Annotated in this window: 41 protein-coding genes and 1 pseudogene (1 of these 42 only partly in view); 23 read left to right on the top strand and 19 right to left on the bottom strand. The window is 63.8% G+C overall.

What is annotated here, in order from left to right; genetic code table 11:
- Positions 1-138: 138 nt before the first annotated feature.
- Complete coding sequence (locus tag APH34_RS13935) at positions 139-501, bottom strand: hypothetical protein (protein WP_054901610.1); 363 nt, start codon at positions 499-501, stop codon at positions 139-141.
- A 17-nt stretch (positions 502-518) separates the two neighbouring features.
- A complete protein-coding gene (gene iacA, locus APH34_RS13930) occupies positions 519-1,688 on the bottom strand; it encodes an indole-3-acetate monooxygenase (RefSeq protein ID WP_054901609.1) in 1,170 nt (389 codons plus the stop codon).
- 532 nt (positions 1,689-2,220) lie between these two features.
- On the opposite strand from iacA, the gene APH34_RS13925 reads away from it, so the two are divergent.
- The 5 genes from APH34_RS13925 (at position 2,221) to APH34_RS13905 (ending at position 7,696) form a co-directional block, all read left to right on the top strand.
- Positions 2,221-3,144 (top strand): LysR family transcriptional regulator, encoded by a 924-nt coding sequence (locus APH34_RS13925; protein WP_054901608.1) that lies wholly within the window; start codon positions 2,221-2,223, stop codon positions 3,142-3,144.
- A 123-nt stretch (positions 3,145-3,267) separates the two neighbouring features.
- Positions 3,268-4,107 carry a glutathione-dependent disulfide-bond oxidoreductase gene (gene yghU, locus APH34_RS13920; RefSeq protein WP_054901607.1) on the top strand — a complete coding sequence of 280 codons (840 nt, stop codon included), beginning with the start codon at positions 3,268-3,270 and terminating at the stop codon, positions 4,105-4,107.
- A gap of 136 nt (positions 4,108-4,243) precedes the next feature.
- The gene (locus APH34_RS13915; RefSeq protein ID WP_054901606.1) at positions 4,244-5,947 is read left to right on the top strand and encodes an amidase; all 1,704 of its coding nucleotides are present in this window, start codon (positions 4,244-4,246) and stop codon (positions 5,945-5,947) included.
- Between the two features lie 151 nt (positions 5,948-6,098).
- Complete coding sequence (locus APH34_RS13910) at positions 6,099-6,782, top strand: transcriptional regulator (RefSeq protein WP_054901605.1); 684 nt, start codon at positions 6,099-6,101, stop codon at positions 6,780-6,782.
- Positions 6,779-7,696, top strand: a complete 918-nt coding sequence (locus tag APH34_RS13905) for a pyridoxal-phosphate dependent enzyme (protein WP_054901604.1) — start codon at positions 6,779-6,781, stop codon at positions 7,694-7,696. Before APH34_RS13910 ends, APH34_RS13905 begins: the two co-directional genes overlap by 4 nt.
- 51 nt (positions 7,697-7,747) lie before the next feature.
- Here APH34_RS13905 and APH34_RS13900 read toward each other — a convergent pair whose 3' ends face one another.
- Positions 7,748-8,206, bottom strand: coding sequence for a metallophosphoesterase family protein (locus APH34_RS13900; RefSeq protein WP_054901617.1), 459 nt, complete (start codon positions 8,204-8,206; stop codon positions 7,748-7,750).
- Between the two features lie 235 nt (positions 8,207-8,441).
- Here APH34_RS13900 and APH34_RS13895 point away from each other — a divergent pair, with 235 nt between their 5' ends.
- Together APH34_RS13895 and APH34_RS13890 are read left to right on the top strand one after the other, a co-directional pair.
- Positions 8,442-9,539, top strand: coding sequence for a carboxynorspermidine decarboxylase (locus APH34_RS13895; RefSeq protein WP_054901603.1), 1,098 nt, complete (start codon positions 8,442-8,444; stop codon positions 9,537-9,539).
- A 33-nt stretch (positions 9,540-9,572) separates the two neighbouring features.
- Complete coding sequence (locus APH34_RS13890) at positions 9,573-10,817, top strand: saccharopine dehydrogenase family protein (protein ID WP_054901602.1); 1,245 nt, start codon at positions 9,573-9,575, stop codon at positions 10,815-10,817.
- 209 nt (positions 10,818-11,026) lie between these two features.
- On the opposite strand, the gene APH34_RS13885 is transcribed toward APH34_RS13890, so the two are convergent.
- Positions 11,027-12,073 carry a class I SAM-dependent methyltransferase gene (locus tag APH34_RS13885; RefSeq protein ID WP_054901601.1) on the bottom strand — a complete coding sequence of 349 codons (1,047 nt, stop codon included), beginning with the start codon at positions 12,071-12,073 and terminating at the stop codon, positions 11,027-11,029.
- A gap of 418 nt (positions 12,074-12,491) precedes the next feature.
- Positions 12,492-14,069, bottom strand: coding sequence for a malate dehydrogenase (quinone) (gene mqo / locus APH34_RS13880; RefSeq protein WP_054901600.1), 1,578 nt, complete (start codon positions 14,067-14,069; stop codon positions 12,492-12,494).
- Between the two features lie 165 nt (positions 14,070-14,234).
- Between mqo and APH34_RS13875 the strand changes: the two genes are divergently transcribed.
- The 3 genes from APH34_RS13875 to APH34_RS13865 all read left to right on the top strand — a co-directional run bounded on the left by APH34_RS13875 (position 14,235) and on the right by APH34_RS13865 (position 18,647).
- The gene (locus APH34_RS13875; RefSeq protein ID WP_054901599.1) at positions 14,235-15,455 is read left to right on the top strand and encodes a putative DNA modification/repair radical SAM protein; all 1,221 of its coding nucleotides are present in this window, start codon (positions 14,235-14,237) and stop codon (positions 15,453-15,455) included.
- Entirely contained in the window at positions 15,446-16,291 is an 846-nt protein-coding gene (locus APH34_RS13870) for a TIGR03915 family putative DNA repair protein (protein ID WP_054901598.1), read from the top strand. The genes APH34_RS13875 and APH34_RS13870 overlap by 10 nt, the downstream gene beginning before the upstream one ends.
- 196 nt (positions 16,292-16,487) lie before the next feature.
- On the top strand, positions 16,488-18,647 hold the full coding sequence (locus APH34_RS13865; RefSeq protein WP_054901597.1) for a TonB-dependent siderophore receptor: 2,160 nt from the start codon (positions 16,488-16,490) through the stop codon (positions 18,645-18,647).
- Between the two features lie 31 nt (positions 18,648-18,678).
- On the opposite strand, the gene APH34_RS13860 is transcribed toward APH34_RS13865, so the two are convergent.
- From APH34_RS13860 to APH34_RS13850, 3 genes are all read right to left on the bottom strand, one after another.
- Positions 18,679-19,650, bottom strand: a complete 972-nt coding sequence (locus tag APH34_RS13860) for a biotin-dependent carboxyltransferase family protein (protein WP_054901596.1) — start codon at positions 19,648-19,650, stop codon at positions 18,679-18,681.
- The gene (locus tag APH34_RS13855) at positions 19,647-20,534 is read right to left on the bottom strand and encodes an allophanate hydrolase subunit 1 (RefSeq protein WP_054901595.1); all 888 of its coding nucleotides are present in this window, start codon (positions 20,532-20,534) and stop codon (positions 19,647-19,649) included. The genes APH34_RS13860 and APH34_RS13855 overlap by 4 nt, the downstream gene beginning before the upstream one ends.
- A 91-nt stretch (positions 20,535-20,625) precedes the next feature.
- Entirely contained in the window at positions 20,626-21,384 is a 759-nt protein-coding gene (locus APH34_RS13850) for a 5-oxoprolinase subunit PxpA (protein ID WP_054901594.1), read from the bottom strand.
- A 120-nt stretch (positions 21,385-21,504) separates the two neighbouring features.
- Between APH34_RS13850 and APH34_RS13845 the strand changes: the two genes are divergently transcribed.
- The 5 genes and pseudogenes from APH34_RS13845 to APH34_RS13825 all read left to right on the top strand — a co-directional run bounded on the left by APH34_RS13845 (position 21,505) and on the right by APH34_RS13825 (position 29,338).
- Positions 21,505-22,422 carry a LysR family transcriptional regulator gene (locus APH34_RS13845; RefSeq protein ID WP_054901593.1) on the top strand — a complete coding sequence of 306 codons (918 nt, stop codon included), beginning with the start codon at positions 21,505-21,507 and terminating at the stop codon, positions 22,420-22,422.
- 68 nt (positions 22,423-22,490) lie between these two features.
- On the top strand, positions 22,491-23,387 hold the full coding sequence (gene yddG, locus APH34_RS13840) for an aromatic amino acid DMT transporter YddG (protein WP_054901592.1): 897 nt from the start codon (positions 22,491-22,493) through the stop codon (positions 23,385-23,387).
- An 85-nt stretch (positions 23,388-23,472) separates the two neighbouring features.
- Entirely contained in the window at positions 23,473-25,539 is a 2,067-nt protein-coding gene (gene treS, locus APH34_RS13835; protein ID WP_054901591.1) for a maltose alpha-D-glucosyltransferase, read from the top strand.
- Positions 25,540-25,635: 96 nt separating this feature from the next.
- Positions 25,636-28,620 (top strand): annotated as a pseudogene (locus tag APH34_RS13830) (autotransporter domain-containing protein).
- 88 nt (positions 28,621-28,708) lie between these two features.
- A complete protein-coding gene (locus APH34_RS13825; protein WP_054901590.1) occupies positions 28,709-29,338 on the top strand; it encodes a riboflavin synthase in 630 nt (209 codons plus the stop codon).
- Between the two features lie 9 nt (positions 29,339-29,347).
- Here APH34_RS13825 and APH34_RS13820 read toward each other — a convergent pair whose 3' ends face one another.
- The 4 genes from APH34_RS13820 to hemB form a co-directional block, all read right to left on the bottom strand.
- Entirely contained in the window at positions 29,348-30,052 is a 705-nt protein-coding gene (locus tag APH34_RS13820) for an SDR family oxidoreductase (protein ID WP_054901589.1), read from the bottom strand.
- Positions 30,053-30,136: 84 nt separating this feature from the next.
- Entirely contained in the window at positions 30,137-31,051 is a 915-nt protein-coding gene (locus APH34_RS13815) for a LysR substrate-binding domain-containing protein (protein WP_054901588.1), read from the bottom strand.
- Positions 31,052-31,084: 33 nt separating this feature from the next.
- Complete coding sequence (gene proP, locus APH34_RS13810; protein ID WP_054901587.1) at positions 31,085-32,587, bottom strand: glycine betaine/L-proline transporter ProP; 1,503 nt, start codon at positions 32,585-32,587, stop codon at positions 31,085-31,087.
- Positions 32,588-32,680: 93 nt separating this feature from the next.
- Positions 32,681-33,655 carry a porphobilinogen synthase gene (hemB, locus tag APH34_RS13805; protein ID WP_054901586.1) on the bottom strand — a complete coding sequence of 325 codons (975 nt, stop codon included), beginning with the start codon at positions 33,653-33,655 and terminating at the stop codon, positions 32,681-32,683.
- Between the two features lie 267 nt (positions 33,656-33,922).
- Between hemB and APH34_RS13800 the strand changes: the two genes are divergently transcribed.
- Positions 33,923-34,465: a WYL domain-containing protein gene (locus APH34_RS13800; protein WP_054901585.1), complete on the top strand. Its 543-nt coding sequence runs from the start codon at positions 33,923-33,925 to the stop codon at positions 34,463-34,465.
- A gap of 7 nt (positions 34,466-34,472) precedes the next feature.
- Here the strand turns inward: APH34_RS13800 and APH34_RS13795 are convergent, their stop codons facing one another.
- The 5 genes from APH34_RS13795 to codB form a co-directional block, all read right to left on the bottom strand.
- Positions 34,473-35,159: a hypothetical protein gene (locus APH34_RS13795; protein ID WP_054901584.1), complete on the bottom strand. Its 687-nt coding sequence runs from the start codon at positions 35,157-35,159 to the stop codon at positions 34,473-34,475.
- Between the two features lie 90 nt (positions 35,160-35,249).
- Complete coding sequence (locus APH34_RS13790; protein ID WP_054901583.1) at positions 35,250-35,993, bottom strand: sulfite exporter TauE/SafE family protein; 744 nt, start codon at positions 35,991-35,993, stop codon at positions 35,250-35,252.
- A gap of 123 nt (positions 35,994-36,116) precedes the next feature.
- Positions 36,117-37,358 carry a cytosine deaminase gene (codA, locus tag APH34_RS13785; protein WP_054901582.1) on the bottom strand — a complete coding sequence of 414 codons (1,242 nt, stop codon included), beginning with the start codon at positions 37,356-37,358 and terminating at the stop codon, positions 36,117-36,119.
- 4 nt (positions 37,359-37,362) lie between these two features.
- On the bottom strand, positions 37,363-38,580 hold the full coding sequence (locus tag APH34_RS13780; RefSeq protein WP_054901581.1) for a PucR family transcriptional regulator: 1,218 nt from the start codon (positions 38,578-38,580) through the stop codon (positions 37,363-37,365).
- Positions 38,577-39,842, bottom strand: coding sequence for a cytosine permease (codB, locus tag APH34_RS13775; protein WP_054901580.1), 1,266 nt, complete (start codon positions 39,840-39,842; stop codon positions 38,577-38,579). The genes APH34_RS13780 and codB overlap by 4 nt, the downstream gene beginning before the upstream one ends.
- A 328-nt stretch (positions 39,843-40,170) precedes the next feature.
- Between codB and APH34_RS13770 the strand changes: the two genes are divergently transcribed.
- A complete protein-coding gene (locus tag APH34_RS13770) occupies positions 40,171-40,488 on the top strand; it encodes a DUF2388 domain-containing protein (protein ID WP_054901579.1) in 318 nt (105 codons plus the stop codon).
- 110 nt (positions 40,489-40,598) lie between these two features.
- Positions 40,599-41,831, top strand: a complete 1,233-nt coding sequence (locus APH34_RS13765; protein ID WP_054901578.1) for a M20/M25/M40 family metallo-hydrolase — start codon at positions 40,599-40,601, stop codon at positions 41,829-41,831.
- A gap of 35 nt (positions 41,832-41,866) precedes the next feature.
- On the opposite strand, the gene glcC is transcribed toward APH34_RS13765, so the two are convergent.
- A complete protein-coding gene (gene glcC, locus APH34_RS13760) occupies positions 41,867-42,631 on the bottom strand; it encodes a transcriptional regulator GlcC (RefSeq protein WP_054901577.1) in 765 nt (254 codons plus the stop codon).
- Positions 42,632-42,827: 196 nt separating this feature from the next.
- Between glcC and glcD the strand changes: the two genes are divergently transcribed.
- From glcD to APH34_RS13735, 5 genes are read left to right on the top strand one after another with little or no spacing between them, the layout of a single operon-like run.
- Positions 42,828-44,327, top strand: a complete 1,500-nt coding sequence (glcD, locus tag APH34_RS13755; protein ID WP_054901576.1) for a glycolate oxidase subunit GlcD — start codon at positions 42,828-42,830, stop codon at positions 44,325-44,327.
- Complete coding sequence (gene glcE, locus APH34_RS13750) at positions 44,327-45,379, top strand: glycolate oxidase subunit GlcE (RefSeq protein WP_054901575.1); 1,053 nt, start codon at positions 44,327-44,329, stop codon at positions 45,377-45,379. The genes glcD and glcE overlap by 1 nt, the downstream gene beginning before the upstream one ends.
- 9 nt (positions 45,380-45,388) lie before the next feature.
- Positions 45,389-46,624: a glycolate oxidase subunit GlcF gene (glcF, locus tag APH34_RS13745; protein WP_054901574.1), complete on the top strand. Its 1,236-nt coding sequence runs from the start codon at positions 45,389-45,391 to the stop codon at positions 46,622-46,624.
- A complete protein-coding gene (locus APH34_RS13740; RefSeq protein ID WP_054901573.1) occupies positions 46,617-47,015 on the top strand; it encodes a heme-binding protein in 399 nt (132 codons plus the stop codon). The genes glcF and APH34_RS13740 overlap by 8 nt, the downstream gene beginning before the upstream one ends.
- Positions 47,016-47,058: 43 nt before the next feature.
- Entirely contained in the window at positions 47,059-49,227 is a 2,169-nt protein-coding gene (locus tag APH34_RS13735) for a malate synthase G (protein ID WP_054901572.1), read from the top strand.
- A 57-nt stretch (positions 49,228-49,284) separates the two neighbouring features.
- Here the strand turns inward: APH34_RS13735 and APH34_RS13730 are convergent, their stop codons facing one another.
- On the bottom strand, positions 49,285-49,642 hold the 3' portion of the coding sequence (locus tag APH34_RS13730) for a flavin reductase family protein (protein ID WP_054901571.1). It continues 227 nt past the right edge of the window; the window shows 358 of its 585 coding nt (coding positions 228-585); its start codon lies off the right edge, out of view; it ends in the stop codon at positions 49,285-49,287.

Here is a 49,642-nt window from a genome sequence, read left to right as displayed (position 1 = left end):
GATCTTTTCCAGCTCGGCGTCGAACAGCGCCGGGTCGGTGTAGAGGGAGGTGTGGACGCGGTCGGGCTGTACCAGCTCGGCCGGGTCGATCGCCAGGTTGACGGCGGGGATCAGGTGGCTCACGGCATATTCCTCACATCAGGCGCGCTGGATGATCAGTTCGCGGCCAACACGGGCCTCGACCTTGGCGTAGCGCCACAGTTTGTAAGGCCCCTCGCCCACCGCCGTGGTGCGGAACAGATTGCAGGCCGCGTGCACGGTTTCGATGTCCGGCACGTCGGCCAACAGGTAGGTGGTCCAGGGGTAGCCGTCGGAGGGGCCGACCATGCTCTGGTCGTCGTCCATGTTGCCCAGCACGTGCACCCCGGCCAGGTCGTGAATACCGTTCCACATCGCGCTGAAGGCGGCCCACACGTGCAACTGCTCTTCACGCGGCGCATCGAAGAAGTTCTGGTTGATGCCCATGCAGAACAGCACGCGCAAGGTTTTCTTATCGCTCATGACAAATATCCCGAAAGTTACAAGTAGCCCGGAAGGGGTTGTTTACCGAAGAACATCGCCCCGGCGTTCTGGTAGGTGACGTCGCCCATGAAGGCGTGCTGGGTGACCACCTGGGCATCGTTGACACAACGGGCCAGCGGGCTTTGGTTGTAGATGCCGGTCATGCCCGAGAGCATCTGCGCGCTGCGGGCCACCTCGGCCGCCACCCGCGCGGCATGGGTCGAAGACAGGCGCAGCAGGTTGGTCACCTCGACCGGCACCGGGTCGCCCGCCAGCACGTGCTCCCAGGCCCGCTCGATGGACTCGTAGAAAAATGCGCGGGCCGAGCGCAGCGCGGCCTCGGCCTTGGCCACATCGACCTGGGCCAGCGGCCGGTCTGCCAATGCCGGAGCGCCGGTCACCGAAATACGTCCGCTGGCCATGCCCGACAGTTCGTCCAGCGCGGCACGGGCAATGCCCAGGCCGACCACCGACAGCACCTGGGTGGCGAACGACAGCGACGGGTAACGGAAGAACGGCTCATCCAGGTTGGGCTTGCCACCGCGCACGAAGGTCCACTGCTCGCCCACCACCACATCCTCGACCAGCAGGTCGTGGCTGCCGGTTCCGAGCAGGCCTACGGTGTCCCAGGTCTCTTCGATGCGCGCCTGGTGGCGTGGCATCACTGCCAGGCGCGGCAGGTCAAGCTTGTCGCCGTTGCGCGGGGCGATACCGACGCCAACGATGTCGGCGCCCACAGAGCCGCTGGAGTACTTCCAGCGACCGTTGACCTTGAAGCCACCGGCAACGATTTCAGCAGGCTGCGGTGGGAAGATGCCGCCGGCGAAGACAGTATCGGGGCTATTGCGGTAGATCTCGGCGATGGTCTGCAGTGGCAGCGCGGCCAGATACACCGGGCTCATGCCAAAGCTGGCCACCCAACCGGCCGAGCCGTCGGCATGGGAGATGCGCTCAATCATCTCGCAGAACGCGCCCGGGGAGCATTCCAAGCCACCGAAGCGTTTGGGCACCAGGGCGCGGTACACACCGTGGGCCTTGAAGGCATCGATCACATCGCGGGAAATGTGGCGCTGGCGATCGAACTCACCCAGTCGGGCTCGATCACGAACACCCTCAAGCAGGGCCTCGAAGGCAGGGCCGGAGGCAAGCGCCGACACGGGCGCGGCACGCAGGCAAAGCGAATCCATGGACATTCTCCGTCTCAGGCGCGGTTCTTGTACTGATGCTTGTAGGAAATGGCAGGCGGCGAAATGGCTGAGCTGGCTAAGGGCAAGCGGCGGCCACGCAGGGGAGCAAAGGCGGGTTCGGGCGGCATGGTCTGTCTCTCTTGTTTTGTGTGCCGGTGGCGAAAATTTGCGATCAATTACGTGAATTGTCAATTGAATTTTCACGCTTAAAAACACACAACGCTCCTTGATATCAGCCGCAAATCCGTCCTAAAACTATGTTATTTCCTTGAATTAAAAGTGTTTTTTGCATGAAAGACTAAGGCAGCTACACAACCAAAAAAACTAACCGGGCACGCGAATATGCAGAAAAATTTTTAGTCCACTTTTCACATGATTTCGAACAGAAAAAAGCTGGTGTAGGATGGCCTGGCATGGAGCACGACTACGCCGGCCAACCCGCGCCGCGCCTAAAAACAACAATCAAGCCAGCCCCCGCCAGGACCGACGGGGACACGCCAATGCCTGCCGTGATTACCCCGAGGTCGAGGTCATGCCCACCCGCCATATCGATCTGCAGGACCATCGCCTGCGTTACCTGCACCTGAGCCATGACAAAGGCTCCATGCGCGCCGCCGCCGAAGCGCTGGGCGTCGCCACCTCTTCGGTCAGCCGGCAGATCGCCAGGCTGGAGCAAGAGCTGGGCATCGAACTGGTGCGCCCCGGCACCCACCGCATCAGCCTGACCACTGCCGGTGAAGCGGCCGTGGACTACTACATCGAACGCATCCGCCAGCACGCCCAGTTGGTCAGCCGCCTGGACGAACTGCGCGACCAGCAGCAGACCTCCACCGTGATTGCCATCGGCGAAGGCCTGCTCGGCGCCCGGGCGATCAACTCGCTACAAGGCTTCTTGCAGGCTCACGGGGCCCATAAAGCCGAAATCATCAGCGCGCCGTCGCTGGAAGTGCAGCGCATGGTGATGGCCGACCAAGCGCACCTGGGTGTGGTTTTCGCGCCCAGCCCGACTGCGCGCCTGACCCGGCTTTTCAGCCTGGCGCAACCGCTGCGCATGATCGTTCACCGCGACAGCCGGCTGGCCAAGCGCACTACCGTCACCCTTGAGGAGGTCGCCCGCGAATCGCTGGTGCTGCCCGGGGCCAACTTCCGCGTACGCGAGCTGGTGGATGCCGCCTGCAAGGGGCATGGCTTCAACATCGTGCCAACGCTGACCTCCAATTCGCTGGCGGTGATCCTCGATTTCGTCCGTTCTGGACTGGGCGCGACGTTACTGGCCGAATTGCCGATCATCGACGAGCTCAAGTACGGTACCTTCAAGGCACTGGCCATCGATTGCCAGGCAATGAACGCCACTGATATCCAGATCGTCACGCGCCGTGGCCGCACGCTTGACGGCATGAGCCGAGCCCTGGCCACCGAGATGGCCAAGGCAGTGCGTATGGCCGCGCATCCATGACCAAGCCACCCGCATGCAGCTGGCGCGTGCAGCCAATGCAATTGCGCAGCGGTGCGAACCCATGGCATAGATGCAGGTCCACGTCTGTACGTGACCGTCTTGCGCGTTTGAAGGAGTCCATGCATGAGCAAGCCACCCTATGTTCCGCCCAAAGTCTGGCGCAACGACGCAGCCTCCGGCGGCCAGTTCGCCAGCATCAACCGGCCGATCGCCGGCCCGACCCACGACAAGGAACTGCCTGTCGGCAAGCACCCTTTGCAGCTGTACTCGCTGGCCACCCCCAACGGCGTCAAGGTCACCATCCTCCTTGAAGAGTTGCTCGCCCTTGGCCACAGCGGTGCCGAGTACGACGCCTGGCTGATCCGCATCGGCGAAGGCGAGCAGTTCTCCAGCGGCTTTGTGCAGGTCAACCCCAATTCGAAGATCCCTGCCCTGCTCGACCGCAGCGTCGAGCCGCCTGTGCGGGTGTTCGAGTCGGGGTCGATCCTGCTGTACCTGGCGGAAAAATTCGGCGCGTTGCTGCCCAAGGCTGCGCCAGCCCGTGCCGAGAGCCTGAACTGGTTGTTCTGGCAGATGGGCTCGGCGCCGTATCTGGGCGGTGGTTTTGGCCACTTCTATGTGTATGCGCCAGAGAAGTTCGAATACGCCATCAACCGTTTCACCATGGAGGCCAAGCGCCAGCTGGATGTGCTGGAGCGGCGCCTGGCCGAGAGCCGCTACCTGGGTGGCGACACGTACAGCATCGCCGATATCGCCGTGTGGCCATGGTATGGCCAACTGGTGCGCGGCAACCTGTATGGGGCAGCGGAGTTCCTGGCGGTGCATGAGTATCCGCACGTGCAGCGTTGGGCCGAGGAGATCGCCCTACGCCCGGCCGTGCAGCGCGGTACCCGGGTCAACCGTACCTGGGGGGACGAAGACAGCCAGGTGCCCGAACGGCATTCGGCGGCGGACCTGGATTGAGTCCACAGGGGCCGCCATGCGGCCCCAACAGTGCCCCGTTGCAAAAAACCATTTCTCCTGCGCAAGCCTGCTTCCCCCGATCCCTTCTTGTACACTCCTCGCAAACGCCCCCACCTGCACAATTTTTGGTGAAAGCATGATCGAGGTAACCGAGGTTTCCATTGCCGAGCTGCGCGACGCGCTCCAAGCGGGCCGCACGACGGCGGTCGAGCTGGTCAAGGCCTACCTGGCGCGTATCGACGCCTACGATGGAGCCGACACCACCACTGCCCTGAATGCCGTGGTGGTCCGCAACCCTGAAGCGCTCAAGGAAGCCGAGGCTTCCGACGCACGCCGCGCCCGTGGCGAACTGCTCGGCCCGCTGGACGGCATCCCCTACACCGCCAAGGACAGCTACCTGGTCAAGGGCCTGACCGCCGCGTCCGGCAGCCCGGCATTCAAGGACCTGGTCGCCCAGCGCGATGCGTTCACCGTCGAGCGCCTGCGCGCCGGCGGCGCCATCTGCCTGGGCAAGACCAACATGCCGCCCATGGCCAACGGTGGCATGCAGCGTGGCGTCTACGGCCGCGCTGAAAGCCCGTACAACGCCAACTACCTGACCGCGCCGTTCGCCTCCGGCTCGTCCAACGGCGCCGGCACCGCCACGGCAGCGAGTTTCAGCGCCTTCGGCCTGGCCGAAGAAACCTGGTCGAGCGGCCGCGGCCCTGCCTCGAACAACGGCCTGTGCGCCTACACCCCCTCGCGTGGCGTGATCTCGGTGCGTGGCAACTGGCCACTGACGCCGACCATGGACGTGGTGGTGCCCTACGCCCGTACCATGGCCGACCTGCTGGAAATCCTCGACGTCGTGGTTGCCGACGACCCTGACACCCGCGGCGACCTGTGGCGCCTGCAACCCTGGGTGCCGATCCCGGCCGCCTCCTCGGTACGCCCGGCGTCCTACCTGGACCTGGCAGTGGATACCAGCGTTCTCAAGGGCAAGCGATTCGGCGTACCGCGCATGTACATCAACGCCGACCCCGAAGCCGGCACTTGCGAAAAACCCGGCATCGGCGGCCCGACCGGCCAGCGCATCAAGACCCGCGACTCGGTCATTGAGCTGTGGCAACAGGCCCGCCAGGCCCTCGAAGCCGCCGGCGCCCAAGTGCTGGAAGTGGACTTCCCACTGGTATCCAACTGTGAAGGCGACCGCCCGGGTGCCCCTACCGTGTACAACCGTGGCATCGTCAGCAAACAGTTCCTGCATGATGAGTTGTGGGAATTGTCCGGCTGGGGCTTCGACGACTTCCTGCGCGCCAACAACGACCCCAAGCTCAACCGCCTGGCCGACGTCGATGGCCCACAGATCTTTCCGCACGATCCGGGCACCCTGCCCAACCGTGAGGACGACCTGGCGGCAGGTATGGACGAGTATGTCAACATGGCCAAGCGCGGCCTGAAGACCTGGGACCAGATCGAAACCCTGCCCGACGGCCTGCGCGGGCTGGAGAAAACCCGCAAGCTGGACCTGGAGGACTGGATGGACGCCCAAGGCCTGGATGCAGTGCTGTTTCCCACCGTCGCCGATGTAGGCCCGGCCGATGCCGACGTCAATCCTGCATCAGCGGACATCGCCTGGAGCAATGGCATCTGGGTGGCCAACGGCAACCTCGCTATCCGCCATTTGGGCGTACCCACGGTGACCGTGCCAATGGGTGTGATGGCCGACATCGGCATGCCGGTGGGGCTGACCTTCGCCGGCCAGGCGTACAGCGACAACAATCTGTTGAAATTCGCTGCCGCGTTCGAATCGACCGGCTCGCGCCGCATGATCCCGCCGCGTACCCCAGCACTGGGCTGAACCTTTCGGGGCCGCGATCAGCGGCCCCTTCCGGTCTCCGCCCGGCGAGCTACCTCACACCCTGTTAATCCCTCGATGGGCCTGTAGAGGCCGCTCGCCAAATTCAACATTCTGTGTAACTATCAACAAATCGTTGATAAAGGATGTTGGCATGGGCCTATCGGTAAGCCACGAACGACAGCTCACCCTCACTGTACTGAAAGCCGCCATCCAGGCGCTGGGCAGCGTCGCTGCGCGTAACATGGAAATCCTCCTGCATGACCTTGACCACCCGGAACACTCCGTGGTGGCGATCGTCAACGGCCATCTCTCTGGCCGTGTGGTCGGCAGCCCGATTCTCGCGGCCCCTGAACAGGACCAAGGCTTCAAAGCCCTGATGCAGGCCCCTGCCAGCCAGCAGGGTTGCGAGCCTGTGGTGTTGCCCGACTACCCTACCACCCTCAAAGGCCGCACCCTGCGCAGCGCCACCGCGATCTTTCGCGACAGCACCGGCCACCCGTTCGCCAGCTTGTGCATCAACACCGATGTCACCGACCTGGACGCCGCATTGAGCTTTCTCCAGCAGTTGCAGCCAGTGGGCGCCGTAGCGGCCCCGGTCAGCACAAGCGAACCCGCTGACATGGCACTGCTGATGGGTGAGATCATTGAAGATGCGCTGCAGCGCACGGGCCAGGCCCGCATGAACAGGCAGGCGAAGGTGGAGGCTGTACGAGTGATGCAGGAGCGCGGCCTGTTCATCGTCAAGGGTGGCGTGGAGAAGGCTGCAGCGGCCCTCGGCGTGACCCGATATACCATTTACAACTACCTTGAACATCTACGCGGAGCGAGCCAATGACCCTGCATATCCAGACACCCCTGATCGAATCCCGCCCGCTATCGCTGGCCGCCAGCCGAACGGTCTGGCTCAAGCTCGACGCCCTGCAGCCCTGCGGTTCGTTCAAGCTGCGCGGGGTGGGCCATGCCTGCGAAGTCCACCATGCCCGTGGTGCGCGGCACTTCGTCTCCTCGTCCGGTGGCAACGCCGGCCTGGCAGTGGCATACGCCGGTCGCAAACTCGGCGTGCCGGTGACGGTCGTGGTACCCGAGACCACCACCGAGCGGGCCAAGGAGCTGTTGCATCAGGAGGATGCAAAAGTGGTGGTACATGGCAGTTCCTGGCAGGAAGCCAACGCCCTGGCCCAAACGTTGATCGGGCCGCACGATGCCTTTATCCACCCGTTCGACGACCCACTGCTGTGGGCCGGGCATGCCAGCCTGATCGATGAAGTCGCCGCTACCGGCTACAAGCCTGATGCCGTGGTGCTGTCGGTGGGCGGCGGTGGCCTGCTCAGTGGCGTTGTGGAAGGCCTCAAGCGCAACGGCTGGGATGATGTACCGGTGGTGGCAGTGGAAACCGAAGGCGCGGCCTCGTTGCATGCGGCGGTACAAGCCGGTCACCCGGTGGAGCTTGAGCGCCTAGCTTCGGTGGCGACCTCGCTGGGCGCCAAGCGTGTGGCCGACCAGGCCATGGCCTGCGTACGCGAACATCCCGTGCACAGTGTGCTGGTCAGTGACCGCGCGGCGCTGCAAGCGTGTGAGCGTTTCCTGGCTGACCATCGGGTGCTGGTGGAACCGGCCTGTGGAGCGGCGTTGGCGGTAACCTACGAGGCGGGGAAACTGGACGGTTACAGTAATGTACTGGTCGTGGTTTGTGGCGGCGCTACGGCGACACTGGAGCAGATCCAGGCGTGGTTGAAGCAGGTCGATTGAGGCAGCATCCTCCGGCCGCCTCACAGGCTTGTCCGCGAAGCGGCCGAGAGGTCAATCCAGTAACCCAATGATCTGCGGCACCAGCACCTCCCCTTCAATTTCAATCACCGCCACGGTCACCGGCAGTTTGAACCGCCGTGGCCCGGCGCTTCCCGGGTTCAGGTACAAACGCCCTTCGCGCCAGTCGATCATCGGCTTGTGCGAGTGCCCGGTGATCACTACCTGTACCGCTGCGTCCAGTTCATGCGGCACATCGGCAATGTCGTGCACCAGCAGGGTTTGTCGGCCTGCCAGGTCGAAGCGCAGCTCATCGGCCAGCTGCGCCGCCCACGGCAGTTTCAAATCGTTGTTGCCGCGCACCACCCGCAATGGCGCCAGTGCCTCGAGCACTTCGAGCACCTGCGGTTTGCCGATGTCGCCGGCATGTACGATCAGCTCGCACCCCACCAGCGCGTCAATCGCTTCGGGGCGCAGCAACCCGTGCGTGTCGGCAATGACCCCGATCTTCATGCCCATCCCCCGTCCTTGAGTGTTCTGGTACGGCTGCTCATCGGAATCTCCTTGTTCTGCCTGCCCGCTATTAGGATGTTCACACAGGCGTGTTCCAATGAGTTTGTCGCACGGGGGAAAATTCCCTCACGCTGACCGCAAGCTCGACGAAATGCGCATCTCGCCCTTTCGATATGCGGCAAGGGAAGGCACAATGCGTGTCCTTTTTTTGGCCGGCCTGGCCGGGGGCCTTTAAATGATCAAGACGCCGTACTACCTCATCGATAAAACCAAGCTGCTGAGCAACATGGAGAAGATCGCCTACGTGCGCGAACACTCCGGTGCCAAGGCACTGCTCGCCCTCAAGTGCTTCGCCACCTGGTCGGTGTTCGACCTGATGCAGCAGTACATGGACGGCACCACCTCTTCGTCGCTGTATGAGCTCAAGCTCGGCCGCCAGAAGTTCGCCGGCGAGACCCATGCCTACAGCGTGGCCTGGGCCGACGACGAGGTCGAGGAAATGCTCGAGAACTGCGACAAGATCATCTTCAACTCGATCGGCCAGTTGCAGCGCTTCGCCGAGCAGTCCGAGGGCAAGGTCCGCGGCCTGCGCGTCAACCCGCAGGTGAGCAGTTCCGACTACCTGCTGGCCGACCCGGCGCGCCCGTTCAGCCGCCTCGGTGAGTGGGACCCGGAAAAGATCGAGAAAGTGATCGCGCAGATCTCCGGCTTCATGTTCCACAACAACTGCGAGAACGGTGACTTCGGCCTGTTCGACAAGATGCTCACCCACATCGAAGAGCGTTTCGGCCACCTGCTGCACAAGGTGGAATGGGTCAGCCTCGGTGGCGGCATCCATTTCACGGGTGAAGACTATGCGGTCGATGCGTTCTGCGCGCGCTTGAAGGCGTTCTCGGAACACTACGGCGTACAGGTCTACCTGGAGCCTGGCGAAGCCGCGATCACCAACAGTGCCTCGCTGGAAGTGACCGTGCTCGATACCCTCTACAACGGCAAGCACCTCGCCGTGGTCGACAGCTCGATCGAAGCGCACCTGCTCGACCTGCTGATCTACCGCCTCAACGCCAAGATGGCCCCCAACGATGGCGAGCACACCTACATGGTCTGCGGTAAATCGTGCCTGGCCGGCGACATCTTCGGCGAGTACCAATTCGATCGTCCGCTGGCCATCGGCGATCGCCTGTCGTTCATCGACACGGCGGGTTACACCATGGTCAAGAAAAACTGGTTCAACGGTCTGAAAATGCCTTCCATCGCGGTCCGACAGCTCGACGGCAGCGTCGAACTGGTGCGCGAGTTCGGTTTCGAAGACTACGTTTCCAGCCTGTCGTAAGACCGGCCCCAAAAGTAAGGAGCAACAGGTAAATTGAAGAAGAACGTTCTTATCATTGGTGCAGGAGGTGTCGCCAAGGTGGTGGCCCACAAGTGCGCGCAGCATAACGACGAACTGGGTCGTATCGCTATCGCGTCACGGAACATCTCCAAATGCCAGGCCATCATCGACAGCGTCAAGGCCAAGGGTAGCCTCAAGGTACCCGCCGACATCCAGGCCTTCTCGCTCAACGCCCTCGATGTCGAGGCGACCAAGGCACTGATCCGCGAGACCGAATCGCAGATCGTGATCAACGTCGGTTCCGCCTTCCTCAACATGTCGGTGCTGCGTGCCTGCATCGATACCGGTGTGGCCTACCTGGACACCGCGATCCACGAAGAACCGGGCAAAATCTGCGAAACCCCGCCCTGGTATGGCAACTACGAGTGGAAACACCTGGAAGAGTGCCAGCAGAAGAACATTACCGCCATTCTCGGCGTCGGTTTCGACCCGGGTGTGGTGAACAGCTACGCCAAACTGGCGCAGCAACAGTATTTCGACCGCATTGATTCGATCGACATTCTCGACGTCAATGCGGGGTCCCACGGCAAGTACTTTGCCACCAACTTCGACCCGGAAATCAACTTCCGCGAGTTCACCGGGCAAGTGTGGAGCTGGCAGAACAGCCAGTGGACCAGCAACACCATGTTCGAGGTCAAGCGTACCGACGACCTGCCGGTGGTGGGTTCGCAGAACCTGTACCTGACCGGCCACGACGAGGTGCATTCGATCTCGAAGAACCTCGACGTGCCGAACGTGCGCTTCTGGATGAGCTTCGGCGAACACTACATCAACGTGTTCACCGTGCTGAAGAACCTGGGCCTGCTCTCCGAGCAGCCGGTCAAGACCGCTGAAGGCCTGGAAGTGGTGCCGCTGAAAGTGGTCAAGGCCGTACTGCCAGACCCGGCCTCGCTGGCCCCTGGCTACACCGGCAAGACCTGCATCGGTGACTTGGTCAAAGGCACCAAGAATGGTCAGCCGCGCGAAGTGTTCATCTACAACGTGGCCGACCACGAAGAAGCCTACGCCGAGACCGACAGCCAGGGTATTTCCTACACCGCCGGTGTACCTCCAGTGGCCGCTGCGCTGCTGGTCGCCCGTGGCGAGTGGGATGCCAAGCGCATGGTCAACGTCGAAGAGCTGCCAGCCGAGCCGTTCCTCAAGGCCCTGGACGTGATGGGCCTGCCGACCCGCGTGAAAGATGAAAAAGGCGATCGTCCTTGGGACGCCGAAGCCTAAGCAGCAAAAAGAAGAAAGGGCGCCTACTGGGCGCCCTTTCTTTTTGTCTGTCGGCCGTGGGTGGCGGGGTCTAGCGCTTGCCAGCGCCCAAACCTGTGGGAGTGGCGTCGTCCTGCGAAACAGGCAGCGCGGTGGCTGGCACCGGCTTCGCCAGTGTTCGCGGGGCACGCCCGCCCCACAGAAACTGGGTCAACTTCTGCCGGAAAAACCTACTTCCTCGCCTCCAGAATCAGATTGAACGGCGTTTGCGTTGCGCGCCGGAAACGTGTGAAGCCCGCCTCCTCGAACACCGCGCGCAACCGCGCTTCCCCCGCTTGAGCGCCCAGCCCAAGCCCGACCTCCTGGGACAGCGAGTTGGGTGTGCAGATGAACGTCGATGCCGCATAGAACAAGCGCCCCACCGGCGTGAGATTGCCGTCGAGCGAATCTTCGGCATAAGGCTCCACCAGCATCACCGTACCGTCAGCCTTCAACGCACGGTAGGCGTGCCGGGCAGCGCCAACCGGGTCGCCCATGTCATGCAGGCAATCGAAGAAACACACCAGGTCATGATCATGGCCTGGATAATCCTTGGCCGAGGCCTGCTGGAAACTCACCCGCTCCGACACACCCGCCTCGCCGGCGCGCTCGCGAGCCGTGGCGATGGAGGGCGCGTGGTAGTCGTAACCGACAAACCTCGAAGCCGGATAGGCCTGCGCCATGACCAGGGTCGAAGCCCCATGCCCGCAGCCCACGTCCGCCACCTTCGCCCCGGCCTGCAGCTTGGCAACCACACCCTCCAGCGCCGGTAGCCATTCAGCCACCAGGAACGTCCGATAGCCAGGCCGGAAGAAGCGCTCAGTACCACTGAACATGCACGGGTGATGGTCGCCCCAGGCCAGCCCGCCGTCACCGCGCATGGCCGCCACCAGCTTGTCCTTGTCGTGGAACAGCGCCGCCACCACCGCCGCGCCACCGGCCATGTAGGCCGGGGAATCCTCCAGGGCCAGCGCCATGGCCTGTTCCTCGGGCAGCACGAAACTGCCCTTGTCATGCACCATGTACCCAGAAGCGGCCTGAGCGTTGAGCCATTCGCGCACCAACCGGGGGTGGCAGCCGGCCTTTGCCGCCAGTGCCTCGGGTGTTATCGGCTGGCTGTCGGCCATGGCCTTGTACAGCCCCAGTTCGTCACCGAGGATCACATTGGCCAGGGTCGCCGCAGCGCCCATGTCGCCCACCAGCTTACCCATGAAATCGTGAAGCCTTGCCTCGTCCATGACCTGCCCTCCTCTGCAAGAAGGCCACCGTCAGCGAGGGATGTCCGGTCCGGGGAGGCGGTGGTCGGATGAATGGTGAGGACTCGCCGCCATGACAGCAGCAGCGGGCTGTCTGTAAGTCTAGATGCCTTATTTTCCGTGTACACCACGACACGCGGCCCTGCACACTACTCAGCAGGCCTGCTGCCAACGCTCTCAGGATCTTCACCAGCCTTCTGCTTTTCCGCCCGGGAAAACCCTTGGCAGACAACGCGCAAAAGTTGATATCCGCGTTGCGCATTCAACTGGCTAAAGATTTGAAGCGTGTGGAAAACCATATGAAAAAGTGAGCCTTCAGAATCAAGGCTGTCTGTGTGTTCCGAAATGGGGCCGCTGCAGCCCGTCGCGGGCAATCCGGCGACGGGCTGCTGAGCAAACGCTACTGCACCTCCCCCGCCGTCGGAGGGTTCAGTTGCAGCACTTCATTGGTGTACGCCCACTCCTTCTGCACCTGGTCCGGATGATCGTTCAGGTGTATGCCATACGATGGCACGATCTGTTTGATCTTGGCTTGCCAGTCCGGCGAGGCCACCTTGTCCTTGAACACCTTGTTCAGCAGGTCGAGCATGATCGGTGCCGCGGTCGAAGCACCCGGCGAAGCACCCAGCAGGCCGGCGATAGTGCCGTCCTTGGACGTGACCACTTCGGTGCCCAGTTTGAGCACGCCGCCCTGGCTGTCGTCCTTCTTGATGATCTGCACCCGCTGGCCAGCCTGCCACAGCCGCCAATCCTCTTTCTTCGCTTCAGGGAAGTAGGTGCGCAACGCTTCGAAACGGTCATCGTCCGATTGCAGCACCTGGCCGACCAGGTACTGCACCAGGTCAAATTCGCGCACGCCCACACGCACCATCGGCCAGGTGTTGTGCACGTTGACGCTGGCGAACAGGTCAAGCAGTGAGCCCTGCTTGAGGAACTTGGTCGAGAAGGTCGCGAACGGCCCGAACAGGATCATCCGCTTGCCGTCCAGGACACGGGTATCCAAGTGCGGTACCGACATCGGCGGCGCACCGGTGGCGGCAATGCCGTAAGCCTTGGCCATGTGCCGTTGGGCGATGGCCGGGTTATCAGTGACCAGGAAGGAACCGCCCACCGGGAAGCCGGCATAATCCTTGGCCTCCTCGATCCCCGACTTCTGCAGCAGGGGCAACGCCGCACCGCCAGCGCCGATGAACAGGAACTTGGCATCGGTGGCCGCCTTGCTGCCGTCCTTGAGGTTCTTGTACTCCACGTGCCAGGAGCCATCATCGTTACGGGTAATGTCCTGGACCTCGCTGGACAACGCCAGGTCGAAATTCGGCCGGCTCTGCAGGTAGGCCACGTACTGGCGGGTAATCTCGCCGAAGTTGACGTCGGTACCGATCGGCGTCCAGGTCACCGCCAGCTTCTGGTTAGGGTCACGGCCCTCCATCATCAGCGGTACCCATTTGCGGATCTGCTCATGATCTTCGGAGTACTGCATAGGTTTGAACAGCGGGCTGGCCTGCAGCGCCTCGTAACGCTTCTTGAGGAACCTGATGTTGTCATCACCCCAGACGAAGCTCATGTGCGGGGTGGTATTGATGAAGGAATGAGGATTCTTCAGCACGCCCTGCTTGACCTGCCAGGCGAGAAACTGGCGGGTGATCTGGAACGACTCGTTGATCTCCACCGCCTTGCTGATATCGATCTTGCCGTCCTTCTCCGGGGTGTAGTTGAGCTCTGCCAGCGCCGAGTGACCGGTGCCGGCGTTGTTCCAGCCGTTGGAGCTTTCTTCCGCCACCTTGTCCAGCTGCTCGACCATCTGCATCGACCAGCCCGGCTCCAGTTCATTGAGCCACACCGCCAGGGTCGAACTCATGATGCCCCCGCCCACCAGCAGCACATCGACTTTCCTGTTCTCGGCGGCCTGGGCGCTGAGCACGCTCCAGGCCAAGGTAAAGCCCGCCAGGGCAAGTTTCGACTTGAGCGTGATGTTCATGTTTACTCCTGCTAGGTTGCTATCCGTAACGTCCAGCACCAAGCTTAGCTGAGGGCTTTTGTCGGGTATCACGCTTGTACGTGCTCCACCGCTGCCGATTTTTATCCCTTGCAATCGACTGCATCTCAAAATACTGTATGAATAATCAGTATCGCGAGACATCCCATGCAACTCATCGCCAAACTCGGCATCCTGGCCGACGCCGCCAAATACGACGCTTCTTGCGCCAGCAGCGGCGCGCCCAAACGCAGCTCGCGTGGCGGCGACAGCCTGGGCGCCACCGATGGCATGGGCATCTGTCACAGCTACACCCCCGACGGCCGCTGCGTGTCGCTGCTCAAGGTCCTGCTGACCAACTTCTGCCTGTACGACTGCCAGTATTGCGTCAACCGGCGCTCGAGCAATGTGCCGCGGGCGCGCTTCACACCCGAGGAAGTGGTGCGCCTGACCCTGGACTTCTATCGTCGCAACTGCATCAGTGGCCTGTTCCTGAGTTCCGGCATCATCCGGTCGGCCGACTACACCATGGAGCAGCTGATCCGGGTGGCGCGCCTGCTGCGTGAAGAGCACAACTTCCGTGGCTATATCCATCTCAAGACCATCCCCGACGCCGACCCGCTGCTGATCGAAGAAGCCGGCCGCCTGGCAGACCGCCTGAGCGTGAACATCGAACTGCCCACCGAGGCCAGTCTCAAGCGCCTGGCACCGGAAAAACAGGCGCGCACCATTCGCCAGGCCATGGGCGTCATCCACCAGGGCCAACAGGCCGTGGCGGGTGAACCGAAAGCACCGCGCTTCACCCCGGCCGGGCAAAGCACCCAGGTCATCGTAGGGGCCGACGCCACGGACGACAGCACACTGCTGCGCAACGCCGAATCTCTGTACCAAGGGTACGGGCTCAAACGCGTGTACTACTCAGCTTTCAGCCCGATCCCAGACAGCCCCGGCAGCGTGCCGTTGGCGGCCCCGCCACTGCTGCGCGAGCACCGCCTGTACCAGGCGGATTTCCTGTTGCGCGGGTACGGCTACAAAGCGGGTGAGCTGCTTGGCCAGAGCGGCAACCTGGCGCTGGACATCGACCCCAAGCTGGCGTGGGCGCTGGCCAATCGAGAGGTGTTCCCACTGGATGTGAACCGCGCCGAACCTGCCTTGTTGGCACGTATCCCCGGCATCGGCCTGCGCAGTGTGCAGCGGCTGGTGGCCCTACGCCGCGAGCGACGCGTGCGCTATGACGACCTGATCCAACTGCGCTGCGTGCTGGACAAGGCGCGGCCGTTCATCGTCACCAGCGACTATCGCCCGGCCCAGGCCGAACTGCGCAGCGGCCTGCTGCGCGAGCGCCTGCGCGAACCGCAGGCTCCGCTGCAGATGGGGCTGTGGGGGTGATCGCACTCGATTGCGGCGGCTGCTTCGGCACCTGGCGCGAGCAGGCTCGGGCCTTGCTCGCCCATGGCATCGACCCAGCCGAGGTCACCTGGGGGCAAGGCCCGATCGACGATCTGCTGGCCGTACCAGCAGCATTGCCCACCCACCCCGGCCCCTTTCGCGCCAAGGTGCCCGCAGCCCTGCTGGGCCTGCTGGAGCAGGCTGCCCGCTACCGCGGCGAACAGCGCTGGAACCTGCTTTACGAAGTGCTCTGGCGCGTGGCCCATGGTGACCGCACGGCGATGCTGGCCGGAGACCGCCTGGGCAGCGAACTGCATCGACGCATCAAACAGGTCAGCCGCGAGGCGCATCACCTGCATGCCTTCGTGCGTTTCGTGCCTTTGCCAGACGCCTTGGCAGCCCAATTGCAACTGGACCTGGTGGCCTATCACGAACCGGCCCATGACATTCTGCTCAGTGCCAGCGGGCACTTCGCTGACCGTCTGGGCCGGCTACGCTGGCTGATCGCCACACCGCAGGACGGCATCCGCTTCGATGGCAAGGATTTTGATTATCGGCACAGTTGCCCTGACGATTGGCGGCAATGGGCGCGCAATGCCGACGACCCCGGCGCCGAACTGTGGCGTACTTATTATCGCCATACCTTCAACCCTGCCCGGCTCAACCCGGACGCGCTGCGCTTGCACATGCCCGGCCGGTTCTGGCGGCATCTGCCCGAGGGCATGTTGATTCCACAACTCGAGGGGCTGGCGCGCCAAGGCAAGCAGCGGGACGGCCAAGCGCAGGAAGTTGCCAGCCAACGGGGCAAACAGGTCACACGCCCCACGTCACCCTAGCGCCTTCCCCACGGTCCATCACGTAGGTGCGTCGGCCCCCCAACGCGTGACGCAGCCCGGCGCCATTACAAAAAATGTGAAAAATTCGTGAATTTCCTGGCGCCACAGACTTTCACCCTGCGACGTATCCTGACACACTTATTGCCAATAGTTCTCATAATCATTCGCAATTACCTGTCACAGGATCCTCTCTCCCATGCCGTCGTACCTGGCGCCCATGCGCTCCCTCCCCGCTCGCAATCTGCTCGCCATGGCCGTGTACATGGCCATCATCCCTCCAGCACTGGCCGACGATGGCCAGCCCGCCACATTGGAACTGGGTGCCACCGAAATCAGCTCTGATCAACTGGGCAGTACCACCGAAGGCTCGCAGTCTTACACCACCGGCGCGATGTCCACCGCCACCAAGCTGCCACTAAGCTTGCGTGAGACCCCGCAGGCCGTGACCGTGATCACCCGCCAGCGCATGGATGACCAGGCCATGACCAGCATCAACGATGTGGTCAAGGCCACCCCGGGGCTGTTCCTCGACTATTCCAATGGCCCGGGCCGACAGACCTATTCGGCACGCGGCTTCGACATCGATAACCTGATGTACGATGGCATTCCGAGCGGTTATCAAGGTTGGACGGTCGGTGCCCAGCCGAACCTGGCCATGTTCGACCGGGTCGAGATCGTGCGCGGGGCCACTGGCCTGGTGACCGGGGCCGGCAACCCGTCGGCGGCGATCAACCTGGTGCGCAAGCGCCCACTGGCCGAACAGAAAGTCACCCTGACCGGCGCTGCTGGCAGTTGGGACAACTACCGCGGTGAAATCGACGCGTCCAGCCCGCTCAACGACAGTGGCACGCTGCGTGGGCGCGTGGTGGCGTCGTACCACGATGCCAACAGTTACATCGATGACGCCGAAGAAAACCACGGCCTGTTCTATGCAGTCACCGAGGCTGACCTTTCCGAAGACACCAGCCTGACCCTCGGCTTCTCCCATCAGAAGGACAAGACCAACTACTTCTGGGGCGCCATGCCAACCGCGCTGGACGGCCATCACATGGGCTTCTCGCGCGCCTACAACCCTGGCACTGACTGGGAGAACAAAGACCAGGACATCAATACCGTATTCGCCGAAGTCCGCCAGCGCCTGGCCAATGACTGGAAGCTCCAGGTCAACGCCAATTATTCCGAGCAGAACGCAACATTCACCGGCTCCTATCAGTCGCGCTGGGCCGGTCTGCAGGCGCCGCTGTCGCGCACGGTGTACCAGTCCAGGCACCAGGAAAACCAGGCCGGCCTGGACGGCTTCGTCAGCGGCCCGTTCGAGGCCTTTGGCCGCACTCACGAGTTGGTGGTGGGTGCCAGCAAACGCATCTACGACATGGACACCCGAAACTACAGCCCCTATGACACCAACTGGCCACTGAACGCTGGCAAGCCGAACTTCGTGCATACCGGCAACACCCGTGAAGTCACCACCCAGGAAGGTGTGTACATGACCACCCGCCTGAGCCTGGCTGACCCGCTCAAGCTGATCCTTGGCGGCCGCCTGGACTGGTATGACTACGATAACCGGGACGGCGAAGGCGATTACAAGGTCACCCGCAATGTCACCCGCTACGCCGGCCTGATCTACGACCTCGACGACCAGCACTCGGTGTACGTGAGCTATAGCGACATCTTCACCCCGCAGAGCTCCAAGGGCACCTCGGGCACGCCAGTCAAGCCAATCGTGGGCAAAAACTACGAGATCGGCATCAAGGGCGAATATTTCGGCGGCGCACTCAACGCCAGCATCGCGCTGTTCCGCATCGACCAGGAAAATCGCGCCGTGCAGGTGTTCGTGCCGGACTGCCCGCAATCGGCCTGCTATGAAGCCTCCGGCGAAGTGCGCAGCCAGGGTATCGACATGGAACTGCAAGGTGCGCTGACCCAGCACTGGCAGATCGGTGCCGGCTACACTTACGCCCGCGTGCATACGCTCAAGGACGCGGCCAACCCAGGCAACGTGAACCAGCGCTTCGACACCGACACCCCGGAGCACATGTTCAAGCTGACCACCACCTACCGCTTCCAGGGCCCGCTGGAAAAACTGCGGGTGGGGGGCAACATTTCCTGGCAGAGCCGCATCTACAACGACTTCACGGTGGCCGATGGCAGCGAGTACCGGCTGATCCAGGGGGCGTATGCGGTCACCGACCTGATGGCGGGCTACCAGGTCAACAAGCACCTCGACCTGCAACTCAACGCCAACAACGTGTTCGATCGCAAGTACTACTCGGCCATCGCCAGTTCAGTGGACTATGCCGGCGACACCTGGGGGGCGCCGCGCAACATGATGCTGACTGCCAAGTACAGCTTCTGACGCGACTGATGGGGTGCCTGCCCCCCATCGATCAGCTGAACAACCGGCCCAGATACCCCAGTTTCTTCTGGTACGACCGCCGCGCTTCCAGGGCCCCTTCCATGCTCACCGGCAAGAATCTGGCCTGCTGGTTCGGCTGCATCTGCCCGATCAGGTCCAGGTCGGCGCTGATCACCGTGCCGATCATCGCGTAGCCGCCACCGGATACCGCATCGCGGTGCAGGATGATTGGTTCCAGCCCTGCCGGTACCTGGATCGAACCGATCGGGTAGCAGCTGTCGACGATGTTGGACGGATCCGAACCGGCACCAAAGGGCTGCTCACGCGGGCGGAAGCTCAGTGCGTTTCCGCCTTTGTAGCGATAGCCGATACGGTCAGCCTCGGAGCCGACCGTCCAAGCATCGGTGAAGAAACTGTTCGCGGCTGCTTCGGTCAGGCGGTGGAAGTACAAGCCTGGCACCACCCGCAACACCACCTCCCCACCCAGCGCCTGGCGCAAGGCCATTGGCAGGCTGGCACCGGCGCGCGCCTTGCCACTGGGCAGCCCCACTGGCAGCACATCGCCCGCCACCAGCTTGCGACCGTGATAGCCGCCCAACGCACCCAATGCATAGGTAGAGCGGCTGCCCAGCACTTCGGGCACATCGATACCGCCCGCGACCGCCAGGTACGCCCGTGCCCCTGCAGTGGGGAAGGCAAAGCGCAGCACCTGCCCGGCCCTGACCGCAAAGGCAGTGTCAGGCCGCTGCTCGCGGCCATCGAGCAAGGCCGGCATCTGCGCCCCGCACACTGCCACCAGCGCATCCTGCTGGAATTCCAACTCCGGCCCCACCAGCGCGCACTCAAGGCCCGCTGCCCCGGCCGGGTTGCCAACCAGGTGGTTGGCCGCGCGCAAGGCGTATTGGTCAAGCGCACCCGAGGGCGGAATGCCCAGGTGGTAATAGCCTTCTCGACCCAGGTCCTGCACCGAAGTGGCCAGGCCAGGTTTGAGTACCTTGATCATGCCAGCGCCTCCTGCAACGATCGGGGGTAGCCGACCGGGTCGGCCAGAAATGCATCCAGGGAAAACTCCACGGGGCGGATGCGCAAGTCGAAGCACCCCTCCTCCACCTCCGCCACCGCCTGGTCATAGGCCTGACGATCGATGGGCTTGAACTGGACGATGTCACCTGGGCGGAAGAACACCATGTGCGCCTTCAGGTAACTAAGGGTCTGTTGAGGGTCATAGATCGGTGCCGGGGTCACCCCGAACATCTGGTAACCCCCGGCACCGCGCACCGAGTAGATGCACCCGAAGCAACCACCGTGGCCGAGGGTCAGTTTTGGTGTGTCGGTGCGTGGGCGAAGGTACTTGGGCACTTGCAATTGTCGCTCACGCTCGACCATCTGGAACATGAACGGCAAGCCGGCGACGAAGCCGACCATCGATACGAACCACGGCGCGCCGCTGTGCGCAGCGATGAATGCCTCGACGTCGGCCAGGCCGTTGATGCGCGCGGCGTATTCAAGGTCGGTGCTGTCCGGGTCCTGGTGGCGGTCGCGAAAACGCATCAGGGTTTCGTGGGTCCAGGGGTCGTTGTACAGCACCGGGATCTCGATGATGCGGGTGTGCAACGCACGTTCTGCCACAGCCTCGGCTTCAGCGCCCTTCACAGCCTCCAGCAGGGCTGCCGGGGCGATGCGGTCAGGGTCGAAGCGAATCTGGAACGAGGCATTGGCCAGGCAGATATCGAGCACGCCCTCCAAGGCCAGGCGCTCCACGGCGCGGGTAACGGCCATGCCCTTGAAGAAGGCCTCGAGCGACATGCTGTCGCTGACCTCGGCAAACAGATGCTCATCGGCACCGAAGCTGTAGCGGATCGGGGTACTGGCAAGCGGCTCGGCCATGTCTGCTCCTTTTTGGAATCTTTATTCGTAAGGCAGGCAAAAAACAATGCGGTACAGCGGCCCCGGGGTCTGTGCCCCGGGTGCCCGTGATTCAACGCGGTGTGCGCACCTCGATGCCGGCGGCATCCAGTGCCGAACGGGTGGCCTGGACCAGCTCGAGCGCACCCGGTGTGTCGCTGTGCAGGCAGATGGAATCGAACTCGATGGCCAGGTCCTGTCCCTCTACGGTACGCACCAGGCCTTGCTGGCAGGCGCGCAGCACGCGCTCGGCGACCCGCTGCGGCTCATGGCCACGCACGTTGCGGGTAAACACGATTGAGCCGCTCAGGTCGTACTCACGATCGGCGTAGAACTCGCGCACCACCGGCTGCCCGCATTCCTGCGCCACCCGGCAGATTTCCGAACCGGGCATGCAGTAAAGCAGCAGTTCAGGCTCAATCACCCGCAGGTGCTGTACCAGCAGCCGCGCGGCTTCTTCATCGCGAGCGAGGTGCATGTACAGCGCGCCGTGGGGTTTGATGTGCTGCAGCCGAACGCCCTGGGCACGGGCAATTTCGCGCAGAGCACCAAGCTGATAGAGCATGTCGTCGACCAGCTCCTGGGCCGGCGCATTGATGTGCCGACGGCCGAACCCGACCAGGTCTCGAAAGCCGGGGTGGGCACCGACCGCCACACCCAGCGCCTTGGCACGCTCGACCGTGCGACGCATGGTGCCTGGGTCGCCCGCATGAAAACCAGTGGCGATATTGGCAGAGCTGATGAAGGCCATCAGCTCATTATCGACGCCATCGCCGATGGTCCACGGGCCGAAGCCTTCGCCCATGTCCGAGTTGAAATCCACTGCCTGCATGCCAGTTCTCCAGGTACTTGTGACTGCGTACCGGCCACGTTAGATTCTCTGCTACCCCTTGGGTAGATCTATAAACAGATAGGGTGTCTTCTGAAAAACAGATACCCAGGAGTGTTTCTCGTGTCGTTGACTCTGCGCCAAGTCCGTTATTTTGTCGCCACCGCCGAGATCGGCCAGATTTCGCAAGCGGCAATCCACCTCAATATTTCCCAGTCCGCTGTCACCACCGCAATCAAGGAGCTGGAAGCCATGCTCGGGTCACTGCTGTTTCAGCGCTCGGCCCAGGGTATGAGCCTGACAGATGCCGGGCGACACTTTCTCAACCGTGCCTATGTGATCCTGCGCAGCGTGGACGATGCACTTAACAGCCCACTGCCGGACGTTCGCGCCAGTGGGTTGCTGCGTTTGGCGGCCAGCTACACAGTGATCGGCTACTTTCTGCCGCACCATTTGCAGCGCCTGGGGCACTGGCACCCGGATGTCACGCTGGAGGTGCACGAGCAGGAACGCAGCGCTATCGAGCAAGGCCTGCTGGAGGGCCGCTTCGACATGGCGGTGGTGCTGACCGCTAACCTTACCCACCCGGATATCGTTTCAGAAACCTTGTTCAACTCCGAACGCCGGCTGTGGCTGCCCAGCCATCACCCGCTGTGCGAACGCTCGGCGGTGAGCCTGGCCGATGTCGCCCACGAGCCGTTCATTCTGCTCACCGTGGACGAAGCCGAGCAAAGCGCCATGCGCTACTGGGAGCTGGCCGGCCAGCGGCCCCGCGTGCGGGTACGCACCAGCTCGGTCGAGGCAGTGCGCAGCATGGTTGCCAATGGCAGTGGCGTGGCAATCCTCTCGGACCTGGTGCACCGCCCCTGGTCGCTGGAAGGCAAGCGCATCGAAACAGTGACCATCAGCGACCCGGTCACCCCCATGAGCGTCGGCCTGGCCTGGCACCGCGAGCGAGCATTCAGCCCGGCGATGCAGGCGCTGCGCAATTACTTCCATGATGCCTTCCTCGCCCCCCAGCAATTGTCGGCACGGCGCTGAGGCCTGCGCATTGCCCGACAACAAGGTATTGTGCCGAACCGAAAAAGTCTCAGACACTGGAGCACCCCATGCGCATCACCAGCGGCCCTGCCGCCACCGCCTGCGGCCTGGCGGCGATCCTGCTGTGGAGCACGGCCAGCGGCCTGATCCGCAGTGTCAGCGAGCACTTTGGCCCGGTGGGCGGCGCCGCACTGATCTACACCCTGGGGGCCGCCCTGCTGGTCATGCTGCTAGGCCGACCCCGCCTGCGCCAGGCGTCGCGGTTCTATTTGGTAACAGGCTGCGCACTGTTCGTCGCCTACGAAATCTGCCTGTGCCTGGCGCTGGGCTATGCCGTCAGCCGCACCCAGGCCATTGAGCTGGTGGTGGTCAACTACCTGTGGCCAAGCCTGACGATACTGCTGGCGATCGCCATGAACCGCCAGCCCGCCCGCTGGATCATCGTCCCCGGCACCGCCATCGCCCTGCTGGGCATTCTCTGGGTGGTGAGCACCGACGGCCTGTCGCTGGCGGGTATCCGCGAAAATATCACCTCCAACCCGCTCAGCTATGGGCTGGCGGCAACCTGCGCGATCACCTTCGCCCTGTACTGCAACGTGACCCGTCGCTACGCCAATGGCCAGAGCCATGTGGTGCTGTTCTTCGTGCTGACCGCCGCCGTCCTTTGGCTGCAGTACCTGGTAAGCAACGAGACGCTGCCGCCCTTCTCCCTGCGCCATGGCCTGGAGTTGCTGGCGGCGGCTGTGGGCATGGCCGGCGGATACGCGTTGTGGAACATCGGCATCCTGCGCGGCAACCTGACGTTGATGGCAACGGCCTCCTATTTTGCCCCAGTGTTGTCCTCGGCCTTTGCCGCCGCGTGGCTCGGTGCACAGTTGGGTCTGCAGTTCTGGCAAGGTGCGCTGCTGGTTACAGCCGGGTCGCTGCTGTGCTGGCAGGCCACCCGCCAGCGCGGTGAAGGGTGAGGGTCGGTATGTGTCTTTAGCCGAACGTTCCGTCGCCAATGCCGTCATAACCTGAGCCGGTGCCGACACGCAGAGAGGACGCGACATGACCCAACCAGACCCGTCATACGTCAAATGGCTCGAAGACCGCTCCATGCTCAAGGCCTCGCAGGAGCGGGCCCGCCTCTATTCTGGCCAGTCGCGCCTGTGGCTCAACCCCTATGCCGAGGCACAGCCGCGCCGCGCCACTGAAATCGCCTCGGTGTGGCTGACCGTCTACCCCGATGCCATCATCGCCCCCGAAGGGTGCTCGGTACTGGACGCGCTGGGTCACCAAACCTTGTGGAAGCGCCTGTCTGAAATCGGCGTGCAAGGTATCCATACCGGCCCTATCAAGCAGTCCGGCGGCGTGCGTGGACGGGAGTACACCCCCAGCGTCGACGGCAATTTCGACCGCATCAGCTTCGACATCGACCCGCTTTACGGCACCGAGCAGGCGCTGGTGCAGATGAGCCGCATGGCTGCTGCACACAACGCGGTGACCATCGACGACCTGATCCCCTCGCACACTGGCAAAGGCACGGATTTTCGCCTGGCCGAACTGGCCCACGGCGCCTACCCCGGCCTCTACCACATGGTCGAGATCCGTGAGGAAGACTGGCCGCTGCTGCCCGACGTGCCTGCTGGCCGGGATGCCGTCAACCTGCTGCCGGCGCAGTGCGATGAGCTCAAGGCGCACCATTACATCGTCGGGCAGTTGCAACGGGTGATCTTCTTCGAGCCGGGGGTCAAGGAAACCGACTGGAGCGTGACCCCACCGATCACCGGGGTCGACGGCAAGACCCGGCGCTGGGTCTACCTGCACTATTTCAAGGAAGGCCAACCGTCACTCAACTGGCTTGACCCAAGCTTTGCCGCCCAGCAGATGATCATCGGCGATGCCCTGCATGCGCTGGACTGCCTGGGTGCACGCGGCCTGCGCCTGGATGCCAACGGGTTTCTCGGCGTAGAGACCCGCGCAAGCGGTACCGCCTGGTCCGAGAGCCATCCGTTGTCGATCGTCGGCAACCAGCTCATTGGCGGCATGATCCGCAAGGCCGGCGGTTTCAGCTTCCAGGAGCTGAACCTGACGCTGGACGACATCGCGCAGATGTCCAAGGGCGGGGCCGACCTGTCCTATGACTTCATCACGCGCCCGGCCTACCAGCACGCATTGCTGACAGGCGATACCGAATTCCTGCGCCTGATGCTCAAAGAGATGCACAGTTTCGGTATCGACCCGGCGTCCTTGATCCATGCCCTGCAGAACCACGACGAACTTACCGTCGAGTTGGTGCACTTCTGGACCCTGCACGCCCATGACATGTACCTGTACAAAGGCCAGACCTTGCCCGGCAGCATCCTGCGCGAGCATATCCGCGAGGAAATCTATGAACGTCTGTCTGGCGAGCATGCACCTTACAACCTGCGCTTCGTCACCAACGGCATTTCGTGCACCACCGCCAGCCTGATCACGGCGGCGCTGGGTATTCGCGACCTGGAGGCCATCGGTGCGACAGACATCGAACTGATCCAGAAAGTGCACCTGCTGCTGGTCATGTACAACGCCATGCAACCCGGTGTAGTCGCGCTATCGGGTTGGGACCTGGTCGGTGCCCTACCGCTGCCGGCCGAGGCGGTGGCAGAAAAGATGGTCGATGGCGACACCCGCTGGATCCACCGCGGGGGCTACGACCTGGCAGGGCTCGCCCCACAAGCCGAGGCCTCGGTACGTGGCATGCCGCGGGCCCGTTCGCTGTATGGCAGCCTCGACAGCCAACTGGAAAACAGCGATTCGTTCGCCAGCAAGGTGAAAAAACTCCTCGCCGTGCGCCAGGCCTATGGCATTGCCACCAGCCGCCAGGTGCTGGTGCCGGAGGTCAGTAGCCCCGGCTTGCTGGTGATGGTGCACGAGCTGCCGGCTGGGCGCGGCATACAAATCAGCGCGCTGAACTTTGGTCAGGAGGTGATTGCCGAGCAGCTACAACTGACAGGTTTCACGCCTGGGCCGGTGGTGGACATGATCAACGAAACGGTCGAAGGTGACCTCACCGAAGACGGCCGGCTGATGGTCAACCTGGACCCTTACGAGGCACTGTGCCTGAGGATCGTGAACAGCAGCGGGCATGTGTAAGGCCTCACGGCCTCTTCGCTGGCGGAACAGGCTCCATGAAACCGTAATATCCGATAGCCATATTGAGCGCCCCTGAACACTCACCATGGTCGCTCAATGCCGTTCACGCCCAACCGACTGGCCCTGTGCATCGCACTGGCCTGCGCCGCCCTCGCCCCTGCCGTCCTGGCCAAGGACTACCTGATCGACAGCGCCACCACCGGCACGCTGGAACTGAAAAAGTCGGACACCCTTGAGGTGGCCTCCACGGGCAGTATCGTGGCCGGTGACGACGATGGTGTGATCCTGCCCAAACACACCAGCGGTGCCACCGTCAGCGTGGACAACGCCGGCCTCATCCGCTCCACCGACGGCCGCGGCATCGATTCCAAGAGTGACGGCGAAGACCTCAGCCACTTTGTCATCAGCAACCAGGCCGGTGCGCTGATCCAGGGCACCAATGACGGCCTGCGCCTGCAGACCAACCCGCTGGCGGGCGGCAGCCTGAAGATCATCAACGCGGGCACCATCGAGTCCACCGTCGACGGCCAAGCCATCGACCTGGAATCCCTCAACAACCCTGCCTTCACCACGACCCTGCTCAACCAGGCCGGTGGCGTCATCCACGCGGTGGGTAACGATGCGATCAAGACCGGCTCCAACGCCACGATAACCAACTACGGGCTGATCTACACCGACACCGCGCCACAGGACAAGAACGGCCTCGATCAGAAGTACGACGGCATCAAGATCGGCACCTCGACCGGCGTCACCGTGCACAACTACGGCACCATCAGCGCCGACCGCCACGGTGTCGACCTGAAGACCGATGCCACCCTGTACAACTACGAGGGCGCCAGCATCACCGGCCGCAACGGCTCGGGCTTTGGCTCCGATGGCAGCGGTACGGTGTACAACTACGGCACCATCACGGGCGCCATCGCCGACGGCAAGGTCAATGGCGACGGCGATGGCGTCGACATCGACCTGGTCGGCCACGTGTACAACGCCGGGACCATCCAGGGCCTGGGCGCCAAAGGCGTCGACAGCGGCGGCAGGCCCAACGGCAGTGAGGGCATCGCCATGGGTGGCGGCAGCATCGTCAACACCGCAAGTGGGCTGATCCGCAGCGTCGACAACGGCGTCCTGGTCGACGACGGTGCCGAGGGGGCCGGCGTGGCTGCCACCTACATCGACAACGCCGGCCGTATCGAAGGCGAAGGTGGCTTCGGCGTCAAGTTGATCGGCGAGTACGACGACACCGTGATCAACCGAGGCACCATCAGCGGTGGCAATGGCCTGGCCCTGAGCATGGGGGCAGGCAACGACCACCTGGTGGTCGCGACCGGTGGTGTGTTCAAAGGGCTGGTCGATGGCGGCGCGGGTATCGACAGCGTCACCCTGGACGGTACTGGCAGCTTCGGCAACAGCCGCAACTTCGAAACGTTACGTGTGACTGGCGGCAGTTGGACCCTGAGCAGTGTCGACGACTTCAGCCAGGGGGGTGTGGTGGCCAGCGGCGCGACGCTGATCAACCAAGGCAGCATCCTTGGCCAGATACAGGTCGATCAAGGGGCTCTCTACGCCGGCGGCGGCGCAGTCGGTGGCCTGCGCGTCGACGGCACGCTGCTGACCAATACCGACCTGGGCGTGGCGCAGGTCAAGGGCGACCTGACGTTTGGCCAAGGCGCGAGCCTGGTGTACGGGGTAAATGCCGATGGCAGCAGCGCCCCCATCAGCGTCAGTGGCGTGGCAAACCTGACCGGCGCCACGCTGCGCGTGCAGCCGAGCCCAGGCGAATATCCATGGCAGAGCCAGTACACCGTACTCACTGCCGGTACCGTCAACGGTACCTTTGCCCAGGTCAGCAGCGACTATGCCTTCCTCACCCCCTCCCTGGCCTACGCCAGCAACGCAGTGACCTTGGCCTACCGCCGCAACGACATTGCCTTCGAACACTATGCCCACAGCGGCAACGGCGCCGCCGCGGCCCGCAGCCTGGATAGCCTCGCCCCGGACAGCAGGCTGTACAACGCCGTGCTCGGCACCAGCGCCAGCAGCGCCGGCCATGCCATCGAACAACTGGCCGGCAGCAACACCGCCAACCTCGCGGCGGCCACGTTGGCTGCGACCACCCAGGTCGGCAGCAGCATGCTTGGCGCGATGCAATCGATGGGCAGCAACGCTGGCCTGCAGGTCGGCCTGAATGACAGTGACAGCCCTGCCCTGGCCGCCACCGGCGTGCCGCGTGAGGCGCGCAACCTCAATGACCCGAACGCCCAAGGGCGGGTCTGGGCGCAGGCGTTGGGCAGTTACGGCAAGATCGATGGCAGCCAGGGTGCCAGCGCCCTGGAGCAGCGTACCGGCGGTGGCGTACTCGGTATCGACTGGGCGCTGGGCGGTGAATGGCGCCTGGGCGTGCTGGGCGGTTATTCGCGCACGCGCCTGGACAGCACCGGCCTGGATGGCAGCGTGCGCAGCTGGCACGCCGGGGTGTACGCCCAGCGCCAGAGCGGCCCGCTGGCACTGCGTCTGGGCGCGGCGTACAGCAGCCATGACGGCGACAGCAAACGCAACGTGGCCTTCAGCGACTTCGAAGAGCGCCTCAAGGGTGATTACGATGCCGACAGCCAGCAGGCCTTCGTTGAGCTGGGTTATGCCTTGGGCAATGGCCGCCTGAGCGCCGAGCCGTTCGCCACCCTGGGCTACCAGCGTTACCACCGCGACAGCTATCGGGAAACAGGCGGTGATGCGGCCCTGGCCGTGGATGCCGATACCCAGCACACCTTCAGCAGCACCTTTGGCTTGCGCGTGGCGCACCTGGGGCAGTTGGACAACGGCATGAGCTTGACACCGCGGGCGACGCTGGGCTGGCGCCATACCTATGGCAGCATCGACACCCGTACACGCCAGGCATTTCTGGCGGGTGGGGATGCGTTCAGTGTCGAAGGCAGCGCAATCGACCGTGACAGCCTGGTGGCCTAGGCGGGGGTGGACCTGGGTCTGAGTGCGCGGCAGACCATTGGCGTGGGTTACAGCGGCGAGTTGGGCAACAACAGCCGTAACCATGCCGTGGTCGGGCAGTGGCAACTGAAGTTCTAGCGGCATCACCACCTGGCGCCGCTTGCATTCCCGGGCTCACGGGCATAGTTTGCGAAAGCTTATGTTTCCAGAGCCCAGGAGCACTTCCATGTACACCGGCATCGTCCAGGCCGTTCGCCCTCTGCTTGATGTGGCCACCTACCCGGGCCACAACCAGTTCACCATCGACCTTACCCCCGAGCTGCTCGATGAGCTGAAGATCGGCGCCAGCGTCAGTGTCGAAGGCACCTGCCTGTCGGTCACCGAAATCAACGGGTCTCAGGTCAAGTTCGACGCCATGACCGCCACCCTGGAACGCACCAACCTGCGCTTCTTCCAGGCGGGCCAGGGTGTCAACATCGAGCGCTCGGCGAAGATGAACGCCGAAGTCGGCGGCCACCTGATGGCCGGCCACATCGCCACCACCGCCGAGATCGTTGAGTTGTCGATCAAGGAGACCGGGGCTTTCATCACGTTCCGCATGCCACCGACGTGGGCCAAGTACGTGTTCCCCCGCGGTTTCCTGGGCGTCAACGGCTGCAGCCTGACCGTCGCCGACGTGGACGACACGCTGATTACCATCAACCTGATACCCGAAACCCTGCGCCAGACGACCTTCGCCGGCTACAAGGCCGGCGAGCTGATCAACATCGAAGTGGACCACCAGACCATGGTGCTGGTCGACGTGGTGGAACGCACCCTCAAAGGCACGCTGGCCCGCGAGAAGCTGTTGCCCTGAACAACCGGGTCAGACGCTGCGGGTTATGCCGCCGTCGACCTTGATGTTCTGCCCGGTGATATACGCCGCCCCCTCGCTGGCCAGGAATGCCACGGTGGCCGCGATTTCCTCGCGGGTGCCGTAGCGCTTGAGCGGTACGCTGTCGCGGCGTTCGTCGGTGGCTGGGAGGCTGTCGATCCAGCCTGGCAGCACATTGTTGATACGGATGTTGTCGCCGGCATACGTGTCCGCGAAGATCTTGCTGAACGCCGCCAGCCCCGCCCGAAACACCGCCGAGGTAGGGAACAGTTCGCTTGGTTCGAACGCCCACGCGGTGGAAATGTTGATGATCGCCCCGCCCTGCTGGCGCTGCATGATCGGCGTGACCAGGCGGGCCGGACGGATGACGTTGAGCAAATAGGTTTCCATGCCCTGGTGCCAGTCTTCGTCGCTGAGCTCCAGGATCGGCGCACGCGGGCCGTGGCCGGCGCTGTTGACCAGTACATCGACGCGCCCCCATTTGGCAACCACGGCCTCGACCAGGCGCTGGATATCGTCATTTGACTGGTTGCTGCCGGTGACCCCGATCCCATCCAGTTCCTTGGCCAGCGCCTCACCTTTGCCCGAGGACGACAGGATACCGACCTTGAAGCCGTCGGCGGCCAGGCGCCTGGCTGCCGCTGCGCCCATACCGCTACCGCCCGCGATCACGATTGCTACCTTTTCAACTGCCATGAGGCCCCCTTGTCGAGCTCAGTGTGCATGGATGATGGGATCAGCCTAGCACCAGGGGGCACGGTGCAGAGAGCCACTCACACTTCAATCACTCGATAGAAAATCTATTGGCTGCTGCGCCTGTTCGATCAACCAGGCACGCACAGTCGCCAGCGCGGGTGGCTGGTAGGCATTGCGCGGCCACACCAGGTAAAAGGCTTGGTCCAGACGCAGTTCGTGGTCGAAGGCCAGCGCCAGGCGCCCTGCCGCGATGTCGCTCTGGACGAAATAGTAACTGGCCAACGCCAGCCCCTGGCCCGCAATGGCCGCATCGATGGCCAGTGCGGTCTGGTTGAAGCGGACATTGCGCGCCGGTGCCTGCAGCGGCTGCTGGAACACATCGCTGATGAAGTCTGGCCAGAAGTTGTGGGCGTCATGCAGCAAGGTGTAGCGCTGCAATTGCTGCAGGTCGTGGGGCGCCCCCGAAGCTTGCAACAATGCAGGGCTACCGACGGCAACGATGCGCTGCTGGAGAAAGAGTTCGGTGTTGAGTGCCGGGCCAAAGGGCGGCCGCCCATAGCGCACGGCAATGTCCACGCCCTCCGGGCGAAACTGTGACAAGCGGTCGGTGGCCAGCACCTGCAGGTCGATGCCCTGATGCTGCGCGGTGAACGACGACAACCGCGGGATCAGCCACTTCGCGGCAAAGGTCGGGGTGACACTGACCGTCAGCTGCGCGCCATCTGGCCTGAGTGCCTGGGTCGCACTGCTGATCAGGGCAAAGGCGCTGCGGATGTCGCTGCTGTAGCGCTGGCCGGCACCGGTGAGGCTCAGGCCCCTGGGCAGCCGTTCGAACAGCTTGATGCCCAAGTTCGCCTCGAGCCCGCGGACCTGTTGCGCCACGGCAGCCTGGGTAACCCCCAGTTCGTCCGCCGCCAGGCGGAAGTTGAGGTGCCGCGCCACCACCTCGAACACCCGCAGGGCATTGAGTGGCGGCAGCGCGGAAAAACCCTCGGCCATCTCGTTAATCTACTGAGTGAACAAGCCCAGAGCTTACTCGATCCGCGGGTGTTGCTGCACCAGCAGCTTGCGCTTGGCCTCCAGGTCAGCGATCTGTTCGTCGATATCCTCGATCTTCTGCTCGATGTTGTCGTGATGCTCCTGCAGCAGCTCACGGGCCTCGTCGATGTCCGACGCGGCAGGCGCAGCACCGCGCAGGGGCTTGTTGGCGGTTTCTTTCATGGTCAACCCGGTGATCAGGCCAACTGCTGCAATCACCATCAGGTAGTAAGCGGGCATGTAGAGGTCGCCGGTACTTTCCACCAGCCAGGCGGCGAGGGTCGGCGTAAGGCCGGCGATCAGCACCGAGATGTTGAAAGCACTGGCCAGGGCGCTGTAGCGGATGTGAGTGGGGAACATCGCCGGCAACGTCGAGGCCATCACACCGATGAAGAAGTTGAGCAGCACGGCGATGATCAGCAGACCGGCGAAAATCACCCCGAGCTTGCCGCTGTTGATCAGCATGAAGGCCGGGATCGCCAGGGCGAACAGGCCGACGCTGCCGACGATGATGAATGGCCGGCGGCCCCATTTGTCACTGAGCAGGCCGATAATCGGCTGCACGAACAACATGCCGACCATGATCGCGATGATGATCAGCACACCGTGGTCTTCGCTGTAGTGCAGGTTGTGCGACAGATAGCTGGGCATGTAGGTGAGCAGCATGTAGTAGGTGACGTTGGTGGCGATCACCACACCGATGCAGGTGATCAGGCTGCGCCAATGCTGGGTGGCGACCTCCTTGAACGACACCTTCGGCCCCGATGCCAGGCCCTCGCGGTCACCCTGCTCAAGCTTGTCGACGTGCTGCTGGAATGCCGGAGTCTCCTCCAGCGCATGGCGCAGGTAAAGGCCGATGATGCCCAGTGGCAAGGCCAGGAAGAATGGCAGGCGCCAGCCCCACTCAAGGAACTTCTCCTCGCCCATGATGGTGGAAATCAGCACCACCACGCCTGCCCCCAACACGAAACCGGCGATCGAACCGAAGTCCAGCCAACTGCCCAAAAAGCCTCGCTTACGGTCCGGTGCGTACTCGGCGACGAAAATCGACGCACCGGTGTACTCACCACCCACCGAGAAGCCCTGGGCCATTTTTGCCAACAACAGCAAGATCGGCGCCCAGATACCGATCGAGGCGTAGGACGGTATCAGGCCGATGGCAAAGGTGCTGAGCGACATGATGACGATGGTCGCGGCGAGGATTTTCTGTCGTCCGAATTTGTCACCCAGGGCGCCGAAGAACAGGCCACCCAAGGGTCGAATCAGGAAAGGTACCGAGAAGGTAGCCAGCGCTGCGATCATCTGCACGCTGGGGTCGGCATTAGGGAAAAACACCTTGCCCAGCGCGTAGGCGACGAAGCCATAGACGCCAAAGTCGAACCATTCCATGGCGTTGCCCAGCGCAGCGGCGGTGATCGCCTTGCGCATCTTGGCATCGTCGACGATGGTGATATCTTTCAAGCCGATGGGCTTGACGGTTTTCTTGCGTGATTTCATCCCAGTGTCCCTGTAGCTGTGGCTCCTTGGCATCAGATACACAGGGACACTAAATAATTCCACGCTCAACGATTTCTCGCGTGTTTTTTGCCGTCAGATGCCTTCGCGTGCAAGGTCCATGGCGAAATAGGTCAGGATCAAGTCGGCGCCTGCCCGCTTGATCGCACCGATGCTTTCACGCACCACCCGGCCTTCGTCGATGGCACCGGCCAGGCCGCCGAACTTGATCATGGCGTACTCGCCACTGACCTGGTACGCGGCCAGTGGCAGGCGCGACGCCGCGCGGATGTCGGCGATCACGTCGAGGTAGGCGCCGGCCGGCTTGACCATCAGCACATCGGCCCCCTCCTGCTCGTCGAGCAGCGATTCGCGCACCGCTTCACGGCGGTTCATCGGGTTCATCTGGTAGCTCTTGCGATCACCCTTGAGCGCCGTGCCGCCCGCTTCGCGGAATGGGCCATACAGCGACGAGGCGAACTTGGTCGAATAGGCCATGATTGCGGTGTCATGGAAACCTGCGCCGTCCAGTGCGCCACGGATCGCCTGGACCTGCCCGTCCATGGCGGCCGACGGCGCGATAAAGTCGGCACCGGCGGCGGCGGCAACCACGGCCTGCCTGCCAAGGTTGGCGAGGGTGGCGTCGTTGTCCACGCCATGGTCGTGCAGCACACCGCAATGGCCGTGGCTGGTGTATTCGCAGAAGCAGGTGTCGGACATCACCACCATTTCCGGCACGCTGTCCTTGCAAATACGCGCCATGCGTGCAACCAGGCCGTTTTCGTTCCAGGTGTCGCTGCCGGTGGCATCCAGGTTGTGGGAAACGCCGAAGGTCATTACCGACTTGATCCCGGCGCGGGCATAGCGCTCGATTTCCTGGGCCAGCAGTTTTTCGGGGATGCGGTTGACCCCCGGCATGCTGGTGATCGGCACGAAGTCATCGATGCCCTCCTCGACGAAGATCGGCAGGATCAGGTCTTCGAGGCGGAACTCCGTCTCCTGGAAGATGGTGCGCAGGGACTCGTTCTGACGCAGGCGGCGGGGGCGGACGGAAGGGAAACGGTTGGACATGGAAGCTCCAGGGAACATGGACGGCGTACACCATATGCCTGTTGGGCCGCAGTGAAAAGGCCGGATATCGAGATAGTCTATTGCAGGTGCCGTGGTAGCGGCGGATTGCCGCCGTGCGGCGGGCCTTGCGCGTCACAACGACGCACAGGCGCTGCAGGCTGGCTCGGCTAAAACTTGGATCCGATCCACTGAAAGCGTTATGCTCTGCGCAATAGCTATATGCCATCACTCAGGCGCGCCGTGCGCCTGGCCTCAAGGACGAGCCCTTTGCCAAGCAACCCTACCCGCCACACCATCGCCCGCCAGTGGCAACTGCTCAAGTTGCTGCCCGACCGTCACCCCGGCATGAGCACTGCGCAGCTGCAGATGGCACTGGCCTGCGCTGGCTACAAGACCAGCAAGCGCACGGTCGAGCGTGACCTCAACGAACTGGCGGCGCTGTTCCCGGTGCATTGCAACAACAAGGGCATGCCCTATGGCTGGTACTGGCAGCCGGGCTTGAGCTTTGCCCAGGCCCAGCGCCTGCAACCGGATGCACTGACCCCTGCGCAAAAGATCGAACTGCGTGCCTGGGTGGACGACGGCCTGGCCCGGCGGCTTCAGGAGCAGCCGCTGTCCGACGACATGCGCCTGGCCGCCCAAGACACGGGCGGTGCGACACTCGATGCGACCGTCGATGACAGCCGTGCGCTGATGGGCTGGCTGCTGTCCCAGGCCGCTTCCATCCGTATCCAGGCCCCTGAGACATTGCGCGCCGCCTTGCTCGCGCAGCTACGCCAGAGCCTGGCCCTGCATGAGGGTGGTCATTGAACCGTCGTCACTCGGGCAACGCTGACGCACGCCGCCGCCCAAGGCAGGCATACCCGAGGCCCAGCACGCTCAGCAGCAACCCGCACAGCACGATCATCAGCTCACGGCTATAGCGCGCCACCCACGCCGGGAAACCGGCGAACTCGCGGTACACCCTGACATCAGCCACGCCATCGGCATGGCTGATGCTGATACCGCCCTGGCGGATCTGCGAATAGTCCGCGTCAAAGTACACCCAGACCTTGCACTCCCCGCCCTGCTCGATGGCGGGGATCTCCACAGCAGGCGTCGAGGCTTCGTAGAGGGTGTCGTTGCCTGCCGCATCGCGGACCTGCACAAGGCCCTTGGCCGGGAGGCGAATCCTGACCTCGCGCACCTCGGTGTCGCCGGTGTTGCGCAGGTCGATCAGCAAGCCGGTACGGTGATCCACCAAGCCGGCCTCGAAGGGTTTGGCGAACAGCTGGGCATACGGTGCCTGGGCCAGATCGATCAGCCTGTCGACCTGCTCCTGGTTCAACACCCCTTGGCTGATGCTGTTGATTCGCGGCTGCAGCCGCTCGTATTTGAGCTGCTCGCTGGCCTTGCTGATGCGTTCGCTGAATTGGCTCGGGTACGTGAGGTAGGCGTAGGTGAGGGAGGCTTCCAGACGTGCGTTGTCCTTGAGCACCACATAGGCCAGCAGCATGAGCATCATTGTCCCAACTCAACGGTTTGTTCCTTCTATTGCGCCATGGACAGTTGCAGGGCCCAAAGGGTGCCAAGTTCGACGCCCGCAGGCAAGCATTCAGCGACCCAGCAAGGCAGGCACGGATGCCGTCAGCATGGCAATGCCCGAAAACGTCAGCAACCCCAGCACCACCCTGCGAAACGTCAGTTCGCTGATGCCCAGGTACAGCCGTGTGCCCAACAGGGCCGGCAGCGCCATGGCCAGCAGTACGACCGCGAACGAGGGCAGCATGTCGCGGCTGACCACGCCCGTGCCCAAGTAGGTGAGCATGGTCACCAGCAGCATCGACAGGTTGAAGTTCTGAATCACCGCACGCTGGGTATCGCGTTCGAACCCGCGCAAGGTACACCACAGTGTAGGCACTGTGCCGGTAAAGCCACCGATTCCGCCCAGTGCCCCGCCGAGCATGCCCACAGCGCCGTCGGCCAGGCGGTTGCCCGGCAGCCGCGGCAAGCGCGGCGCCAGCAGCATCAACGGGCACCAGAGCACCAGCAGGGTGCCGAACACAGCCTTGAACCAGAGCATGTCCAGGTACGGCAGCACCCACACCCCCAAGGGAATGCCGGCCAGGCCGCCCAGCACGAACGGCCATAGCAACGGCCAGCTAAAGCCGCGCCGCACGCTGAAGACTGCAATGAGCTGGCCGGTGAGACTGCCGAACACAGTGAGCGACGCAGCCAGGCGCGGCTCCAGCCCCCAGGCCCAGAAGGACATGGCAACCATGCCGAAGGCGAAACCGGAAAGGCCCTGGACAAAACCGGCAACGACAGCGCCGAGGGCGATGAGGTAGAACGAATCCATACGTGCTTGTCAGCCTGGCTTGATCAACGGCTTACCATGCCAGAGCCCACGGCGGATGTCTGCCGGTAATCGCCCTGTCGCCGGCTTATCGGTGGCAGGGCCGCTCATCGGCAGACGAAACGGTCAGCCAAAGCGCTCGATTCGCGCCGGTGTGCGCCGCATCAGCACCTTGCCATGGCGCACCGACACCCACGCATGCCCCTGGCTGCGGACCATCTCATAGTCATCCGGTGCCGACAGCAGCAGCAGGTTGGCCGGGCGGCCGACTTCGATCCCGTAGCGCTCGCCCAGGTTGAGGGTGCGCGCACTGTTGTCGGTGATCAGGTCCAGGCAACGTTGCAAGTCCTCATAACCCAACATGTGGCAGATATGCAGTCCCGCCTCGAGGATGCGCAGGATGTTGCCATTGCCCAACGGGTACCAGGGGTCGACGATCGAGTCCTGGCCGAAGCAGACGTTCATCCCCGCCCGGTCGATCTCGGCCACGCGGGTCAGCCCCCGCCGTTTCGGGTAGGTGTCGAAGCGCCCTTGCAGGTGGATGCTCTCCGTCGGGCACGAGACAAAATTGATGCCGGACATCTTCAACAGGCGGAACAGCTTGGAGCAGTAGGCATTGTCATACGAGCCCATGGCCGTGGTATGACTCGCCGTCACCCGCGCGCCCATGCCCCGCACGCGTGCTTCTTCGGCCAGCACCTCGAGGAATCGTGACTGCGGGTCGTCGGTTTCGTCGCAGTGCACGTCCACCAGGCAGCCGGTACGCTCGGCCAGCTCCATCAGGAACTTCACCGACGACACGCCTTGGTCACGGGTGTTCTCAAAATGCGGAATACCCCCGACCACATCGGCGCCCATGGCCACCGCCTCGGTCATCAGCGCCCGCCCGTTGGCGTACGACTCGATGCCTTCCTGAGGGAAGGCGACGATCTGCAGGTCGATCAGGTCGCGTACCTCCTCGCGCACCTCCACCATCGCCTTGAGTGCGGTGAGCGTGGGATCGGTCACATCGACGTGGGTGCGTACATGCTGGATGCCATGGTCCACCAGCATGTCAATGGTCTTTTTGGAGCGGACCTTGATGTCATCGTGGGTGGTGAGCGCCTTGCGTTCGGCCCAGCGTTCGATGCCCTCGAACAAGGTGCCACTCATGTTCCACTTCGGCTCGCCGGCGGTCAGGGTGGCATCGAGGTGAATGTGCGGCTCGACGAAAGGGGGCACCACCAGGTTCTGCTGGGCGTCAAGGTCACCGTCGGTACCGGGCGCCGCCACCGCAGCCTGAGGCTTGATAGCGGCGATACGCTCACCGTCCAGCTCGATGCGAAACAGGCCGGCCTTGCCGCGCAGGCGTGCATTGATGATGTTCATGGTGTTACTCCTTGCCTTGGGCTTCGGTCATGCGCCATATCAGCATAGCGACCGCAGCGTTCATGCGAAAAAGCGGATCGTCAAGGGACTGCCCACTCAGTTGCTCGATGCGTTGCATCCGTTGGTTGATGGTGTTGCGGTGCACACCCAGGCGCTGGCCGGCCTTGAGGCCATTGCCGTTCTCCTTGAGCAGCGCATCGAGGGTGTGCAACAGGGCGTCGGGCTGCTTGCGCCCCGGGGCGCGCAGCGGGCCGAGGGTCTGAGCGACGAAGTCGTCGAGCAGCGAGCGGTCGACGATGCCCTGCAACAAGCGCAGCACGCCCAGCTCGCTGAAGTCGCACAGGCCCGTGGCAGGGCGCAAGTTCTGGGCCACCTCCAGGGCCTGGCGGGCCTGGTTGAGGGCCTGACGGTACTGGGCGCAGTCCTCGGCAATGCCCGACAGCCCCATGTACAGGTCCATCTCCCCCGCCACCGCGAGCAGTTGCCGGTGCAGCCCGACCAGCGCCGTGCGCAGGTCCGGGACATCCGGCAACAGCAGTACGAACAGGTCTCCCGCCAACTGCGCCGTCACCGCCGCGGGTCGGCCACGGCACCAACCCTCAAGCTGGTCTTCCAAGCGTTGCCGGGTACCTTGCCACAGGCGCTCGCCTTCGCTCAGGCCATGCCGCTTGAACAGCCCCTCCACCGCCGACAAGCGCAACGCCACCAGGCGCCGCGGCCCTTGCAGGTCCAGCTGCGCATGCGCCGCCCGCTGCCGGGCTATGGCCAGGCTTGGATAGTCACCCGTCAGCAGCTGGCCGAGAATGTCGTTACGCGAGCGACGCACCTGGGTCGTCTGCACCAGGGCCGTGCCGATCACGTGGGTGACCACGACCATTTTCAGGGCGTAAGGCTGTTCGATCAGGGGCAGACCCAACTGCTCGGCACGGTCGACCACTGCAGGCGGTATCCCCTGGATGAAGCTGCCGCCGGTGAGGATCACCATGCCGGCGATGCCCGCCGCGTCGCCATCGTCCAGCAGGCTCAGCAGGTTGCCCTCGCCACGGGGATGGTTGATGCCGGTGACGAACACCAGTTCACCGCCCATCACCCACTCGGCGAGGCCTTCGTTCTCTGCCACATAAGGCCAACGCACCCGCCGCTGCAGGTTGCGCGCAGCAGCCCGCACGGTCATCTCCTGCAGGCCCGGCAGGCGCAGAATGTCTTCCAGGGCCAGGCTCACGGCTCGCCCCGTGCCTGGCCCAGCGCCTGGTACCGACCACTGAGCTCAAGCAGCAGGATATAACACAGCGCCGAGGCGCTTATGCCCACCAGGGGCGCCACCCACGGCGAGGCATAGGCCAGCACCGCACCCACTGCATAGGCGAACAGTCCCCTGAGGTTGTAGCGCGGCAAGCGGGCCGTCGCCAACGCCGGGTACTTGCCCCGATGCCGGTACCAGAAGTCCGCCATGATCACCCCGCCCACCGGGGGAATGATCGAGCCCAGCAGCACCAGGAACGGAATCAGCAGCTCGTACATGCCACCGATGGCCAACACGATACCCACACCGGCTGCCAGTAAGGTTGCCGTGCGCCGCCGCTCGCTGCGCAGCAAGTGGCAGGCCGCCGCAGCAACGTTGTAGATGGTCGGCCCCTGGATGGTCCACAGGTTCAGGCAGAGCATCACCACCGCCGCGAACGACAACCCCTGCAGCACCATGACTTCGACGATATCGGCCTGCTGATAGACCATCGCACACCAGGCCCCGGCCACCACCATCAGTCCGTTACCCAGCAGAAACGCCACCACGCTGGCGGTCACCGCCACACGCCCGCTGCGCGACAGGCGTGTCCAGTTGGTCGCCTGGGTGGCACCACTGGCGAAGGTGCCGAAGACCATGGTCACTGCCGCAGAAAAGGTCAGGGTTTCATGCGGCACCAGCGCCGCCAGCTGCTGCAGGCCACCGGCGTCGCGGGTGGCAATGACCATGGAAACGATCAGCAGCGCGAACATCAATGGTACCGAGACCCGCGACAGCACGTCCAGACCCTTGAAGCCAACGATTGCGGTGATACTGAACCCCAGCCCGAACAGCACCATCAACGGTACCGTAAAGCCCTCGGCCAGCCCCAACAGCTTGACCAGCACGATGGCCACGGTGGCGGTGCCCCAGGCATACCAGCCAAGCTCGGCAAAACCCAGTAGAAAGTCCGACAGGCGACTGCCCGCTTCACCGAAACAGAAGCGGCCCATGAGCACAGTATTGAGCCCGCTGCGTGAAGCGATGAACGCCAACGCCGCGGCATACAGGGCCAGCAATGTGTTGCCGAGGGTGGCGACCCACAACATGTCAGTGAAGCTGAAGGCCATGCCCAGCCTGCCCCCGGCGAACATCGTGCCGGTGAAGAAGGTGAAGCTGAACAGGACCATGGCGATCGGCAACAGGCCCTTGCGGGCGTGCCGGGGCGCTTCGCACAGGGGGAATTCGGAGGGTGAGCTCATTATCAGGTGCTCCGGGTTGAAGATGGAGCAGCATGAGCAATATGCGGGCCGCTTTTCAGCGGGCCGCAGGGGGCAAAAAACCAGGCACTCAGCCCAGCCAGAAGCGTGCAGATTGCACAAAAGACAACGTCATACTGGCCCCCACCTGTGCTCAGTGACTCAATTTGAAGCCACCGTGCACCAAAGCGGAACGCTGCTGGGTAGTTTTCACCCAGGCAGTGCAAGGACGCGACGAGCGCGCTGCGCTATCGGGAACTACCGGCACGTGCGCACCCTCTTAAGCATGAGTGGTTATTTCCTTGGGCTTCACGCTATTGGAGAACACGACATGCGCCACCTATTCCTCGCCCCTGCCCTGCTGCTCCTGCTGCCAGCCGGTGCTGCCCTGGCCCGCGTCGATGCGGGCGACGTCGCCACCTCGGCCGGGGTCTCCGCGTCGCTGTATTCGACGTTCAAAGACGACAAACGGATCATCCCTGCACGTGACGAGCTTTCTGCCTTCGTCGCCAGTGGCGGTGCCATTCGGGGTGCGTATGTGGAGTCGGCGCTGGAACAAGTCCGTAAGGACCATCCTGGCCTGCAGGCCAACGATGAAGAACTGGCGCGCGCCATCTTGTCCCAGGATGACCCCGTGGCTGACCACTGAGGGCGTCGCCGCCCATTCGCGAGCGTGAGGCGCGGGTGGGCCGCCCAGGACTGCGCAAGGAGGGTGGTAACGGTCTAGGCTCATGAGTTCGCCCCTACAAGGAAGATCTCATGCCATTGCCCCGCCCTCCCCACGCCATTGCCCTGGCGCTCTTGGTTGCCTGCACCCAGGCAACCGTAGCCGAACCTTCCGCCCAGGACCTGTTCAAACAGGCCGAGGGCGAGCAGGCGGCGTACCTGGACACCCTCAAGGCTCTGGTCTCGGTGGACACCGGTACCGGCACCGAGGCGGGCCTGACACAGGTCAGCGCCGAACTGGTCAAACGCCTCAAGGCATTGGGCGCAGAAGTCCAGACCCACCCTGCCACACCCTCCGTGGGCGACAACATCGTCGGCACGTTCAAAGGCACCGGCAGCAAAGACTTTTTGCTGATGGTGCACTACGACACCGTGTTCGGGCCCGGCACCGTGACCAAGCGGCCGTTTCGCGTCGACGGTCCGCGCGCCTATGGCCCGGGCGTTGCGGACGCCAAGGGCGGCGTGGCGATGATCCTGCATGCGCTCAAGCTCCTGCAGGCCGAGCAGTTCAAGGGTTACCGCACGATCACCGTGCTGTTCAACCCTGACGAGGAAATGGGCTCGGCGGGCTCCAAGCAGATCATCGCCGAGCTGGCCCGCAAGCATGACTACGTATTTTCCTACGAGCCACCAGACAAGGACGCCGTGACGGTGGCCACCAACGGCATCAACCGCCTCAAGCTCGAGGTCAAGGGCCGAGCCTCGCACGCAGGCTCTGCGCCCGAGCAAGGGCGCAACGCGCTCATCGAACTGGCCCACCAACTGCTCCAGCTCAAAGACCTGGGCGATGCCAGCAAAGGCACCACAGTGAACTGGACCTTGGCCAAGGCCGGTGAAAAGGCCAACATCATCCCGGCCTTGGCCACGGCCGAAGCAGACATGCGCTATTCGGACCTGGGTGAAACCGATCGGGTACAGGCTGATGCCCAGCGTATCGTGAACAAGCAGCTGGTAGCCGATACCCACGTCACCGTCACTGTTGAAAAAGGCCGCCCGCCGCTGGCGCGCAACGATGCCTCAACGAAATTGGCACAAACCGCGCAGCAGCTCTATGCCGAGGTCGGCCACACGATCGAGCCGATTGCCATGCGCTTCGGCACCGATGCTGGATATGCCTATGTCCCGGACAACGCCAAGCCGGCGGTACTGGAGACGCTGGGTGTGGTCGGGGCTGGGTTGCATGGGGACGATGAATACATCGAGCTGGCCAGCGTGGCGCCGCGGCTGTACCTAACCGTGGCGATGATCAGGCATCTGGCACAGTGACGTGGGGTCTGCAGCGGCCCCTTCGCGGGGCCGCGTCACCCCCATCCATCCATGCGCATCGTCGCCCGCACCAACCGCTGCTCTTCCTGCTCGATCTCGCGCAAACTGTCGCGAATCCCGTTGATATGCTCGCGGGCCGCCCGCTGCGCCTGCTCTGGCAACTGCTCCATCACTGCGTGGTAAAGCCGCGCGTGCTGCCGGTCGATCTGGCGCTTCTGCGCCGGGCGGCAGTACAGGTTGTTGACCGAAGCGAACACCGTGCTCAAGGTCAGGTCACTGAGCGATTGCAACGTGTGCACCAGCACTGGGTTGTGCGAGGCCTCGCTGATGGCCCGGTGGAACGCGTGGTCGCGCCGGGCATGCTCGCGGGGGTCGAGCATGTCGCCAGAGGCGTGGGCGGCAAGCATCTCTTCGTAGCGGCGCCGGATCAGCAAGCGGTCCACTTCCGTAGCGCGCAGGGCCGCCAGGCGCGCAGACTCGGCCTCAAGCAATGCACGCACCTCGAGCAGGTCGAACAGTGTGCGAGGTTGTGAGCCGAACAGGTGCATCAACGGTGTGTTGCCCGCTTGCCCGGTCAGGTCGGCGACGAACGAGCCGCGCCCCTGCTCGGTGTCGATGATGCCGCGCCCGCGCAGAATGCGCAGGCCTTCGCGCAGCGCCGAGCGCGAACAACCGAGTTTTTCCACCAGCCGCCGCTCCGAAGGTAACGCCTGGCCTACCTTGAGGACGCCTTCGACGATCAAGCGCTCCACCCGCTCAGCCACCTGATCGGCGACCTTCGCCTTGCCTTGCGCACCCATACAACACCTCAACTGGTAGGACCTCTGCGGGTCTTTTTACCTAATCTAGCCAGACAAACCCGTAAATAAATAGCCTGCCCCTTAGAAACTGGTAGGACCAGTGCTCAATGTGCTCGACCAGAGCCGCCGCCGAGGCGCAGGCTGCAAGGGTTACCGGTGTTGCTACAACAACAAAAATTGCCGCTGAGTGAGCCCGATGAACATTCTTTACGACGAACGTGTCGACGGTGCGCTGCCTGCCGTGGATACCCAGGCGCTGCTGCAGGCACTGCGTGAGGCGCTGCCGGACCTTGCGATCCTGCACCGTGCAGAGGACCTCAAGCCCTATGAATGCGATGGCCTCTCGGCCTACCGCACGGTACCGCTGCTGGTGGTGCTACCCGAGCGCCTGGAGCAGGTGCAGACGTTGCTCAAGGTATGCCACCAGCGTGGTGTGCCCGTGGTAGCGCGCGGGGCGGGCACCGGGCTGTCGGGCGGTGCGCTGCCACTGGCCAAAGGCATTCTGCTGGTAATGGCGCGCTTCAACCGCATTCTCGAGGTCAATCGGCAAGGCCGCTTCGCCCGGGTTCAGCCGGGCGTGCGCAATTTGGCGATCTCTCAGGCAGCCGCCCCCTATGGCCTGTATTACGCGCCAGACCCGTCTTCACAGATCGCCTGCTCGATTGGCGGCAACGTCGCTGAAAATGCCGGCGGCGTGCATTGCCTGAAGTACGGCCTGACCGTGCACAACGTGCTCAAGGTCGAGATCCTGACGGTCGAAGGCGAGCGCCTGACCTTGGGGAGCGAAGCCCTCGACAGCCCCGGCTTCGACCTGCTGGCGTTGTTCACCGGCTCCGAAGGGATGCTCGGCATCATCACCGAAGTGACCGTCAAGCTGCTGCCCAAACCTCAGGTCGCACGGGTGCTGCTGGCCAGTTTCGACAGCGTCGAAGACGCCGGCCGGGCCGTGGCCGAGATCATCGCCGCAGGCATCATCCCTGGAGGCCTGGAGATGATGGACAACCTGGCGATCCGTGCCGCCGAGGACTTCATCCACGCCGGTTACCCGGTGGACGCGGCGGCGATTCTGTTGTGCGAGCTCGATGGCGTCGAGGCCGACGTGCAGGACGACTGCGAGCGGGTTGCGGCGGTACTGCAGCAGGCCGGCGCCCGCGAGGTCCGCCTGGCCTGCGACGAGGCCGAGCGGGTACGCTTCTGGGCCGGGCGCAAGAACGCCTTCCCGGCGGTGGGGCGCATCTCGCCGGATTACTACTGCATGGACGGCACCATTCCGCGCCGCGAACTGCCGCGGGTGCTCAAGGGCATCAGCGAACTCTCCGAGCAGTACGGCCTGCGGGTCGCCAACGTGTTTCATGCAGGCGACGGCAACATGCACCCGCTGATCCTGTTCGATGCCAACCTGCCCGGTGAGCTGGAGCGTGCCGAAGCGATCGGTGGACGCATCCTGGAACTGTGCGTGGCGGTAGGCGGCAGCATCACCGGTGAGCACGGCGTAGGGCGGGAGAAGATCAACCAGATGTGCGCCCAGTTCAACAGCGATGAAATCACCCTGTTCCACGCGGTGAAGGCGGCGTTCGACCCCAAAGGCCTGCTCAATCCGGGCAAGAACATCCCCACCCTGCACCGCTGCGCCGAGTTCGGTGCAATGCATGTGCATCAAGGACAGCTGCCCTTCCCTGACCTGGAGCGTTTCTGATGAGCATGGACCGCGACATGAGCCAGGACCTGCTGGAACAGGTCAATCGGGCCCTGAACCTGGGCACCCCGCTGCGTGTTCAAGGCGGCAACAGCAAAGCCATGCTGGGGCGTCCCGTGACCGGGGAGATCGTGGATACCCGCAGCCACCGTGGCATTGTCAGCTACGACCCGACCGAGCTGGTGATCACCGCACGTGCCGGCACCCCCTTGCTGGAAATCGAGGCCGTACTGCACGAGGCCGGTCAGATGCTGCCGTGCGAGCCACCCCACCTGGGTGCCGATGCCACCGTCGGCGGCATGGTCGCGGCTGGGCTGTCAGGCCCCCGTCGGCCCTGGGCGGGGTCAGTACGTGACTACGTGCTCGGCACACGGGTCATCACCGGCCACGGCAAGCTGTTGCGCTTTGGTGGCGAAGTGATGAAAAACGTCGCCGGTTATGACGTTTCACGCTTGATGGCCGGCAGTTTCGGCTGCCTGGGCCTGCTCACCGAGGTGTCGCTCAAGGTGCTGCCACGCCCACGCCAATGCCTGAGCCTGTGCCTGCCGATGAGCCGGCACCACGCCTTGGCCGAGCTCGCCGAATGGGGCCAGCAACCCTTGCCCATCAGCGCAGCCTGCCACGATGGCGAAGCCTTGTATCTGCGCCTGGAAGGGGGCGAAGGCTCGGTGCAGTCGGCGCGCCAGCGCCTGGGGGGTGAGCTGCTCGACAGCCGCTTCTGGAGCGACCTGCGCGAGCAGCGCCTGGCCTTCTTCAACGACCCCGCACCGCTGTGGCGGCTGTCGGTGCCCACTGTCACCGGTGAACTGGCGCTGCCTGGCCAGCAATTGATCGATTGGGGCGGTGCGCAACGCTGGCTTAAGTCGACCGCGCCCGCGCAACTGATCCGCGAGCAGGCCGCCACAGTGGGCGGCCATGCCACCGGCTACCTGCCAGGTGATGACAGCAGTGCTCCGCTGCCCGAAGCGCTGATGCGCTATCACCAGGCGCTCAAGCAGCAACTCGACCCCCAGGGCATATTCAACCCTGGCCGCCTGTACCCGGACCTGTGAGGCCACGCCATGCAAACCAACCTGAGCGAAACCGCCAAGGGCCTGGCCCGCGCCGAAGAGGCCGAACGTATTCTGCGCTCGTGCGTGCACTGTGGCTTCTGCACCGCCACCTGCCCGACCTACCAGTTGCTTGGCGATGAACTGGATGGCCCACGCGGGCGCATCTATCTGATCAAGCAGGTGCTCGAGGGTGCACCGGTCACTGCCAGCACCCAGCTGCACCTGGACCGCTGCCTGACCTGCCGTAACTGCGAAACCACTTGCCCTTCGGGGGTGAAATACCATGATTTGCTGGACATCGGCCGCGCCGTGGTCGAACAGCAAGTACCTCGCCCCCTGGGCCAGCGCCTGCTGCGCCAAGGGCTGCGCGCAGTGGTGCCGCGCCCGACGCTGTTCAAGGCGCTGATGCGCACCGGCCAGGCCCTGCGCCCGGTACTGCCGACCACGCTCAAGAACAAGTTGCCCGCCCAGGTGGCCGATGCCGGCGAACGCCCGGCGGTACGCCACGTTCGCCGGGTACTGCTGCTCGAAGGCTGCGTGCAGCCGGCGCTCTCGCCCAACACCAACGCTGCTGCCGCGCGCCTGCTCGACCGGCTGGGCATCAGCGTGGAACCTGCGTTCGAAGCAGGCTGCTGCGGTGCAGTGGACTATCACCTCAATGCCCAAGCACGCGGCCTGGAACGCGCCCGGCGCAATATCGATGCCTGGTGGCCAGCCATTGAAGCGGGCGCCGAAGCCATCGTGCAGACCGCCAGCGGCTGCGGCGCCTTCGTCCGCGACTATGGCCATCTGCTGGAGAACGACCCGCACTATGCCGCCAAGGCCGCCCGGGTCAGCGCGCTGTCCCGTGACCTGGTCGAGGTGCTGCGCGAGGAGCCGGTCGAGCAACTGGGGCTGTGCAGCGAACAGCGCCTGGCCTTTCACTGCCCCTGCACGCTGCAGCACGCACTCAAGCTCGGCGGCCAGGTGGAGAGCCTGCTGACCCGCCTGGGCTTTACCCTCACCGCCGTGCCGGACGGCCATCTGTGCTGCGGCTCTGCCGGGACCTATTCGCTGACCCAGCCGGAACTGTCGCGGCAATTGCGCGACAACCGCCTCAACGCGCTGGAAAGCGGCAAGCCACAACTCATCGCCACCGCCAACATCGGCTGCCAGACCCACCTCGACGGTGCCGGGCGCACGCCGGTGCGGCACTGGATCGAAATCGTCGAAGCCGCCTTGAACCAGGAGAACAGCCATGCATAGCAAATCCGTGATCGGCCAGGTGGAGGTGACTCGCCTGCTGGCCGCCGCCCGCCAGGAGGCCGAAGCACACCACTGGAACGTGACCATCGCCGTGGTTGATGACGGCGGCCACCCGCTGGGCCTGCAGCGCATGGACGGTTGCGCGCCGGCCAGCGCCTACATCGCCGTGGAAAAGGCCCGCAGTGCAGCCTTGGGGCGCAAGGAAACCCGTGATTACGAACAGATGGTCAACGGTGGGCGCACGGCCTTCGTCACAGCGCCCCTGCTGACCAGCCTGGAGGGCGGCGTGCCTGTGCTGGTCGATGGCCAGGTGGTCGGCGCCATCGGCGTGTCCGGCGTCAGGGCCGAGCAGGATGCCCAGGTGGCCAAGGCCGGGGCCGCGGCCCTTTGAACACGCACCACATTGCCGAATACTGAAAAAGAGCGAGACAACCATGTCCCACCATCTCCAGATTGCCCCTGTGCTGCAGCGTTTCATCGAAGACGAGGTGCTCCCCGGCACTGCCATCGACGCCACCCGCTTCTGGCAAGGCTTCAGCACCCTGGTCCATGACCTCGCCCCGCGCAACCGCGAGCTGCTCGCCGAACGCGACCGCCTGCAGGCCGAGCTGGACAACTGGCATCGCCAGCATCCGGGACCGATTGCCGACATGGCGGCCTACCAGGCCTTTTTACGCAGCATCGGCTACCTGGTCGACACGCCCGGCCAGGTCCGCATCACCACCACTAACGTCGACCGCGAAATCGCCGAACAAGCCGGCCCGCAGTTGGTGGTGCCTCTGAGCAACGCGCGCTATGCGCTGAACGCCGCCAATGCCCGCTGGGGCTCGCTGTACGATGCGCTGTACGGCACTGACGCCATCTCCGACAGCGACGGCGCCGAACGCGGCCAGGGCTACAACCCGGCGCGAGGAGCTCGGGTGATCGCCTTCGGCCGACGTTTTCTCGATGAGGTCGCGCCCCTGGCAGGTGCCTCGCATGCCGATGTCAAGGTTTATGCCGTCAGCGATGGCACGCTGCAAGCCACCCTGAGCGATGGCCGCCAGGTCGGCCTAGAGCAACCCGCGCAACTGAAGGGCTACCAGGGCGAGCCGGGCAAACCGGCCGCCTTGCTGCTGCAGCACCATCGGTTGCACTTCGAGATCCAGGTCGACCCCACCAGCGCCATTGGCCAGGCCGACCTTGCCGGGGTCAAGGACATCCTGCTGGAGGCCGCGCTGACCACCATCATCGACTGTGAAGACTCGGTGGCGGCCGTGGATGCCGAAGACAAGGTCAATGTCTATCGCAACTGGCTCGGCCTGATGAAGGGCGACCTGAGCGAACAGGTCAGCAAGGGCGGCAAAACCTTCACGCGCTCACTCGCGCAAGACCGCCAGTACCACGGCGTAAGCGGCCAGCCGCTGAGCCTGCCGGGGCGCTCGCTGCTGTTCATCCGCAACGTCGGCCACCTGATGACCAACCCGGCAATCCATGATCGCGAGGGCAGGGAAATCCCCGAAGGCATTCTCGACGCCGTGGTCACCAGCCTGATCGGCCTGCATGATCTCAAGCGCCGGGGTAATTCCCGCGAGGGCAGCCTGTACATCGTCAAGCCGAAGATGCACGGGCCCGACGAGGTGGCCTTCGCCGACCAGCTGTTCCGCCGTGTCGAGGACCTGCTGGAGCTGCCACGGCACACCCTGAAAATAGGCATCATGGACGAAGAACGACGGACCAGCGTCAACCTCCAGGCCTGCATCGCCAGCGCAGCAGCGCGGGTGGTGTTCATCAATACCGGTTTCCTCGACCGCACTGGCGATGAAATGCACACCGCCATGCAGGCCGGCGCCATGCTGCGCAAGGGCGACATGAAAGGCAGCGCCTGGATCCAGGCTTACGAACGCAGCAACGTACTGGTTGGCCTCGCCTGCGGCCTGCGCGGCAAGGCGCAGATCGGCAAGGGCATGTGGGCCATGCCAGACCTGATGGCGGCCATGCTCGAACAGAAAATCGCCCAACCCCGCGCCGGTGCCAATACTGCCTGGGTACCCTCCCCGACCGCGGCAACCCTGCATGCGCTGCACTACCACCAGGTCGACGTAGCGGCCGTGCAGCAGCAACTGGAACAGGTCGACCTGGCCGCCGAGCGCGAGCAGTTGCTGCACGACTTGCTGAGCATCCCGGTCAGCCCGGACAGGCCCTGGAACGCAACGCAGATCCAGGCCGAACTGGACAACAACTGCCAGGGTATCCTGGGCTATGTGGTGCGCTGGGTAGAACAAGGCGTCGGGTGTTCCAAGGTACCGGACATCCATGACGTCGGCCTGATGGAAGACCGCGCCACCCTGCGCATTTCGGCCCAGCACATTGCCAACTGGCTGCACCATGGCGTGGTATCGGCCGAGCAGGTGCAGGCCACGCTGCAGCGAATGGCCAAGGTGGTCGACCAGCAGAATGCCGGTGATGGTGCCTATCGGCCGATGGCGGAGAACTTCGCTGGGTCACATGCCTTCCGCGCGGCGCAGGAGCTGGTGTTCAAAGGGCTGGAGCAGCCCAGTGGCTACACCGAGCCGTTGCTGCATGGCTGGCGGTTGCGCTTCAAACAGGACTCCCGAGGCTGAGGGTGCACAGGGCCGCGATGCGGCCCGATTGCCGACAAACGGGCACCGGCACACGCATCAGTTGCCTTGCTGGTCCACCACCACGGGCTCACCAATGGCGTAAAAATGCCCGCCCGCCACGTAATGCAAACTGCGCCACTGTGGATCGGCATGCTCGTATGCCCAGTGCCCATCCTTGAACACCCGGTCATCGGCCCACGCCGCCACCACTTCACCTATGAACAAGTCATAGGTGTTCTGGTTGTGCGGCTCATCGATCACCCGGCACATCAACCAGGCCGAGCAGCCCATGACCAGCGGCGCCGCATACCCTTCGACGCGTTTCAGTTCGACACCGATGCTGGCCAGCTTGTCGGGCTGGTCGAACAGGCTGCGGGTACCGACCTGGTGCGTCAGATGGGCCTGGGCGGCAGTT

This window comes from Pseudomonas sp. NBRC 111131, assembly GCF_001320525.1.
GTDB lineage: Bacteria > Pseudomonadota > Gammaproteobacteria > Pseudomonadales > Pseudomonadaceae > Aquipseudomonas > Aquipseudomonas ceruminis.
Note: the sequence above shows the minus strand (reverse complement) of the source record. Positions and strands in the feature narration are given on the sequence as shown.

Excerpts from the sequence above, each read along its gene's own strand:
- APH34_RS13935 (WP_054901610.1), bottom strand. The coding sequence starts at position 501 with ATGAGCGATAAGAAAACCTTGCGCGTGCTGTTCTGCATGGGCATCAAC.
- iacA (WP_054901609.1), bottom strand. The coding sequence starts at position 1,688 with ATGGATTCGCTTTGCCTGCGTGCCGCGCCCGTGTCGGCGCTTGCCTCC.
- APH34_RS13925 (WP_054901608.1), top strand. The coding sequence starts at position 2,221 with ATGCCCACCCGCCATATCGATCTGCAGGACCATCGCCTGCGTTACCTG.
- yghU (WP_054901607.1), top strand. The coding sequence starts at position 3,268 with ATGAGCAAGCCACCCTATGTTCCGCCCAAAGTCTGGCGCAACGACGCA.
- APH34_RS13915 (WP_054901606.1), top strand. The coding sequence starts at position 4,244 with ATGATCGAGGTAACCGAGGTTTCCATTGCCGAGCTGCGCGACGCGCTC.
- APH34_RS13910 (WP_054901605.1), top strand. The coding sequence starts at position 6,099 with ATGGGCCTATCGGTAAGCCACGAACGACAGCTCACCCTCACTGTACTG.
- APH34_RS13905 (WP_054901604.1), top strand. The coding sequence starts at position 6,779 with ATGACCCTGCATATCCAGACACCCCTGATCGAATCCCGCCCGCTATCG.
- APH34_RS13900 (WP_054901617.1), bottom strand. The coding sequence starts at position 8,206 with ATGAAGATCGGGGTCATTGCCGACACGCACGGGTTGCTGCGCCCCGAA.
- APH34_RS13895 (WP_054901603.1), top strand. The coding sequence starts at position 8,442 with ATGATCAAGACGCCGTACTACCTCATCGATAAAACCAAGCTGCTGAGC.
- APH34_RS13885 (WP_054901601.1), bottom strand. The coding sequence starts at position 12,073 with ATGGACGAGGCAAGGCTTCACGATTTCATGGGTAAGCTGGTGGGCGAC.
- mqo (WP_054901600.1), bottom strand. The coding sequence starts at position 14,069 with ATGAACATCACGCTCAAGTCGAAACTTGCCCTGGCGGGCTTTACCTTG.
- APH34_RS13875 (WP_054901599.1), top strand. The coding sequence starts at position 14,235 with ATGCAACTCATCGCCAAACTCGGCATCCTGGCCGACGCCGCCAAATAC.
- APH34_RS13865 (WP_054901597.1), top strand. The coding sequence starts at position 16,488 with ATGCCGTCGTACCTGGCGCCCATGCGCTCCCTCCCCGCTCGCAATCTG.
- APH34_RS13860 (WP_054901596.1), bottom strand. The coding sequence starts at position 19,650 with ATGATCAAGGTACTCAAACCTGGCCTGGCCACTTCGGTGCAGGACCTG.
- APH34_RS13855 (WP_054901595.1), bottom strand. The coding sequence starts at position 20,534 with ATGGCCGAGCCGCTTGCCAGTACCCCGATCCGCTACAGCTTCGGTGCC.
- APH34_RS13850 (WP_054901594.1), bottom strand. The coding sequence starts at position 21,384 with ATGCAGGCAGTGGATTTCAACTCGGACATGGGCGAAGGCTTCGGCCCG.
- yddG (WP_054901592.1), top strand. The coding sequence starts at position 22,491 with ATGCGCATCACCAGCGGCCCTGCCGCCACCGCCTGCGGCCTGGCGGCG.
- treS (WP_054901591.1), top strand. The coding sequence starts at position 23,473 with ATGACCCAACCAGACCCGTCATACGTCAAATGGCTCGAAGACCGCTCC.
- APH34_RS13825 (WP_054901590.1), top strand. The coding sequence starts at position 28,709 with ATGTACACCGGCATCGTCCAGGCCGTTCGCCCTCTGCTTGATGTGGCC.
- APH34_RS13820 (WP_054901589.1), bottom strand. The coding sequence starts at position 30,052 with ATGGCAGTTGAAAAGGTAGCAATCGTGATCGCGGGCGGTAGCGGTATG.
- APH34_RS13815 (WP_054901588.1), bottom strand. The coding sequence starts at position 31,051 with ATGGCCGAGGGTTTTTCCGCGCTGCCGCCACTCAATGCCCTGCGGGTG.
- proP (WP_054901587.1), bottom strand. The coding sequence starts at position 32,587 with ATGAAATCACGCAAGAAAACCGTCAAGCCCATCGGCTTGAAAGATATC.
- hemB (WP_054901586.1), bottom strand. The coding sequence starts at position 33,655 with ATGTCCAACCGTTTCCCTTCCGTCCGCCCCCGCCGCCTGCGTCAGAAC.
- APH34_RS13795 (WP_054901584.1), bottom strand. The coding sequence starts at position 35,159 with ATGATGCTCATGCTGCTGGCCTATGTGGTGCTCAAGGACAACGCACGT.
- APH34_RS13790 (WP_054901583.1), bottom strand. The coding sequence starts at position 35,993 with ATGGATTCGTTCTACCTCATCGCCCTCGGCGCTGTCGTTGCCGGTTTT.
- codA (WP_054901582.1), bottom strand. The coding sequence starts at position 37,358 with ATGAACATCATCAATGCACGCCTGCGCGGCAAGGCCGGCCTGTTTCGC.
- codB (WP_054901580.1), bottom strand. The coding sequence starts at position 39,842 with ATGAGCTCACCCTCCGAATTCCCCCTGTGCGAAGCGCCCCGGCACGCC.
- APH34_RS13770 (WP_054901579.1), top strand. The coding sequence starts at position 40,171 with ATGCGCCACCTATTCCTCGCCCCTGCCCTGCTGCTCCTGCTGCCAGCC.
- APH34_RS13765 (WP_054901578.1), top strand. The coding sequence starts at position 40,599 with ATGCCATTGCCCCGCCCTCCCCACGCCATTGCCCTGGCGCTCTTGGTT.
- glcC (WP_054901577.1), bottom strand. The coding sequence starts at position 42,631 with ATGGGTGCGCAAGGCAAGGCGAAGGTCGCCGATCAGGTGGCTGAGCGG.
- glcD (WP_054901576.1), top strand. The coding sequence starts at position 42,828 with ATGAACATTCTTTACGACGAACGTGTCGACGGTGCGCTGCCTGCCGTG.
- glcE (WP_054901575.1), top strand. The coding sequence starts at position 44,327 with ATGAGCATGGACCGCGACATGAGCCAGGACCTGCTGGAACAGGTCAAT.
- glcF (WP_054901574.1), top strand. The coding sequence starts at position 45,389 with ATGCAAACCAACCTGAGCGAAACCGCCAAGGGCCTGGCCCGCGCCGAA.
- APH34_RS13740 (WP_054901573.1), top strand. The coding sequence starts at position 46,617 with ATGCATAGCAAATCCGTGATCGGCCAGGTGGAGGTGACTCGCCTGCTG.
- APH34_RS13735 (WP_054901572.1), top strand. The coding sequence starts at position 47,059 with ATGTCCCACCATCTCCAGATTGCCCCTGTGCTGCAGCGTTTCATCGAA.